The sequence below is a fragment of the Sporomusaceae bacterium genome (genome assembly GCA_031460455.1).
In the GTDB taxonomy this organism is placed as follows: domain Bacteria; phylum Bacillota; class Negativicutes; order Sporomusales; family UBA7701; genus Anaeroselena.
In genome coordinates this window covers 1-57,671 of record JAVKTQ010000018.1, presented here as the reverse complement: position 1 = coordinate 57,671, position 57,671 = coordinate 1, and the positions used below count along the sequence as shown (strand labels likewise).

Annotated in this window: 52 protein-coding genes and 1 riboswitch (1 of these 53 running past the window's edge); of the genes, 27 read left to right on the top strand and 25 right to left on the bottom strand. The window is 56.3% G+C overall.

From position 1 onward, the window contains the following. From RIN56_18400 to selA, 6 genes are all read right to left on the bottom strand, one after another. Positions 1-529, bottom strand: the 5' portion of a protein-coding gene (locus RIN56_18400) for an ABC transporter substrate-binding protein (GenBank protein MDR7868769.1). The gene continues 644 nt to the left of window position 1, outside the view; 529 of the gene's 1,173 nt are visible here — the first part of the coding sequence; its start codon is at positions 527-529; the stop codon falls past the left edge of the window. A gap of 615 nt (positions 530-1,144) precedes the next feature. Continuing rightward, positions 1,145-3,469, bottom strand: coding sequence for an FAD-dependent oxidoreductase (locus tag RIN56_18395; GenBank protein ID MDR7868768.1), 2,325 nt, complete (start codon positions 3,467-3,469; stop codon positions 1,145-1,147). 12 nt (positions 3,470-3,481) lie between these two features. Next, positions 3,482-5,119 carry a glutamate synthase-related protein gene (locus tag RIN56_18390; protein MDR7868767.1) on the bottom strand — a complete coding sequence of 546 codons (1,638 nt, stop codon included), beginning with the start codon at positions 5,117-5,119 and terminating at the stop codon, positions 3,482-3,484. Continuing rightward, positions 5,107-6,213 carry a glutamate synthase gene (locus RIN56_18385; protein ID MDR7868766.1) on the bottom strand — a complete coding sequence of 369 codons (1,107 nt, stop codon included), beginning with the start codon at positions 6,211-6,213 and terminating at the stop codon, positions 5,107-5,109. Before RIN56_18385 ends, RIN56_18390 begins: the two co-directional genes overlap by 13 nt. A gap of 287 nt (positions 6,214-6,500) precedes the next feature. Then, complete coding sequence (gene selB, locus RIN56_18380) at positions 6,501-8,381, bottom strand: selenocysteine-specific translation elongation factor (protein MDR7868765.1); 1,881 nt, start codon at positions 8,379-8,381, stop codon at positions 6,501-6,503. Beyond that, positions 8,378-9,772 carry an L-seryl-tRNA(Sec) selenium transferase gene (selA, locus tag RIN56_18375; GenBank protein MDR7868764.1) on the bottom strand — a complete coding sequence of 465 codons (1,395 nt, stop codon included), beginning with the start codon at positions 9,770-9,772 and terminating at the stop codon, positions 8,378-8,380. The genes selB and selA overlap by 4 nt, the downstream gene beginning before the upstream one ends. Before the next feature lie 131 nt (positions 9,773-9,903). Between selA and yyaC the strand changes: the two genes are divergently transcribed. Next, positions 9,904-10,494, top strand: a complete 591-nt coding sequence (gene yyaC, locus RIN56_18370; GenBank protein MDR7868763.1) for a spore protease YyaC — start codon at positions 9,904-9,906, stop codon at positions 10,492-10,494. A 27-nt stretch (positions 10,495-10,521) separates the two neighbouring features. Here the strand turns inward: yyaC and RIN56_18365 are convergent, their stop codons facing one another. The 10 genes from RIN56_18365 to RIN56_18320 form a co-directional block, all read right to left on the bottom strand. Next, positions 10,522-10,761, bottom strand: coding sequence for a YkuS family protein (locus tag RIN56_18365; GenBank protein ID MDR7868762.1), 240 nt, complete (start codon positions 10,759-10,761; stop codon positions 10,522-10,524). A 56-nt stretch (positions 10,762-10,817) separates the two neighbouring features. Further along, complete coding sequence (locus RIN56_18360; GenBank protein ID MDR7868761.1) at positions 10,818-11,060, bottom strand: YkuS family protein; 243 nt, start codon at positions 11,058-11,060, stop codon at positions 10,818-10,820. Between the two features lie 50 nt (positions 11,061-11,110). After that, complete coding sequence (locus tag RIN56_18355; GenBank protein ID MDR7868760.1) at positions 11,111-11,530, bottom strand: polymer-forming cytoskeletal protein; 420 nt, start codon at positions 11,528-11,530, stop codon at positions 11,111-11,113. An 18-nt stretch (positions 11,531-11,548) separates the two neighbouring features. Then, positions 11,549-12,421 carry a M23 family metallopeptidase gene (locus RIN56_18350; protein ID MDR7868759.1) on the bottom strand — a complete coding sequence of 291 codons (873 nt, stop codon included), beginning with the start codon at positions 12,419-12,421 and terminating at the stop codon, positions 11,549-11,551. A 188-nt stretch (positions 12,422-12,609) separates the two neighbouring features. Further along, complete coding sequence (locus tag RIN56_18345) at positions 12,610-13,128, bottom strand: DUF4446 family protein (protein MDR7868758.1); 519 nt, start codon at positions 13,126-13,128, stop codon at positions 12,610-12,612. Between the two features lie 72 nt (positions 13,129-13,200). Further along, a complete protein-coding gene (locus RIN56_18340) occupies positions 13,201-14,340 on the bottom strand; it encodes an aminotransferase class V-fold PLP-dependent enzyme (GenBank protein ID MDR7868757.1) in 1,140 nt (379 codons plus the stop codon). A gap of 13 nt (positions 14,341-14,353) precedes the next feature. Beyond that, the gene (gene hydF, locus RIN56_18335) at positions 14,354-15,577 is read right to left on the bottom strand and encodes a [FeFe] hydrogenase H-cluster maturation GTPase HydF (GenBank protein MDR7868756.1); all 1,224 of its coding nucleotides are present in this window, start codon (positions 15,575-15,577) and stop codon (positions 14,354-14,356) included. A 47-nt stretch (positions 15,578-15,624) separates the two neighbouring features. Next, positions 15,625-17,019 carry an aspartate ammonia-lyase gene (locus RIN56_18330; protein ID MDR7868755.1) on the bottom strand — a complete coding sequence of 465 codons (1,395 nt, stop codon included), beginning with the start codon at positions 17,017-17,019 and terminating at the stop codon, positions 15,625-15,627. A gap of 42 nt (positions 17,020-17,061) precedes the next feature. Next, entirely contained in the window at positions 17,062-17,943 is an 882-nt protein-coding gene (locus tag RIN56_18325) for a ParB/RepB/Spo0J family partition protein (protein MDR7868754.1), read from the bottom strand. Then, positions 17,936-18,697, bottom strand: a complete 762-nt coding sequence (locus RIN56_18320) for an AAA family ATPase (protein ID MDR7868753.1) — start codon at positions 18,695-18,697, stop codon at positions 17,936-17,938. The genes RIN56_18325 and RIN56_18320 overlap by 8 nt, the downstream gene beginning before the upstream one ends. Before the next feature lie 185 nt (positions 18,698-18,882). After that, a riboswitch (SAM riboswitch) is annotated at positions 18,883-18,982 on the top strand. A 45-nt stretch (positions 18,983-19,027) separates the two neighbouring features. On the opposite strand from RIN56_18320, the gene RIN56_18315 reads away from it, so the two are divergent. Next, positions 19,028-19,708 carry a methionine synthase gene (locus RIN56_18315; protein MDR7868752.1) on the top strand — a complete coding sequence of 227 codons (681 nt, stop codon included), beginning with the start codon at positions 19,028-19,030 and terminating at the stop codon, positions 19,706-19,708. Then, a complete protein-coding gene (locus RIN56_18310) occupies positions 19,705-22,071 on the top strand; it encodes a homocysteine S-methyltransferase family protein (protein MDR7868751.1) in 2,367 nt (788 codons plus the stop codon). The genes RIN56_18315 and RIN56_18310 overlap by 4 nt, the downstream gene beginning before the upstream one ends. 83 nt (positions 22,072-22,154) lie before the next feature. Here RIN56_18310 and noc read toward each other — a convergent pair whose 3' ends face one another. The 9 genes from noc to rpmH all read right to left on the bottom strand — a co-directional run bounded on the left by noc (position 22,155) and on the right by rpmH (position 29,410). Further along, the gene (gene noc / locus RIN56_18305; GenBank protein ID MDR7868750.1) at positions 22,155-23,054 is read right to left on the bottom strand and encodes a nucleoid occlusion protein; all 900 of its coding nucleotides are present in this window, start codon (positions 23,052-23,054) and stop codon (positions 22,155-22,157) included. Positions 23,055-23,107: 53 nt separating this feature from the next. Next, positions 23,108-23,824 (bottom strand): 16S rRNA (guanine(527)-N(7))-methyltransferase RsmG, encoded by a 717-nt coding sequence (gene rsmG / locus RIN56_18300; protein MDR7868749.1) that lies wholly within the window; start codon positions 23,822-23,824, stop codon positions 23,108-23,110. Continuing rightward, entirely contained in the window at positions 23,821-25,701 is a 1,881-nt protein-coding gene (gene mnmG / locus RIN56_18295) for a tRNA uridine-5-carboxymethylaminomethyl(34) synthesis enzyme MnmG (protein ID MDR7868748.1), read from the bottom strand. The genes rsmG and mnmG overlap by 4 nt, the downstream gene beginning before the upstream one ends. Before the next feature lie 40 nt (positions 25,702-25,741). After that, the gene (gene mnmE / locus RIN56_18290) at positions 25,742-27,127 is read right to left on the bottom strand and encodes a tRNA uridine-5-carboxymethylaminomethyl(34) synthesis GTPase MnmE (GenBank protein MDR7868747.1); all 1,386 of its coding nucleotides are present in this window, start codon (positions 27,125-27,127) and stop codon (positions 25,742-25,744) included. A 148-nt stretch (positions 27,128-27,275) separates the two neighbouring features. After that, a complete protein-coding gene (gene jag, locus RIN56_18285; protein ID MDR7868746.1) occupies positions 27,276-27,959 on the bottom strand; it encodes an RNA-binding cell elongation regulator Jag/EloR in 684 nt (227 codons plus the stop codon). Between the two features lie 4 nt (positions 27,960-27,963). Further along, positions 27,964-28,596: a YidC/Oxa1 family membrane protein insertase gene (locus tag RIN56_18280; GenBank protein ID MDR7868745.1), complete on the bottom strand. Its 633-nt coding sequence runs from the start codon at positions 28,594-28,596 to the stop codon at positions 27,964-27,966. Between the two features lie 66 nt (positions 28,597-28,662). Next, positions 28,663-28,872 carry a membrane protein insertion efficiency factor YidD gene (gene yidD / locus RIN56_18275; GenBank protein MDR7868744.1) on the bottom strand — a complete coding sequence of 70 codons (210 nt, stop codon included), beginning with the start codon at positions 28,870-28,872 and terminating at the stop codon, positions 28,663-28,665. 16 nt (positions 28,873-28,888) lie between these two features. Further along, entirely contained in the window at positions 28,889-29,233 is a 345-nt protein-coding gene (gene rnpA, locus RIN56_18270; protein ID MDR7868743.1) for a ribonuclease P protein component, read from the bottom strand. Between the two features lie 42 nt (positions 29,234-29,275). Further along, positions 29,276-29,410, bottom strand: coding sequence for a 50S ribosomal protein L34 (rpmH, locus tag RIN56_18265; GenBank protein MDR7868742.1), 135 nt, complete (start codon positions 29,408-29,410; stop codon positions 29,276-29,278). A gap of 419 nt (positions 29,411-29,829) precedes the next feature. Here rpmH and dnaA point away from each other — a divergent pair, with 419 nt between their 5' ends. The 24 genes from dnaA to RIN56_18145 all read left to right on the top strand — a co-directional run. After that, positions 29,830-31,254, top strand: coding sequence for a chromosomal replication initiator protein DnaA (dnaA, locus tag RIN56_18260; GenBank protein ID MDR7868741.1), 1,425 nt, complete (start codon positions 29,830-29,832; stop codon positions 31,252-31,254). 242 nt (positions 31,255-31,496) lie between these two features. After that, complete coding sequence (gene dnaN, locus RIN56_18255) at positions 31,497-32,606, top strand: DNA polymerase III subunit beta (GenBank protein ID MDR7868740.1); 1,110 nt, start codon at positions 31,497-31,499, stop codon at positions 32,604-32,606. Between the two features lie 11 nt (positions 32,607-32,617). Beyond that, the gene (locus RIN56_18250) at positions 32,618-32,833 is read left to right on the top strand and encodes an RNA-binding S4 domain-containing protein (GenBank protein MDR7868739.1); all 216 of its coding nucleotides are present in this window, start codon (positions 32,618-32,620) and stop codon (positions 32,831-32,833) included. Positions 32,834-32,843: 10 nt separating this feature from the next. Then, the gene (recF, locus tag RIN56_18245) at positions 32,844-33,941 is read left to right on the top strand and encodes a DNA replication/repair protein RecF (protein ID MDR7868738.1); all 1,098 of its coding nucleotides are present in this window, start codon (positions 32,844-32,846) and stop codon (positions 33,939-33,941) included. 5 nt (positions 33,942-33,946) lie between these two features. Beyond that, positions 33,947-34,795: a DUF721 domain-containing protein gene (locus tag RIN56_18240; protein ID MDR7868737.1), complete on the top strand. Its 849-nt coding sequence runs from the start codon at positions 33,947-33,949 to the stop codon at positions 34,793-34,795. Next, positions 34,773-35,027, top strand: a complete 255-nt coding sequence (locus tag RIN56_18235; GenBank protein ID MDR7868736.1) for a DUF370 domain-containing protein — start codon at positions 34,773-34,775, stop codon at positions 35,025-35,027. The genes RIN56_18240 and RIN56_18235 overlap by 23 nt, the downstream gene beginning before the upstream one ends. A gap of 40 nt (positions 35,028-35,067) precedes the next feature. Beyond that, positions 35,068-36,981, top strand: coding sequence for a DNA topoisomerase (ATP-hydrolyzing) subunit B (gyrB, locus tag RIN56_18230; protein ID MDR7868735.1), 1,914 nt, complete (start codon positions 35,068-35,070; stop codon positions 36,979-36,981). A 267-nt stretch (positions 36,982-37,248) separates the two neighbouring features. Next, positions 37,249-38,637 carry a sigma 54-interacting transcriptional regulator gene (locus RIN56_18225; protein ID MDR7868734.1) on the top strand — a complete coding sequence of 463 codons (1,389 nt, stop codon included), beginning with the start codon at positions 37,249-37,251 and terminating at the stop codon, positions 38,635-38,637. 197 nt (positions 38,638-38,834) lie between these two features. Continuing rightward, entirely contained in the window at positions 38,835-39,758 is a 924-nt protein-coding gene (locus RIN56_18220) for a 3-keto-5-aminohexanoate cleavage protein (GenBank protein MDR7868733.1), read from the top strand. 51 nt (positions 39,759-39,809) lie between these two features. Further along, positions 39,810-40,754: a 3-hydroxyacyl-CoA dehydrogenase family protein gene (locus RIN56_18215; protein ID MDR7868732.1), complete on the top strand. Its 945-nt coding sequence runs from the start codon at positions 39,810-39,812 to the stop codon at positions 40,752-40,754. Positions 40,755-40,788: 34 nt separating this feature from the next. Next, positions 40,789-42,081: an SLC13 family permease gene (locus RIN56_18210; GenBank protein MDR7868731.1), complete on the top strand. Its 1,293-nt coding sequence runs from the start codon at positions 40,789-40,791 to the stop codon at positions 42,079-42,081. Positions 42,082-42,479: 398 nt separating this feature from the next. Next, positions 42,480-44,390: a sigma 54-interacting transcriptional regulator gene (locus RIN56_18205; GenBank protein ID MDR7868730.1), complete on the top strand. Its 1,911-nt coding sequence runs from the start codon at positions 42,480-42,482 to the stop codon at positions 44,388-44,390. A 168-nt stretch (positions 44,391-44,558) separates the two neighbouring features. Next, positions 44,559-45,767 carry a CaiB/BaiF CoA-transferase family protein gene (locus RIN56_18200; GenBank protein MDR7868729.1) on the top strand — a complete coding sequence of 403 codons (1,209 nt, stop codon included), beginning with the start codon at positions 44,559-44,561 and terminating at the stop codon, positions 45,765-45,767. A gap of 13 nt (positions 45,768-45,780) precedes the next feature. Beyond that, positions 45,781-46,722 (top strand): hydroxymethylglutaryl-CoA lyase, encoded by a 942-nt coding sequence (locus tag RIN56_18195; protein ID MDR7868728.1) that lies wholly within the window; start codon positions 45,781-45,783, stop codon positions 46,720-46,722. 57 nt (positions 46,723-46,779) lie between these two features. Further along, positions 46,780-48,720, top strand: a complete 1,941-nt coding sequence (locus RIN56_18190; GenBank protein ID MDR7868727.1) for a TRAP transporter fused permease subunit — start codon at positions 46,780-46,782, stop codon at positions 48,718-48,720. Positions 48,721-48,798: 78 nt separating this feature from the next. Then, the gene (locus RIN56_18185; protein MDR7868726.1) at positions 48,799-49,806 is read left to right on the top strand and encodes a TAXI family TRAP transporter solute-binding subunit; all 1,008 of its coding nucleotides are present in this window, start codon (positions 48,799-48,801) and stop codon (positions 49,804-49,806) included. A gap of 116 nt (positions 49,807-49,922) precedes the next feature. Then, a complete protein-coding gene (locus tag RIN56_18180; protein MDR7868725.1) occupies positions 49,923-51,074 on the top strand; it encodes a PrpF domain-containing protein in 1,152 nt (383 codons plus the stop codon). Positions 51,075-51,131: 57 nt separating this feature from the next. Beyond that, positions 51,132-52,325, top strand: a complete 1,194-nt coding sequence (locus tag RIN56_18175) for a CoA transferase (protein ID MDR7868724.1) — start codon at positions 51,132-51,134, stop codon at positions 52,323-52,325. Between the two features lie 68 nt (positions 52,326-52,393). Further along, positions 52,394-53,668, top strand: coding sequence for a 3-isopropylmalate dehydratase large subunit (locus tag RIN56_18170; protein MDR7868723.1), 1,275 nt, complete (start codon positions 52,394-52,396; stop codon positions 53,666-53,668). After that, complete coding sequence (locus tag RIN56_18165) at positions 53,665-54,162, top strand: 3-isopropylmalate dehydratase small subunit (protein MDR7868722.1); 498 nt, start codon at positions 53,665-53,667, stop codon at positions 54,160-54,162. Before RIN56_18170 ends, RIN56_18165 begins: the two co-directional genes overlap by 4 nt. A gap of 63 nt (positions 54,163-54,225) precedes the next feature. After that, a complete protein-coding gene (locus RIN56_18160; GenBank protein ID MDR7868721.1) occupies positions 54,226-54,996 on the top strand; it encodes an aldolase/citrate lyase family protein in 771 nt (256 codons plus the stop codon). A gap of 470 nt (positions 54,997-55,466) precedes the next feature. Beyond that, the gene (locus tag RIN56_18155) at positions 55,467-56,141 is read left to right on the top strand and encodes a methyltransferase domain-containing protein (GenBank protein ID MDR7868720.1); all 675 of its coding nucleotides are present in this window, start codon (positions 55,467-55,469) and stop codon (positions 56,139-56,141) included. A 464-nt stretch (positions 56,142-56,605) separates the two neighbouring features. Then, a complete protein-coding gene (locus tag RIN56_18150) occupies positions 56,606-57,388 on the top strand; it encodes an IclR family transcriptional regulator (protein ID MDR7868719.1) in 783 nt (260 codons plus the stop codon). A 160-nt stretch (positions 57,389-57,548) separates the two neighbouring features. Then, on the top strand, positions 57,549-57,671 hold a 123-nt coding region (locus RIN56_18145), incomplete at its 3' end, for a 4Fe-4S binding protein (protein MDR7868718.1).

Sequence of the window (57,671 nt, the reverse complement as noted above, 5' to 3'; positions counted from 1 at the left end):
TCTTAGCTTTGAGGGACTTGCTGGCGAAGTTGGCGGCAACCGTGCCCTGGAAGGGATCGAGGAAGCAGGCGCGGAAGACAAAGTCTTTCACTTTGCCGTTTTCGACGGTAACTTTCGGGTTGGTGGCGCTGTTGCTGACAAAGGGTACCTTTTTGTCCATTGCGATCGGTCCGGCAGCCAGGCAGTCGGAGCTGGTGACAGGACCGACGACGGCAACGACTTTATCCTGGGTGAGAAGCTTGGTCAAGGCGTTGGCCGATTCGGCCGGCTCGGATTTGTTGTCGGCGACGATCAGTTCGAGTTGTTTGCCGTTGATGCCGCCGGCAGCATTGATCTGTTTGAAAAGGAGCTTGACGGCGTTGGCCGAAGACTGCCCGAAGGTCGCCTGGCCGCCGGTCATTTCGAAGTTGGCGCCGATTTTAATGGTCGCAGGTTTCGCAGGTGCGCTACCGCCGCCGCAGCCGGCGAGTACGGCAACCATGGTGACAACTAATGCCAGGGCAACGAGTGTAAGCCACTTTTTGGACACCAGAATTCCTCCTTCATAAATACGCGATTCTTCAATAATCTTAAAACCAATAACCAGTAATTAAACTTTAGTTCCCCCTACCCTCGACTCTTTCGGTTTTACCCTTTCCCCCCTCCGTTGAGACTGAATGTTTGCTAATATGAAAAAGCCCAGAAAGAAGCCCTCCGGGGAGGACTTCTCACAAGCCTTTTTCCGCCTGCGGTGTATCCGAAACGGGTCAAGCCTCCGGTGGCTGGCGGCAACACTGCCGCTCCCCGGTACACTGGGCGGGGATTATTGTCTTTGTGTTTTTTATTATAGGTGTACTGTTTCTAGCCTGTCAACAACATTTTGTCAACTATCCGTTGCCCTATGTCCTCTTCAGGAGAACACCTGTCGTTTGTCGAGTAAAGAATGTAGTTAGTTTTCGGCACAGCGGGAAAGATTCCTGCCGGCAGTTCCACTTATTCCCACAAAATTTCACGCCGGGACACGACCGGCACAACAGGACAACAATATTGCGGCCAAAAAAAGGGTTGCCTGCGTCCCGCCGGCGACACTCGGCGCGGCGCCGTGTACATAGAAGTACACAGGCCGCGCTTGAGAGCGCCGCAGGCAACTACAGGCAACCTCGCCTTACGCTTTATAGGTTTTGTACATGTCGATGGGTTCGGCGTTGTCGTACATCGTCCAGATGCCGCAGGGGCAGACGCCGGCACAGATGCCGCAACCGATGCATTTGGCGCCGTCGCTGACGTATTCGTAGCCGCCTCCCGGCAGGGTAACGCGGGTGATGGCGTTTTCCGGACAGGATTTCATGCACATGTGGCAATCGCGGCAGGTGCCGCAGCTGATGCAGCGCAGATAGTCGTCGCCGGGGGCGGGCAGGTCGCAGCTGTGACATTTTTTGAAGTAGGCGGTGCTGAGCCGACCGGCGGGGATGCGCTGCTTTTTCTCGGGCTGGTATGCGCCGCCGGTGAGGTAGGCGTCGGCGGCAAACGCGGCCTGACGGCCGGCGGCGACGGCGTCGACCAGGCGGCCGGGCCGGATGGTGTCGCCGGCGGTGAATACGCCGGGGGCGACGGAGTAGTCGGCGGCCGGTTTGAGGCAGCCGCGCTCGAGGGCGATGTCCGCAGGCAGGTAGCCGAGGTCGGGCGCTTCGCCGATGGTGATGATGACGGTGTCGCCGGGGATAAAACCGCCGTTTTTGAGGATTATGCCGTCAGGCGTGATTTCTTTGGTCTCGACCGGCCAGAGGAGTTTGCCGCCCAGTTCTTCGACGTGGGCGATTTCTTTGGCGAAGGCGGCCGGCGCCTGGATGTCGATGCAGGTGACCTGCTGGGCCCCCATCTGGTAGGCGCCGACGGCGGCGTCCATGCCGGAGTTGCCGCAGCCGATGACGATGACCCGGTTGCCGACGGCCGGCTTCTCGCCGCGGTTGACGGCTTTGAGGAAGTCGAGCCCTTTGACGATGCGCTCGTGGCCCGGCCAGGGGATGACCCGCGAAACGTGGGCGCCGGTGGCGACGACGACGGCGTCGCTGGCGCCGCGGATGGCGACGTATTTCTCTTTGTCTACGCGGACGCCGGTTTTGAATTCGACGCCGAGGCTTTCGATGCGGGCAAGCTCTTTACGGAGCGATTCCTGCGGCAGGCGGCCGCGGGGGATGACCTGCTCCATTTTGCCGCCCATGGCGGCGTTTTCTTCGTAGACGGTCACGCTGTGGCCCTGGCGGGCGAGGTGCCAGGCGGCGGTAAGGCCGGCGGCGCCGCCGCCGATGACGGCGACTTTTTTGCCGGTCTTGCTGTTAGGCGGCGCGAGCAGGGCGTCGGCGGAGTGACGGCCGAGCAAGCCGATCTGGGCGGAGAGGTCGATCTGCTGCCGAGTGCACTCGTCCATGCAGAGGTTGGGGCAGACGGCGCCGCAGATGGAGGCGGGGAAGGGGGTATATTCGAGGATGAGGCGGTAGGCTTCTTCGATTTTCCCTTCCCGCAAAAGATTGAACCGCTGCTGGGAGGGGATGGAGGCGGTGCAGTTAAATTCGCACGGCGCGGCGTAGCGGGCGTTTTCCCATTGCGGCACGCGCTGGCGGTTAATGCCGTTGGCAACGAGGCCGACGATGGCGAGATCGTCGCTCGAGACGTCGCCGAAAATGCCGCCCGGCACCCACTCGGTGGTGCGGAAGGAGCGAATGTCGGTGTTTACTTTCTTGGGCCGCTCGTCGTAGGTGAGGGGGACGACTTTCTGCCATTCGTTCCAGACGGTGAGTGTTCCTTTGAGTTCCGGGCGGCCTATGCCGCCGAGGAAATCGTCCATCTGGCCTGACAGATAAGCGATATCGGCTTCGTCAAGGGGCATGACCTTTACGTCTTTGACGGACAAGCCGGCCGCCCGGCCGCGGACGTAGAGACGGCCGCCGACCATTCCTACGCAGGCCCGGTCGCCGAGGACCGACGCGATGTCTTCGCTGTCGTGGCCGCAGACGACGGCGATGCCGCCGGACATGAATTCGAACGAGAAGGAGCCGCAGCTTTTCAGCACCCAGAATTCGGGCGGGGCGTAGAGGGGATCGTGCTTCATCATCGAGCCGGAGCGCGTGCCGACGCGGCCGCCGACATAGACTGCGCCGGAGGCGGCGCAGTGGGCGCTGGTGTCGCCGCCGTCGCCTCTGACGATGATGCGGCCGCCGGCGTTGAGCCAGCCGACATCGGCCGGGGCGGGTCCCTCGACGATTATCTCGGTGCCTTCCATGCACATCGAGCCGACGCGCTGGCCGGGGTTGGTGACGAAGAATTTGAGCGGCTTGCCCTCGGGATGCCAGAGCGGGCCGCCGATGTCATGCTGGCCGGCCGCTTCGATGTGGAATTCGGTCTCGCCCTGGGCGAGGGCGTTATTGACTGCCTGCAGGAGGTCCTGCGTAGACATCCGGGTGTTGCCGTCGAAGGCTTTGATCTTAAACACTACGCATCCCTCCTAACAGGAATATTGTATCGCCAGTTTGTCGGCAATGGCTTTGTCGGTGGTGACGAGGGCGTCGGAGCGGCCGACCGGCAGCGAGCTGTTGCCTATGGGGGCCATCATTTTCCGTAGTTCGCCGTCGAGGGCCAGCATGTAGTCGACGATGTTCTGGGCCGCTTTGTCGACGTCGAGGCGCCTCACGAGGCGGGGGTCCTGAGTACAGATGCCGGTGGGACAGAGGCCGGTGTTGCAGGCGTTGCAGCGCCCTTCCTCGTTGCCGATGCAGCCGCATAGCTGGATGAGCAGTTTGCCGAGGAAGACGCCGTTGGCGCCGAGGCAGATCATCTTGAAGGCGTCGGCCGCGGCATTGCCGGTGAGGCCTAGTCCGCCGCCGCCCCACAGGGGTATCTGGCCCTGGCGGCCCTGTTTGACAGCAGCCAGGTAGCACTCGCGGACTTTGGAGACGACGGGGTGGCCGGTGTGGTCGAGCGACACTTCGTTGGCCGCGCCGGTGCCGCCCTGGATGCCGTCGAGGAAAAAGCCGCCGCAGATCTTGTAGGGGTCGCGGAGGAGGTTGTTGTAGACGGACACCGAGGTGGCGGAGGCGGCGCATTTGATGGCGACCGGCACGCGGAACTTGAAGGCGGCGTTGAGGGACATGTGCATTTTCTGCACCGATTCTTCGATAGAGTAAAGGCCCTGGTGATTGGGCGGGGATAGGAGGTCGGCTTTGGGCACGCCGCGGATGGCCTGGATGTGCTCGGCGACCTTGGCGGCGGGCAGCAGACCGCCGTCGCCCGGCTTGGCGCCCTGGCCGATTTTGATGAGGATGCCGGCCGGATCGACTTTCATGTGGGGCATGGCCTTGATGATGCGGTTCCAGCCGAAGTGGCCGGAGGCGATCTGGATGATCATGTATTTGAGGTATTCGGATTTCATCAGCTGGACGGGCATGCCGCCTTCGCCGGAGCTCATGCGCACAGGCATGTCGTATTTTTCGTTGAGGTAGGCGGTGGCGAGACAGACGGCTTCCCACGCCCGGGTGGAAAGGGCGCCGACGGACATGTCGCTGAAGATGACGGGGTATATCCATCGCACAGGCGGCGTCCAGTCGGACAGCTTAAGCTCGCCGTCGTCGATGGAGAACGGCAGCTCGCCGGGCAGCAGCACCCGGCCGAAGGGGGCGAGGATGTCGAAGGTGTGGCGCTCGGAGTCGAGCGAAGGGTCGGTCATCTGGGAGATGCGGCCGACGACGATCTTGTCGAGAGTCCGCTCCTTGAGAAGGTTGTTGCGGCCGCCGCGCTTGATGGGGTTGCCGCCGCCGCGGGCGAGCATGTTAAGACGCGAGTCGTCGTTGCGTACCGGGCGGATGGCCCGGTTGGGGCAGACCTTTTCACACATGCCGCAGCCACGGCAGAAGTTGGCGACGCTGTTTTTCTGTTTGATGACCGGAATGGCCCGGTGCGTCTGGGTGGGTTCGGGAACATGGGCGGTGGAGATGGTGACCGAGCGGCGTTCGACGCCGGGTTCGATGGCTTTGAAAGTGCAGGCGGCCACGCAGCTGCCGCACATTGTGCAGCGCTCGGGACTGTATTCGATTTTCCACGGCAGGTCGTTGAAGGTGACGTCCTGGGTTTTTGTTACTGTTTCCATCGCTGCACCTCCAGTTCGGGAGTGATGACGACGACTTCCCGCTCGTCGGGGTAAACGTCGTTTGCGGGATCGCGGTCGGGGATGACGACGTTGAGGCCGCATACTTCGGAGGATATGGCGATGGTGGTGCCGTCACCGCCGATGACGACCGGTCGCAGCTTCTTGGAGTCGCAGCAGGTTATGAGGCAGTTGTCGGGGAGCATGCCGATGATGGTGTTGGGCCCGTTGATCTCGAGGTGTCCGAGCGATTGCCTGATAAGCTTTAGCTCCGCTTTGTCGGGCCGCTTCTCGATCTCCTCGAAGGGCAGGGGGGTGATGACGTGCTTATAGTACTTGATCGGCCACTTGAGCTGATGCAGCACGTAGTGGAGGGTGTAAAGGAAGTTCTGCGAGTCGGACTCGAAGCCGATGTAGCCGCGGTGGAGCGATTTCTGGTATTCCTTGTTCTTGGTGTAGAAGGTGTTCTCGCCGTTGGCGCACAGGGTGTAGCCCTGAATAAAGAAAGGGTGGGCGGCGTAACGGACGATGTCGTAGTTGGTGTTCTGCCGGCACTGGACGACGACGTTCTTGGCCATAAGTTCGCCGCTGTCATCCCACAGCCGGAAGTAGACGGCGATGTCGCGCGGGTCGCCGATTTCCTTGAGGGTAAGCACGTCCGGCCACAAAGAAAAGGCATAGCCCTGATCCTCTTTTTCCAGCAGCGCCCTGAGGGCCAGCCGGGTGTCGAGGAGCAGCTCTTCTTTGGCCGCCTGTGAGGCTCCCTGGACCTGCTCGGGGTAGTCGTAGCAACGGAAGATATAGTGGGGCATGGCCTTGATGTCCAGCCCCGGCTTGCGGTTGAGCTTTGGCACCCATTCGTAGACACGGGTGAAGTTGTGGGCCTCCATGTAGTTTTCGACCATCTGCGCGCCCTTCTGGGTGCAGGCCAGCGACAGCAGCGGCTTATCCTTGTACTGGCCGAAAACGCCGTCAAGGTCCTGCATTACCATGGCGAAGCCCGAATTGTCGTGTCCCTCCTGCTGCGGCAGCATCAGGCGCAGGGCTTGCGACGGGTGGAACGCAACCTTGCTTTTGATCGCGCCTATTCGGCACATGTGGGCCACCTCTCTCTAAACAATAATAAATAAACTTCTCCGCATCCAGATATTAACAAAACAAATACCGGCGGAGATCCCATCTTTTCCGGGACCTTCCGCCGGGTATTTTATCCCCACGGTGTAACGCCGACAGCGTCTGTGCCGCTCGGTCCAGGCCGCCGTTGGCGCGGAACCCTAGGCACACTCCCTTTTAAGGACAATTGTCCTGCGCAGTGATACTGCATTGTTAACACTAATTATAAAAAGGAGTATATATGCTGTCAATATGCAAAATAATATAAAGTTTATTCTGATAAATCTTTTAGTTTTGGCCCTGGACGGCGATTGTCACCATCGCGAATTGTATATTTATGCAAGTCAAGGTATTCTATCAGCGGCAGGGCCACTTTACGGGAAGTGTTAAGCAGGTCGCGGAGCTGCGCCACTGTTAGGGTGGGATTGGCCGCAAAATGCTGCTGGATAAGCTTTGCAATGTACTGAATTGTTTTTCTGTATACAAGTATATCGCCAACACGGACAAGCGTCCCCTGGCGGAGCAAAATATCCTGTGCGGCGCGCGCTTTATCGGGGGGGAGAGCCATTTTCTCGGCCAGCACCTGCAAGTCGATACCGGCCAGCCCTATACCGTCGAGCGTCTGGTCGGCCCTGGCGGCAAGGTCCTGCCGCCAGTCGCTGTGGCGGCTGGCAAATTCCTTAAGGGCGACGTCGGCGCCGGTGACGGCGATTATGCCCTGCGCCTGCCAGTGATTGAGAAGCGCTTCGTAGGCACGTTCTTTGAGCCCAAGCTTCTGGCGGAGGATTTCCTTGGCCAGGCCGGGCCGGTCGGGCTGGTCGCGGTGGCAGGCGGTGAGCGCGGCGGTCAGCCGGTCGCCCAAGGAGGCGAGGATGCTCGCGGCCAGGTAATGGTCGCCCAGGCGGAGAACGTCGCCGGTGGCAATGAGCGCTTCCAGGGAGGCACTGACAACGGCATCTTTGATATAACCGGCCGCGCGCCGGATGTCGTCGCTCTGCACCGGGTGGCCGAGATCGGCGATGACGGCGGCGATAATTGCTTTTTGCTCCCCGGCGACGAGGACGTCGGCCAGCGCCTGCCGTGCGGGCCGCAGGCGGCGACTGTTGGCGCCGGGGGCGACGAGGGTCACGCCGCCGAGGAGGTGCTGGGGCGAGTAGAGGCGGATGATGCCGCGATCGCCAAGTCCGGCGGCGAGCGGCGTTTCGAGGATAAGCCGGGCAAAGCGGGGCGGGCGGTCTTTGAAGTAGTGGACGCGGGCGAGGAATTCGCCTGTGCCGAGGTGGAGGCGGACGCGGGTGCCGGCGGCGACCTCGCCTTTCCAGTCGGCGACGGCGTCCCAGACGGCGCTGAGCTGGCCGCGCTCGGGGGCGCTAAGAACCATGCCGCGCTCCGGAGTTTCGTTGTCCACTCCGCCGATGTTGATGGCCGCCCGCTGGCCGGCGTGGATCTGCCCGCATTTGCTGCCGTGCCATTCGAGGCCGCGGACCCTTACAAGGCCGTCGGCCGGATAAAGGCGCAGGCTGTCGCCGACGTTGACGGTGCCGCTTAAGGCCGAGCCGGTGACGACGGTTCCGTAACCCTTGACGGTGAAGGCGCGGTCTACCCACAGGCGGAAGGGGGCTTGGCTGTCCCTGGCCGGCTGGGCGGCTGCGGCCGCCGCGAGGGCCTCGCGCAGTTCCCCAAGCCCCTCGCCGGAGACGGCCGATACCCGGAGACGGGGGGCTGCTGCCAGGAAGGTGTCGGCGAGGAAGGCGGCGATGTCTTCTTCGACCAGCGCCAGCCAGTCGGCGTCGACTTTGTCGATTTTGTTAATAACCACGATGCCGCTCTTGACGCCGTATAGGCCGAGCATGGCCAGGTGCTCGCGGGTCTGGGGCATGACACCCTCGTCGGCGGCGATGACAAGCATGACGAGGTCGATGCCGCCTGTGCCGGCAAGCATGTTTTTGAGAAACCGTTCGTGACCCGGAACGTCGACGACGCCGGCGGTGATGTCGGGGCCGAGGGGCAGGGAGGCGAAGCCGAGGTCGATAGATATGCCGCGTGCTTTCTCTTCTTTGAGACGATCGGTGTCGGTGCCGGTGAGGGCTTTGATGAGCGCTGTCTTGCCGTGGTCGACGTGTCCGGCGGTGCCGATGATGACGTACTTCATGGTGTCGCCTCGACGACGAGGACGGCGAGGGCGCTGCGGATCTCCGCCATGTCTTCGGGGGCGAGGCAGCGGACATCGAAGAGGAGCCCGTCGTCTTTGATGCGGGCGATGATGGGCAGGGCGCGTTGCCGCAGTCTTTCTTCGGCGGCGGCGGCGCTCAAGACTTCGGGGTGCGCGCTCACGCCCCACCCGGGGAGGTCGACGGCCGGCATTGCGCCGCCGCCGGCCTGGGAGACGAGGGGCACGACCCCGACCCGCCAGCCGGGCAGATCGCCCAGCAGTCCGGCGAGGTCGGCCGCCCGGTCGGCCAGTTCACGGCTATCGGCCCGGAGCATGCGTTGCACCGGGATATCGCGCCCAGGTTCGCCGAGGAGATAGTCGAGCAGCGTTCCTTCAAGGGCGGCGAGGGTTAGTTTGTCGATGCGGATGGCCCGCAGCAGGGGATGGCGGCGGAGTTTGTCGATAAGCCCTTTTTTGCCGGCGATGACGCCGGCCTGGGGCCCGCCGAAGAGTTTGTCGCCGCTGAAGGTGACGATGTCCATGCCGACTGCCAGGCGCTCGGCTACCGCCGGTTCCCGCCAGCCGTCGGCCTCGACGGCGCGGAGGGTGCCGCTGCCGAGATCTTCCACGAGCGGCAGTCCGTGCTGCCGGGCGAGCGCCGCTAGAGCCGCGTCGTCGGGTTGGGCGGTGAAGCCGATGATGCGGTAGTTGCTGGTGTGGACCTTGAGGATGGCGGCGGTATTGGGGCCGATGGCCCGCTCGTAGTCGTGAAGATGGGTTTTGTTCGTTGTGCCGACTTCGACGAGGGTGGCGCCGCTCTGGGCCATAACCTCCGGCACCCTAAAAGAGCCGCCGATCTCCACGAGCTGTCCGCGGCTGACGATGACCTCGCGACCGCGGGCCAACGCCGAGAGCACGAGCATTACGCCGGCGGCGTTGTTGTTGACGACGATGGCGTCTTCGGCGCCGGTCAGGGTGGCAAGGCGGGCGGCGACGTGGCTGTAGCGGGTGCCGCGCTCGCCGCTGGCGAGGTCGTATTCGAGGGTGCTGTAGCCGTCCATGACGTCGGCGACCCGCTCGCGAGCCCGCCTGCTCAGCGGCGCACGACCAAGGTTGGTATGGAGGACGACGCCGGTTGCGTTTATTACCCGCCGCAGGCTGGGCTCGCTAGCGCGGGCTAGCAGCCGGCGGGCGATGCCGATGACGGCGCCTGGGGCGGTATCGACGTCTTTGCCGGCGAGCGCCTCGCCGCGCACGGTGTCGGCGGCCTGGCGCAAGAGGCTGACAAGCAGGTCGCGGGGCAGGGCGGCAAGATCAGGCAGGGCGACGGCTGCGGCCAGCAGCCGGTCAATCGCCGGGATGCGGCGCAGTTTGGCGGAAGCAGTTTCCATAGAGCCTCCTTGATTGCGGAGTTTCCTATTTATATATTATTATTCCAAATTGGGCGGGCTTTTCCTGTCAGGGAATAGCGCAAGGCGAAAAAAGACATACTGGTGGTATCTTCATTATACAAGGAGCGATTATGCTCAATCGTCTTTTCAGTCTTCCGGCGCCGGAAAGCGAACAAAAGTTCAGTGTCAGCAGCCCCCTAGGCCGCCAGGAACTGGCCGCCTCCGTCCGTACGGTCCTGGCGGAGGCTACGTCTTCGGGGCGACCGATTGTCATCCTGTGCATAGGCACCGACCGCTCCACCGGCGACGCTCTCGGCCCGCTCACCGGCAGCCGCCTCCGCTCCTTGCACACATATCCCCATATCTTCGGCACGCTCGACGACCCGGTGCACGCCACCAATCTCGCCGATGCGTTGCGCAGCATCGCGGCCGTGTTCGCCAATCCCTACATTGTCGCCGTCGACGCTTGTCTCGGCCGGCTAGAGAGTGTGGGCTTCGTAACCGTCGGCCGCGGTCCGCTGCGCCCCGGTGCGGCTGTCAACAAAGATCTGCCGCCGGTCGGCGATACCTGTATTACCGGCATTGTCAACGTCGGCGGCTTCATGGAGCACCTTGTGCTGCAAAGTACCCGTCTTAACCTTGTCGTAAAGATGGCCGACGCCATTGCCTTTGGTCTGGCGAGCGGCCTGGAGGAAGTAGAAAAGGGTATCAGCATCTGCTGATACCCTCCCTTTTGTCTATCTTTACAGTCACAGGCGGTCGATTTCGTCAAGGATTTCTTCCGCCGATTTGCCGGCGGCGCTTATTACCGGGACATCGGTAAGCGTGTCCTGAATGTTCATAAGATTAATGTCCGCGCCGCTGACAACGATGGCGTCGACGCTGTCGAGATCGGTGTTGTCGAGGGCCACTACCTCATAGCCCTCGGTCTCCAGCAAGTCAATGACATTGGACAGATTTTGCTCCACGGCGATGATACCCTGAATCATGTCGCTCCACCTCCGCTGATAGTATCCTGCTTCATGCCGTTATCCTCGTCGCCCGGTCAACTCAGCTTGTTCTCCAGCTGCAGGGCAACCTCTTCGGGCGTCAGGCCGGCGGCGTTGACGAGTACGGTGTTTTCCGCGACGCCGCTGCGGGCTTGGCCTGCGGCCAGTTGCGCACCGCTGTAGACCACCGCTTCCACCGGCCGCACCCAAACACCCGGATCGACTACCTGATAGCCCTGGCTGCTCAGATGTTCCTTGACCGGGTCAAGGCCGGGCTCGACCGATACGAGCCGTGCCATAAAAAACACCCCCGCAATTATTGTTTGCGGGGGTGTCGTTTTCATGCATGTCAAGTTTTTGCTGGGTTTGGTTTCAAATCGCGCGCCTGGTTGGCGGTGTCGGCAGGTTTGTCGTTGCCGTTGCGCATCTCGCAGGCGCCCTTGAAGATCGCGCCTTCGCCGATGATGAGGACGCCGGTCTTGATATCGCCGTATAGCTTGGCGCTCGAGGTGAGCTCGAGTTTGTCGGTGACGTCGACGTTGCCGTGGACGGTGCCGGCGACGGTGGCGCTGCGGCCTTTGATCTGGGCGCGGACGATGCCGGTTTCGCCGACGATGATGTCGCCCTTGGCGTTGATCTCGCCTTCCGCCTGCCCGTCAACCCGGATGGTGCCGCCGGCGGAGATGTTGCCCTTTATCTGGGTCGCCGGGCCGATTATGGTTTCGATTTGTTCGGAGAACGCCGGGGGCCGTTTGCTGCTGCCAAACATCAGGTTTTCTCTCCTAGCTTACAAAAAGTTTGCCGGGTTAACCGCGGTGCCGTTTACGCGCACTTCATAGTGAAGATGGGGGCCGGTGCTGTAACCGGTGCTGCCCATGTAGGCAATGGTCTCGCCTTTTTTAACCCTGTCGCCGACGGCGACGATGTTTTCCGAGTTGTGGGCGTAGGCGGTGACGATGCCGTTGTGATGGTCGATCTGTATCATTTTTCCGTAGCCGCTGTACCAGCCGCTGTAGATGACTGTGCCTTCGGCGGTGGCTTCAATCGGCGTTCCGTAATCGTTTGCAATGTCAATGCCGGGGTGCCAGTCGCTGCCCCAGCCCCACGGTGATCCCCGCCATCCAAAGCGGGAGGTGACGTCGCCGTAGGTGGGCCAGATGGACGGGGTAGCGGCGATGCGAGAATTGCGGGCGACAAGTTCTTCCCTCAAGGAGGCGAGGCTCTTTTCGCGCGCTTTTGCGGTCGTCTGCAGCTCTTTCACGAGGTTTGAGAGGTCGTTGATCTGAGGCTTGACTACCGGGCCGCCTTGTCCACCTGGCGGGGTCGGGCGGACGGCGCCGGAACGGGAGGCGGGCTGTTCGTCGCTGCTTACCAGACGGCGGATTTCGGCGTCCAGCTTGTTGAGCCGGCCGATATCTTCCTGCAGAACGGCGGTGGCCTTGGCCAACTGCTCGATCTGTACGTTCTGGGCGACGTTCACTTCTCTGAGCCGTTCAAGCTCCGCTTTCTCGGTATTGGCGACGTTTACTGTGTGGCGATAGTGGATGAAGGTGCCGACAGACAGCACCAGCAGTACACCCAGGGCGGCGGCGGTAATCTTGAGCGCTTTTATGGGTATGCGCAGACTGAAGGGGTTTTTGCCGTGGTGGGGTACGAACATCAACGTATATTCGCGCCGATCGGGGGGAGCTTTTTTCGAGGGCAGCGCTTTCTGTAGGACGGTATTGATGTGCCCTGTTCCACCATCACCCTGTTTCCAAACAGGCAAACCATTCACCGTCCTTTCGACAAAAAGTGTAGCACTCGATAGAGTGTATTAGTATTCTCTCTTTTGGTTAGATTATCCTGCTAGCGTTTAGAAAATATTTCCCTGGCTTCTGAAATGGCTTTCTTTTCCTCTTCCGTCAGAAAATAGGTTGACTTGCCTGCGGCCACCGGTTTTGCGTATACGCGAGATTCGCTGCGGCTGTATATACTAGAGAAAACGACGCCGTCATCATTGGTGTCGAGGAGGGCGACCGCAAAGCTGAGGTCGCTGCCGGTGTCCTCGAAGGCGTTGAAGCGGACGATGCCCATTTTCTGGACACAGTATTTCAGGCGACCGTCAAGCCGGCGGGTTTCTTGTTCGAGAGCGGCCACTTTGGCGGTCGCGTCTTTGACGGTGTCGATATGCTGGAACAGGATGCTTTCGAGGTTGGTACCGTCGGTGCCCTGCATCATTTTCTGGTAGCGGCGGTTGAGTTTGCCGAGCTTTATGTTAATGTTGATAAAAACAATGAGTGCGATAAAGATAAGGGCGGTGAGGGTGATGATTACATATTGCAGATTTTCTGTCAACCAAACGGTGAATTGGGTCATGTAGTCCATGTGTGTTTGCGGTTCCCCTTTCTTTTCGCCGACCGGCGGCCGGCAAGCCATACTTTTTCTTTTGTCCCCGGGTCAACCGCCGGCGGCGATTGCCTGCACCGCGGTCAGGGCTGCAGCGATATCGGCGGCGGTGGTGAAGCAGCCGGGACTGAAACGGACGGTGCCTGTCGCGAGGGTGCCGAGGGTCCGGTGCGCCCAGGGAGCGCAGTGCAGCCCGCCCCGGCAGGCGATGCCGTATTCGCGGTCGAGGCGGTGGGCAATCTCGCCGCTGTCGCGGTCGCCGACCGTGAAGGAGACGACGGCGGCACGCGGCACGCCGGGCGGCGGGCCATAGACGGCGACGCCGGGGATGTTCGCCAGCCCGGTGAGCAGCTCGCCGGTGAGCAGGCTTTCGGCCGTGCGGATCTTTTCCAGCCCGCGCTTGTTTATGTAGGTGACGCCGGCTAGCAGGCCGGCGATGCCCGGCGTGTTCGGCGTGCCGCTCTCCAGCCTGTCGGGGTAAAAGTGCGGCTGACGGTCGGATTCGGACAGACTGCCGGTGCCGCCGTGTCTGAGCGGCTCGACCGCAACGCCTTCCCGCACATAGAGGCCGCCGGTTCCCTGCGGCCCGAGGAGACTTTTATGGCCGCTGAAGGCCAAGACGTCAATGCCCATGGCGGCGACGTCGATGTGTTCGGCGCCGGCGGTCTGAGCAGCGTCGACGATGAAAAGCGCGCCGGCGGCTCGGGCCAGTCGGCCGATGTCGGCCAGCGGCATGATAGTGCCGGTCACGTTGGAGGCATGGGTGACGACTATAGCTTTGGCGCCGCCAGCAAGGGCGGTGCGCAGGCTGTCCAGGGGCAGCGCGCCGGTATGATCGCAGCCGACGATCGCCAGGTGCAGGCCGCGGTCTTCCAGTGCCCGGAGCGGCCGGGCAATAGCGTTGTGCTCCATGGAGGTGGTGACGGCCCTGTCTCCCGGGGCCAGCAGGCCGAACAGGGCGGTATTCAGGGCATCGGTTGCATTGGCGGCGAAGGTTATGGTGCCGGAATTTCCGGCGCCGAGCAGGGCAGCCAGCGTTTCGCGGGCTGCAAACAGTATCCTGTCCGCCTCCCGGCTGAGGCCGTGCCCGCCTCTTCCCGGGCTGGCGGCCCGGCGCAGGCAGGCGGCTACGGCCCTGAAGACTTCGGCCGGTTTTGGCCAGCTCGTGGCGGCGTTGTCGAGATAGATCACTCAATCACCCCCGTCAGTCGTCGAGGATGAGCCGGGCGGCAGGGAAGGGCGCCAGCGCCCGGGGCAGGATACCGTGGATGTGGGCAATGAGGACGCCGTAGTTGACGATCGGCACGCCGCTTTCGCGGGCCACCGACAGCCGGTGGAGCATCTCCCGCCGGTTGAGCATGCAGGCTCCGCAATGGACAATAAGTTTGAACGAGGCGAGGTCGCGGGGGAAGTCGCCGCCGGATACCCATTCAAAGGCGAGTTCGCCGCCCGCCGCCTGCCGCAGCCAGCGGGGAATCTTCACCCGGCCGATGTCGTCGGCCTGGCGGTGATGGGTGCAGCCCTCGGCGATGAGCACCCTGTCGCCCGGCTTGAGGCTGTCGATGGCCTTGGCGCCGGCGACAAGGGTTTCTAGGTCGCCTTTGTAGCGGGCAAAGAGGATGGAGAAAGAAGTCAGCCAGACGTCGTCAGGGGTATCGGCGGCCGCTTTGAGGAATTCCTGGGAGTCGGTGACGACGATGCGCGGCTTGTGGCGCAAGCCGGCGAGGGCTTCGCGCAGTTCCCGTTCCTTGACGACGACGCTATAGGCGTCATGGTCGAGGATGTCGCGAATGGTCTGCACCTGGGGGAGGATGAGCCGGCCCTTTGGGGCGGCCAGGTCGATGGGTACGACGAGGACGGCGGTGTCGCCGGGATTCAGAAGGTCGCCGATGACCGGCGGGCCTTCCCAGTTGTCGGGGGCTTTCTTGATGATGGCCCGTTTCAGTTCTTCAATGCCCTGGCCGTTCTTGGCGCTGACGGCAAGGACGGTTTCGCCGAGTTCTGCGCCCCAGGCGGCAGCGGCTGCCGGAGCATCAGGCCCGAGGTCGCTCTTGGCGGCGACGGCGACAATCGGGATGTTCCGCTTCCTGATGTCGGCGGCGAGCTGGCGCTCGTAGTCGGTGACGCCGGCCTCCGGCTCGAGGACCAGGACGGCGAGGTCTGTCTTGTTGAGCACCTGGAAGGTGCGCTCGACGCGGAGGGCCCCGAGGTCGCCCACGTCGTCGATGCCGGCGGTGTCAATGATGACTACCGGCCCGAGGGGGAGAATCTCCATCGCTTTGTAGACGGGGTCAGTGGTCGTGCCGGGCACGTCGGAGACCAGGGCGATGTCCTGGTTGGTGAGGGCGTTGATGAGGCTGGATTTGCCGGCGTTGCGGCGTCCGAAGATGGCGATATGGAGGCGCGCCCCCCGCGGAGTGTCTTGCATGGTATCTTCTCCTTATTATTGCTGGTTGCCGCCAGTTTATCCCAACGCTACTTGCCGGGCTTGCCGGCGAGCCCCGGCCGGGTCAGCGCGCCAGGCTCGAAGATGGCGTCCATGGCTTCGTCGCCCATGAGGCCCAATTCCCTGACGATATCGCGGACCGGCCGACCGGTGGCATAGGCGTCGCGAGCCACGCGGGTTGCCTGGTCGTAGCCTATATGGGGAACGAGGGCGGTGACCGCGGCCAGGCTGTCGTCGAGCAGTTGCCGGCAACGCTCGGTGCGGGCGGTGACGCCCTTTACGCACAGTTCGCCGAAGATAGCGGTGCAGTTCGTCAGTATTTCCATGGCGCCCAGCAAATGGTGGGCAATGAGGGGCAGAAATGCGTTCAGCTCCAGCTGTCCGGACTGGGCGGCAAGAGTAATGGCCATGTCGGAAGCGATGACGTGAAAGGCCGCCTGGTTGACGGCCTCGGCGATAACCGGATTGACTTTGCCCGGCATGATTGACGAGCCGGCCTGCCGCTCGGGGAGGGCGATCTCGCCCAGCCCGGCGCGCGGCCCCGAGGATAGCAGCCTGAAGTCGTGGGCAATTTTGCTGAGATTGACGGCCAGCGTTTTGACCAGGCCGGAAACTTCGACAAACACGTCGGCGTTCTGGGTGACGTCGACCATGTTCTCGGCCCGCGCCAACCCGATCCTGGCGTACTGGCGGACCCGCTCGTTGACGGCGTGGATGTACTTCAGCGGGGCATTGAGGCCTGTGCCGACGGCCGTTCCGCCGAGGTTGGTCTGCCGGAGTCGCTCCTCCACCTTATAGAGGCGCCAGCGGTCGCGGGCAATCGCCTGCGCCCAGGCGCCGAACTCCTGGCCGAGCATAACCGGCAGGGCGTCTTGCAGTTGCGTGCGGCCCACCTTGATAACCCCGGCAAATTCGGCTTCCTTGGCCTGAAGATCGGCCTGGAGGGCGGCGCATGCCTCGCTCAGCGGCTGGAGCAGCCAGACAGCGGCGATTCTCAGGGCGGTGGGGTAGACATCGTTGGTCGATTGGTGAAGATTGACATGGTCGAGAGGGTGGATGGGGCCGGTCTTGTCGCCGGCGAGAATCTCGTTGGCGCGGCTGGCCAGCACTTCGTTGACGTTCATGTTGGTGGAGGTGCCGGCCCCACCCTGGAGGGCATCGACGACGAACTGGTCGCGCCACCGGCCGTCGATAATCTCGTCGGCGGCCTGAGCGATGGCCCGGACAAAGTCGGCCGGCAGGCAGCCCTGTTCGCCGTTGACTTCGGCGGCCGCCTTCTTGATAAGGGCGATGGCGGCGATCAGGCGAGGGTGGACCCGATAGCCCGACAAGGGAAAATTCTCCACCGCCCGCAGGGTATGCACGCCATAATACGCCGCGTCCGGCAGGTCGCGCTCGCCGAGCAGATCCTTATCGCGCCGCATTGCCCCTCACCTCCGTCCTTCGCAATGTTTCACGTGAAACAGTTACACCACCAGCGGGCCGCGGGTGCGGGTGGCGGCGGCATATTCCTTGACCGACAGCGACTCGATGATTCTTTCGAGGTCGTCGGCTGAGTAAAACTCAATTTCGATCTTGCTGCGCACTTTCCCCGGCTTGATCCTTACCTGGGTGCCGAGAATCATCTTCAGGCGTTCTTCGGCCTCGGCCAGGAACAGCTCGCGGGTCTCCTGCTTTTTGGCCTTAGGGGGGCGCGGCGAAGCGAGCAGGCGGCGGACCAGTTCTTCGGCGTCGCGCGCCGAGAGTTCTCCTTCAATAATACTGTCGGCCGCCTCTTCCTGCAGCTCGGCGCTTTCCAGGGCGAGCAGCGGGCGGGCCTGGCCGGTCGTCAATGTTCCACGTGAAACATAATCCTGGACTGCCGGAGCGAGATTAAGCAGGCGGACGGTGTTGGCGATCAGCGGCCGGCTGCGGCCGATCTTGCGGGCAACTTCTTCCTGGGTTAGGTTAAACTCGTCCATAAGCCGCTTGTAAGCAAACGCTTCTTCGATCGGGTTAAGGTTTTCCCGCTGCAAGTTTTCGATCAGGGCAATCTCGGTCATCTCGCCGTCGCTGTATTCCCTGATGACGGCGGGGATAACCTCCAGCCCGACCATCTGGGCGGCCCGCCAGCGGCGTTCGCCGGCAACCAGTTCGTAGCCTGTCGGTGTTTTGCGAACCAGGATGGGCTGGATGACACCGTGCTGCTTGATCGATTGGGCGAGTTCGGTCAGCGCGTCCTTATCGAACACCCGCCGCGGCTGAAATTTATTGGGGACAATCGCCTTGACGGGTATTTCATCGCGCGGCTCGTCTTCGCCGGGAGCAAAAAAGGCGCCTAAGCCGCGCCCTAAGCCTCGTTTAGTCATCGCCAATCACCTCTTTCGCCAGATCGAAATATACTTCCGCCCCTTTGGACTTAGGGTCGTATCTGATGACCGGCTGGCCGTGGCTCGGCGCCTCGCTCAGCCGTACATTGCGGGGAATGATGGTCTGATAGACTTTGTGGCGCAGGTGGCTCTTGACCTCGTCGACAACCTGGATGGACAGGTTGGTGCGGGCGTCAAACATCGTAAGCACGACTCCCTCGAGGGTGAGGCCGGGGTTGAGGTTCTTCTGGACGAGGGAAATGGTGTTCATCAGTTGGGTCAGCCCCTCGAGGGCATAGAACTCGCACTGGATGGGGATGATGACCGAGCTGGCGGCCGTCAGGGCGTTAATGGTCAGCAGCCCCAACGACGGCGGGCAGTCGATGATGACGTAATCGTAGCTGTATTTCGCTTTGTCGAGCACCTTCTTGAGGCGCGTCTCCCGCGACAGCACCGATACGAGCTCGATTTCCGCGCCGGCCAGCTGGATAGTGGCGGGGAGGAGGGAGAGGCCGGATATCTGGGTAGTTTGGATTATCGATTCCACCGGAATGTCGTTGACGAGGGCATCGTAGGCGCACCGCTTGATGGCGGCTTTGTTAAACCCCAGTCCGCTGGTGGAGTTGCCCTGGGGATCGCTGTCGACAAGCAGCACTTTCTTGCCAAGCTCAGCCAGGCAGGCGCTCAGGTTAACGGCGGTCGTCGTCTTGCCCACACCGCCCTTTTGGTTAGCTATGGCAATCACTTTTACCACGATCTTCACCTCAAAAGTTTATGAAAGTCAGGATTATCTCATTCAACAATTTAATGGTAATTTCCTGCCGCTTTCCGGGGAGAATATTTCATCACCGTCATAATGCGACACTCAAATTAACATAAAACGGCAGTCTTGACAGATATTTTGGGGTAAGCTATGATTAGCAGTAACGTTATATTTCGCTCTTATCGTGAGCGGCTGAGGGACTGGCCCGATGACGCCCGGCAACCGGCCTTGTGCAGTGGTGCCAAATCCAGCGGGGGTGACCCCGACAGATGAGAGGATGGGCTATTTGACCTCCTTTCTGTGGAAAGGGGGTTTTTGGTTATGGGAGGCTACATGCAGACGTACAACCCGCCGCTGACAAAGATCGACAAGGAGGAAACCCGCCGCTACGCAGGCCTGAAGGGTGCGGTCGCCTTCCCGGAGCAGCTTCTCGACACCGCCTGCGCCGAAGCGCTGCTGCTCGCCCGACCGCGGGCGGTGTGGAACATCTATCCTTACGAACCGGCCACAGGCACAATTGCCGCACCGGCGCCGCTACGCCTGGCGGGCGACAGAGTCCGCGGCCATCTGACCGGGGTGGGGGAGGCGGCGGTGCTGGCAATTACTATCGGGCCGGCGCTGGAGGAAGAGGTGTCACGCCTTTTTGCCGCCGGGGAATACACCGCCGGCCTGCTGCTCGACGCCGCCGGAACGGCGGCGGTGGAGCAGGCGGCCGACGCCGCCGATGCCTTTATCGCCGACCAGGCCGCCCGGCGCGGGCTGAAGGCCAAAAGCCGCTTCAGCCCCGGCTACGGCGACTGGGCTATAACCGACCAGCCGGCCATGGTGGCGCTGGCGGACGGGGGGCATATCAGCCTTACGGTCACCCCCAGCTGCATGCTGGTGCCGCGCAAATCGGTAACAGCGGTAATCGGCCTCGCCCCCGCGGGAGAGAAGAACGGACGCGGCTGCGCCGGGTGCCCGCAAACAGACTGTATCGCTAGAAGGGAGTTGTCGCAATGATTTTTGTTTTTGACGGTGCTATGGGTACGATGCTGCAGCAGGCGGGGCTGGCCCCCGGGGACTGCCCCGAGCTTTGGAATGTGGAAAACCCGGCGGCGGTGACGGCCATCCACCGCCGGTATGTGGAAACCGGCGCCGATATCATCGAGACGAACACGTTCGGCGCCAACCGCATCAAGCTCTCCCATTACGGCCTGGAAAACCGGGTTGCCGAGCTTAACGCCGCGGCGGCAAAGGCGGCGCGCGCGGCTTGCGGGCCTAAGACGAAGATCGCCGGGTCGGTGGGGCCGACCGGCAAGTTCATCGCCCCGCTTGGCGAATTGTCGTTCGACGACGCCTACGAAGTGTATTACGAGCAGATCTCCGCCCTGGACGCCGCCGGAGTGGATATGGTCATTATCGAGACGGTCATCGACATTCAGGAAATGCGGGCGGCACTGCTGGCGGTCAAGGCGGCGACAGCCAAACCGGTCGTATGCCAGCTGTCGTTTGGGGCCGACGGCCGTACACTAACCGGCACCGACCCGCGGACGGCAGCGATCGTCCTTGAGGCGATGGGGGCGGATATCATCGGCGCCAATTGCTCGCTCGGCCCCGCCCAGCTTCTGCCGGTGGTTGCGGAACTTGCGGCGGCCTGCAGCCTGCCGGTCAGCGTCCAGCCCAACGCCGGCATGCCGGAATTGGTCAACGGCCAAACGGTTTTCCCGATGAGTCCCGCCGAAATGGGCGAATGGACACCAAAACTGGTCGCCGCCGGCGCCACCTACCTGGGCGGCTGCTGCGGAACCACCCCCGAACACATCAAAGCGATCAAGGCCGCCCTTGGCCCGGAGGTTAAACCCGCCCCGCGGACCGCAGCCGTGCGCACCGCCCTGACAAGCCGCAGTCAGACCGTTTATCTCGGCGCCGGTCTGCCGACGGTGCTCATCGGTGAACGTATCAACCCTACCGGCCGCAAGGCACTGGCCGCCGAGATCCGCGAGGGCAGCTTCGCGGCGGTCAAGCGCGAGGCGCTGGAGCAGGTCAAAGCCGGAGCCAAGGTGCTGGATGTCAACATGGGCGTGCCGGGCATCGACCAGACGGCCGCGATGGCCACGGCAGTGACCGAGCTGTCGGTGCTGGTGGACGTGCCGCTGGCCATCGACACGACCGACGCCGCCGCACTCGAAGCCGGTCTGAAAGCTTTCCCCGGACGGGCGCTGATAAACTCGGTCTCGGCCGAACCGGAACGGCTCGAACAGTTTCTGCCGCTGGCGAAGAAATACGGCGCCGCCGTGCTCTGCCTGCCGATCGCTCCCGGCGGCGTGCCGGCCACGGCCGACGAACGGGTCAATATCGCCGGCGACATCATTAATGCCGCGCTGGCCGCCGGGCTCCGCCCCCAGGACCTGCTCCTGGACCCGCTGGTGCTGACGGTGGCCGCCGACGCCCGCGCCGCCCAGGAAACGCTGGCAACGCTGCGCGCTTATCGCCGTCACTTCGGCTACCCGGCGGTTATGGGCCTGAGCAACGTATCGTACGGCCTGCCGCGCCGCGACCTGATGAACGCCGCCTTCTGCGCCATGGCCCTCGACGCCGGCCTGGACGCGCCCATCCTCAACCCCTACGATCCGGCGATGAGCGATATGCTCAGCGCCACTGCCGCCCTTCTTGGCCACGATCCCCAGGGACAACGGTACAGCACCGTCAACGCCGGCATCTCCGCAGGGCCCGCAGCCGCGCCGGCCCATGCGGCCGACATCCTGGCTGCTGTAAAACAGGCCGTGACCAGCGGCCAGAAAGAAGCCGTCGCGCCGTTGGTGCGCCAGGCGCTGGCCGAAGGCCACAGCCCGCTGGCTATCACCGATCAGGGCCTTACGGCGGCTATGAATGAGGTCGGCGAAGCCTTCGGCAAGGGGCGCTGCTTCTTGCCGCAGGTGATGCTGGCGGCGGAAACGATGCGGGCGGCTTTCCTGACGCTGAAAGAGGAGCTGCCGGCCCACCGCGCCGACAGCCTTGGCACGGTGGTGCTGGCGACTGTCAGGGGCGATATCCACGACCTCGGCAAAAACATTGTCGCCGCTTTGATGGAAAACAACGGCTTCCGCGTCGTCGACCTTGGCAAGGACGTCCCGGCCGAGGAGATTGTGGCGGCGGCAAAAAAAGAGAACGCCGATGTCGTCGGGCTGTGCGCCCTGATGACTACGACGATGCCCCAGATCGATATTGCGGTGACCGCCCTGAAGGCGGCCGGCATTCCGGCGCGCTCGATCGTCGGCGGCGCAGTGCTGACAGCGGAGTACGCCGCCCAGGCCGGCGCGGACGCGTATGCGGGGAATGGGGTGGAGGCGGTGAATATCGCCAAGAGGTTTGTAGGTAAATAGGGGGAAGGGGAAAAGCTTTCTAGGCCCCTTCCGGCAATGGGACGAAAAAGCCTGCCTTGCGGCAGGCTTTCTACTATTTTCCTCTATTTTCTCCGTTTCGGTATCTTAAGATTGATATTTATAAATTCCTCATCCATGGTCTGATTAACCTTGACCTTGAGGCCTGCTTTCTTCATTTCGGCTACGACGGAATTGATAGAGTTGAGGAAAATGCGCACATCGCGGATAATCTTGACGACATTCTGCCGCGGCGCCTTTTTCGCCATTTCCCGGGAAATATCGTCAAGAAACCCCTCGACGAGATCTTCCGCCTCCCGCACGTTGAGGGTGTTCTGGCGGATTACGGTCAGCGCTTCCTGCTGCTTGACAGGGTCCTCAATTTTTAGAAGAGCGCGGGCATGACGCTCGGTAAGGCTGGCGGCGACAAGATCATGGCGGACCTCGGGGGACAGGCGGAGCAGTCTGAGCTTATTGGCAATGGTCGACTGATTCTTGCCGACCCTACGGGCAAGCTCTTCCTGGGTCAGGCCGAAGTTGGCGAGCAGCTGCTGGAAGCCTTCGGCTTCTTCGAGAAAGTGCAAGTCCTCGCGCTGCAGGTTCTCGATCATGGCCAGCTCCGCCATCTCTTTATCGGCCAGCTCGCGCACGATCGCCGGCACAGTGGCGAGGCCGGCCAGTTTCGCGGCCCGCAGGCGGCGCTCGCCGGCGATGAGCTCGTAGCCGTCGGCTGTCCTGCGCACCAGCAGGGGCTGGATGATGCCGTGCTCACGGACCGAGGCGGCCAGGTCCTGCATGCTATCATCGCTAAACGCCTTGCGCGGCTGGAACGGGTTGGGGGCGACGGCGTCTACGCCGAGAAACTGGATTTCTGTATCGTCGGCAGCCTGGTCCGCGCCCGGCTGCTCCGGCGCGGGTCCGCTGTTGAGGCCGAGAAATTTGGCCAGGTTTTTCACGTTGTACTCCACCGCCTTAACATACTTCATTTACATACATTATATGGTAAATATTCGGCGCGGGTCGGCAGATTTCCTGTCGCCTACAGCGGCTTTTTTTCCGGCAGTCCGGGGCGGCGGGGGTAGGCGGCCGGTGTCGGCGACACCTTGCGAATATAGATTACCGCCCTGCTGTCGTCAAGGCCGGGAAGACGCACCGGCCTTACTTCGGTTACCTGGCCGCCGAGCGCGGCGATTGCCCGCACAGCTTCGTCCAGTTCCTCGCGGTACTGGGCGCCCTTGAGGGCGACGAAGTGTCCGCCGACAGCGACAAACGGCAGGCAGAGTTCGGCAAGGACGTTGAGGCGGGCAACCGCCCTCGATGTCGCCACCATATAGCGGTCGCGGTGGTCTTTCATGCGACCCGCTTCCTCGGCGCGAGCGTGAACGATCTCGACGCCGCTAAGCCCGAGACGCTCGACGACCTCGCGGAGAAAATTAAGCCGCTTGTTGAGGGAGTCGAGCAAGGTAAGGCGGATGCCGGGGCGGTAGATCTTTAGGGGCAGTCCGGGGAAGCCTGCGCCAGTACCAACGTCGACAACCGTGGCGTCATGAGGGAAAACCTTCTCGTCGTAGCAGGTCAGGGAATCGATGACATGCTTGACCGCCACCTCTTGCGGGGCGGTGATGGCGGTAAGGTTAACTTTATCGTTCCAGGCGACCAGGAGGTCGTTATATGTGGCAAAGGCCTCGGATTGAGCCGGTGTTAGGGCCAGGCTGCTCGCCTTGGCGGCGGATTCAAGGCTGGCTGCAAACGTCACTGTCCTTCCCCCCTGCGGCGGTACTGTTCCAGGAAGACGAGCAAAATGGATACGTCGGCGGGCGAAACGCCGGAGATGCGGGCCGCCTGGCCGACCGACCGAGGCTGGATCTTGGTCAACTTCTGCCGGGCTTCGAGCGACAGACCACTGATAGCTTCGTAATCGACTGCGGCGGGAAGCAGCTTGGCTTCGAGCTTGGCTGACCGCTCAACCTGCTCGGCTTGCTTTCTGATGTAGCCTTCGTATTTGACGGCAATTTCCACCTGTTCGCGGACGGCGGCCGGGATGTCGGGCAAGCCGAATTGACTCTGCAGGATAGTATAGTCCAGCTCGGTGCGGCGGAGGAGGTCGTAGAGGGTGCTGCCGGAGCGCAGCTCCGCAGAGCCCATGGCCTGCAGTTTTTCCTGGGTTTCGGGGGTGGGAGTTACGGTGGCTGCGTTAAGCATGGTTAGCGTTTCGGCGATGGCGTCGCGCTTGGCGACAAAGCGGCGATAGCGCTCGTCGTCCACCAGGCCGAGCGCGCGTCCCTTCTCGGTAAGACGCAAGTCGGCGTTGTCTTGGCGGAGAATAAGACGGTATTCGGCCCGCGAGGTCATGATGCGATAAGGCTCGTCGGTGCCTTTGGTAACAAGGTCGTCGATCAGCACGCCTATATAAGCGTCGCCGCGCCCGAGAATAAAAGAAGGGCGCCCTTTGATTAGCAGAGCGGCGTTGATGCCGGCCATCAAACCTTGGGCGGCCGCCTCCTCGTATCCGGAGGTGCCGTTTGACTGGCCGGCGGAAAAGAGGCCGGCGATCTTTTTAAATTCCAGCGTCGGTTTAAGTTGCGTAGGGTCGAAGCAATCATATTCGATGGCGTAGCCAGGCCGCATGATTTCCACGTTTTCCAGGCCGGGAATGGTGCGGAGAAAGGCGTACTGGACCTCGACCGGCAAGCTGGTTGACATGCCCTGGACGTACATTTCGTTGGTGTGGAGGCCTTCGGGTTCTATGAAAAGCTGGTGGGACTCCTTCTCCTCGAAACGGACGATTTTTACCTCGATGGACGGGCAGTAACGGGGGCCGGTGCCCTCAATCTTGCCGGTGTAAAGGGGGGCGCGGTGAAGGTTGTCGCGAATAACCTGGTGGGTGCGGGCATTGGTGTATGTAAGCCAGCATGGTAGCTGCTCGCGAGTGGCTATGTCGCTCATAAAGGAAAAATTGTGCGCCCGCTCGTCTCCCGGTTGAACTATCATTTTGGAAAAATCGAGACTGCGCCGGTCAACCCTGGCCGGAGTGCCGGTTTTGAAGCGCATGATAATAACTCCGTGCGCGGCGAGGGAATCGGCGAAGGTGTCTGCCGACCGTTGGCCGTTAGGCCCGCCGGAGAAGTCGACGTCGCCGATGATAATCTTGCCGCGCAGGTAAGTGCCGGTAGCAATGATCACGCACCGACAGGAATACGTTTCGCCCGTCTCGGTAGTCACGCCGGCCACCGCGCCGTCTTCGACCAGCAGCTCTTCCACCAGCAATTGCTTGACGTCGAGGTTGGGCTGATTCTCCAGCGTTTCTTTCATATACTGCTGATATAGCTTCTTGTCTGCCTGGGCGCGAAGGGCGTGGACAGCCGGGCCTTTGCCGGTGTTGAGCATCCGCATCTGAATAGCGGTACGGTCGGTGTTGATGCCCATCTCACCGCCGAGGGCGTCGATCTCGCGGACGAGGTGTCCTTTGGCCGGACCGCCGACAGCCGGGTTGCAGGGCATCATGGCAATATTGTCCATATCGAGGGTGACGAGCAGTGTGCGCACGCCGAGGCGGGCGGCGGCCAGCGCCGCCTCGCAGCCGGCGTGGCCGGCGCCGACGACGATTACGTCATAGCTTCCGGCTGAGAACATATAAAACCAACTCCAATTAAAACGTGAGGCAGATTGGGGCTTACTTTCCGATGCAGAACTGCGTGAATATCTGGTCGATAATATCTTCGCCGACCGTCTCGCCGGTGATTTCGCCGAGTTTCTCCCACGCCGCCCGAAGGTCGACGACGACGCAGTCGGGGGGCATGCCGGCGGCCACAGTGGCGAGGGCGTCGGCCAGGCGTTCGCGCGCCTGCTGGAGGATGCGGCTGTGGCGCACATTGTTTACGAACGCCCCCTCCGGCTGGCTGACCTGTCCGCTGTAGACCATCTCGACAATGACTTTTTCCAACTCTTCGACTCCGGCGCCTTCGAGGGCGGATATTCTTATGACCGGCTTACCGGCGACGTGACGATGGACCTCGTCAAAGTCTATAACCGACGGGAGATCGGTCTTGTTGATCAAAACAATCGCCGACCGGCCTTCAAGCAGGCCCATGACCTCCTTGTCCTCGGCCGCAAGCGGCGCCGACGCGTCGAGCAGCAGCAGGATGAGGTCGGCTTGGGCGATGGCTTCGCGGGCCCTGGCGACGCCGATGCGCTCGACAACGTCGGCTGTCTCGCGGATGCCGGCCGTGTCGACGACCTTGATCGGGATGCCGCCGATGTTGACGAATTCTTCAATGAGATCGCGGGTTGTGCCCGGTATCTCGGTGACGATCGCCCGCTTTTCGCCGAGCAGGGCGTTCAGCAGGCTGGATTTGCCTACGTTGGGCTTGCCGATGATGACCGTCTCCAACCCTTCCCGCAGGATGCGCCCCGTCTGGGCAGTGGCCAGCATCCGGTCGAGATCGACGCACAGCTTGTCCGCCGCGGCTGCGACATCCCGAGCCGCCAGTTCTTCGATATCGTTTTCGGGAAAGTCGATTGCCGCTTCCAGGTGGGCGACGAGGCGAAGAATTTCGTGGCGGAAGGCGCGGACCTTATCGGAAAAGGCTCCGGCCAGATGCCCGACCGCCATGCGCAGCGAGGCGTCGGTTCTGGCGCGGATGACGTCTATTACCGCTTCGGCCTGGGTGAGGTCGAGGCGTCCATTCAAAAAAGCCCTCTTGGTGAATTCCCCCGGTTCGGCCAACCGCACCCCGGCGGCGAGAACGAGGCCGAGGACGCGCCGTAGGGGCAGAGGGCCGCCGTGGCAATGGATCTCGGCTACGTCTTCGCGGGTGTAGGATCGGGGAGCGCGCATTACAAGCAGCAGCGCTTCGTCCACCGTCTGGCCGCTATGCGGATCGACAATGCTGCCGTAAGCCGCCCGGTATGACTGCTGCCCGCTTGCCGGGGCGCCGCTGGCGGCGCGGAAAATGGCGCCGGCCACGGCGATGGCGTCCGGCCCGCTGAGGCGGACGATGCCTATGCCGCCCTCGCCCACGGCTGTTGCTATGGCGGCTATGGTGTCTTCCTGGAACACCTCAATCACCTGCTTCTGGCTGATGGGGAACCATCTCCATTGTTTCTCCCCGCGGGAAAATTATGCGGGTCTGCCGAACACGGGCGCAATCGACGCCTGCATGCGACAAACCCAGTAATACTTCTATTACTGGGCTTGAGGAAGCGCGTTATTTTTTCAGGGCAATTACGACTTTGCGGAAGGGCTCTTCGCCCTCGCTGAAGGTCGTCACCCGCAGATCGTCCTGGAGGGCGGTATGTATTATCTTGCGCTCGTGGGGGCTCATCGGTTCGAGGACGACTTTCTCGCCGCGCAGCTTCACCCGGTCGGCCAGCCGCTGAGCCAGCCGCACCAGCGTCTCCTCGCGGCGCTTACGGTAGTCTTCCACGTCGATGATTATCCTCACCCGCTCTTCGCTTTCCCGGTGGGCGGCGAGATTGGTCAGGTACTGGAGCGCGTCCAGCGTCTGTCCGTGCTTGCCGATCAGGATGCCAAGATCTTCGCCGCGCAAGTTGAGGGTCACCTGATCGATGCCGGTGAGTTTCTCGATCCTTACGTTGAGCTTCATGGCCTTGAAAACGCTCGTCAGGAAAGTTTTCGCTACTTCGACCGGATCAGACGTCGGCTTGACGGCCGAGCTAGCGCGCTCCTTATTCTCCTGCGGGGCGGCGCCATGGCCGGCAACCAGCCCGACCCGCACGCGGGCGGGTTTACCGCCGAGAAAACCGAACAGCCCTTTGCTGGGTTCTTCCAACACTTCGTATTCAATTTGCTCCCGGCTTACACCGAGTTCGGCAATAGCGGCCTCGACAGCCTCATCTACCGTCTTGCCCGTCTTTTCCACACTAGTCATAGGCTCAGCGCGCCCCTCCCTGCGCCGCAGCAGCCGGCTTATAGAGCCACCACTGCTGGGCTATTTGCACCACATTGCTTACCACCCAGTACAATCCCAGCCCGGCAGGGAAGGTAATGGTAATATACCCGATGAACAGCGGCATGAACAAAAGCATCATCTTATTCTGCTGCGACTGGTCGGTGGTGGTCTGCTTGGTGGAAATGTAAGTGGTGGCCGCCGCGAGGAACGGCAGGATGTAGTAAGGATCGCTGGGGTTGTCCTGCGCCAGGTTCGCCAGCCAAAGGAAGCCGGGGTTGCTGACATAGGTGTATTCCTTGATGGCGAAGAAGATCGCGATGAAGAACGGCATCTGGATAACGAGCGGCAGGCAGCCGGCCAGCGGATTAACGCCCGCTTCCTTGTAAAGCGTAGCCACCTCGCGGTTCATCTTTTCTTTGTTATCCTTGTATTTCTCCTGCAGAGCCTTCAGTTTGGGAGCGATATCCTGCATCGCTTTCATCGATTTAACCTGTTTAACCGTCAGCGGATAGAGAATCATTTTGATAGCTATGGTCAGCAGGATGATGGCGATACCGTAGCTGGGCACGCCCACCTTCGCCGTGATATTGTAAAAGAACGTCAGCGCGGCTTTCATCAAATCGACAAGATAATCAAATCCGGGCAAAAAGCTCACTTCCTTTTATACGATGTGCAAACCTTGTCAGCGAACGGGATCATAGCCGCTGGCACCGAAAGGGTGGCAGCGGAGGATACGCCTGACGGCCATCTTTGTACCCGTCCAAGGCCCGTGTTTCTCGACCGCCTCGAAAGCGTACTCCGAGCATGTTGGTACAAACCGGCAGGAAGGAGGCTTGAGTGGAGAAATAAACTTCCGGTAGAACAGGATGGCGTAGAGGAGTAAGGATTTCATGCGCAACTCCTCCTTTTCAGACGAGGATTTTGGCCCGTTCGCATAGATGCAACAAAGCGGCGGTCACCGTAGGCAAAGTCCCGTTCACCAACGATTGGCGGCCAACGATAATAAGGTCGAAGCCGTTCTTCAATTTGTGCTGCTGGAGACGGTAGGCCTCGCGCAACAATCTCTTCACGCGGTTGCGGACAACCGCATTTCCCAGCCGCTTGCCGGCAGCAAAACCTACACGGCGTTCGCGGCCGTGCTGGGGAAGAACGTATAGAACCATTTGTCGATTGGCGATAGACTTACCACTCCGGTATACCGCCTGGAAGCTCTTGTTCCGGCGCAACCGGCCAGACTTCGGCAATTTATACATTTTTCATCCCGCTAAATGGAAAAATAGGCCACTCCCAGCGGCCTATGCAGACAGTCTCTTGCGGCCTCTTGCCCGTCTCTTCTTCAGGACGAGGCGGCCACCCTTTGTCTTCATGCGTTCGCGGAACCCGTGGGTTCTCTTTTTCCACAGAGTATTCGGCTGGTAGGTCCGTTTCATTTATTTACACCTCCTTAGAGCAAAGACGCGATAGCTCCCCATGTTAAATCTTGCATTTTTAACTATCTAAGATTATAGACCAGTCCTTTGCCCAGTGTCAAGAATTTTACTGAGTCTCCCTGTGGATAAAAATGGCGCACCACCCATAGAGTCAAAACTAACTGTTGATAACTTGTCCGTGTTTTGCTAATATAAAATAGAAAAAGGTGGTCGGATTGGTGGGCTATTCTTACTGAATTAACATAATCTACCGGCCCTCGCAACCGATACGCGGCAAGGGTTTCTGCTTATTGCCGGTGTATTTTTTTTTCGTCCGGACCCTTGTTTTTAGCGGGTTATTCACATGTGTTAATAATACTGTGGATAATTTATGTAGCGTTCCTTTACCTGTGCACATTGCCGACGAAAGGACGGTTATCATGGATACTGCTCATATGGCTGCGGTTTGGGAACAAGTACTTAAAAGTATGGAAAAAGAAATTATTAAGCCAATTTTCGATACTTGGATCAGGTCGACTATTCCCCTGTCGCTGACCGATACAACCCTGGAAATAGGCACCCCCAGCCAGTTTATAAAAGACTGGATTGAAACCCGTTACACTTCAACCATTCAGAATACCGTTCAACAAGTGTTGCATAAGCCCATCGAAATCCGCTTCGTCAATCTCGACCTTGAAAGCGAGAAGAGTCAGAGCGAACAGAAACTGGGCGAAGATTCGTCAAAGCCGTTTGTAGAGAAAATATCCATTCCTCCCAATCAGGAAAACGGCCTGGAAGAATTACACACAAGACGGACTCCCAACGGCTCAGAGGAAATTCTTTCCTCTCTGAATCCCAAGTATACATTCGAAACCTTTGTCATCGGAAATTCAAACCGCTTTGCCCATGCCGCGTCTCTGGCGGTCGCCGAAGTTCCGGCTAAGGTTTATAACCCGTTCTTTATTTACGGCGGTGTCGGTCTTGGCAAAACCCATCTGATGCACGCTATCGGTCACCGCATCAGACAAAACCACCCCCATTTAAAAGTAGTGTATATTTCCAGCGAGAAATTCACCAATGAACTGATCAACTCTATCCGTGACGGCAATCCCGAAAGCTTCCGTCAGAAGTACCGCAATATAGACGTTCTGCTCGTCGACGATATCCAGTTTCTGTCCAAGAAAGAGCATACCCAGGAAGAGTTTTTTCATACTTTCAATACCTTGCACGAAGCCAATAAACAAATTATTATTTCCAGCGACCGGCCGCCACGGGAAATTCCTACCCTGGAGGATCGCCTACGGTCGCGATTTGAGTGGGGTCTTATCACCGATATCCAGCCGCCTGACTTGGAAACCAGGATCGCCATCCTTCGCAAGAAAGCAATCATCGAAGGCTTTACCATGCCAAACGATGTTATGGTTTTTATTGCCAGTCGCATCGACAATAATATCCGCGAACTTGAAGGAGCCCTTATCAGGGTCATTGCCTATGCATCGCTGACAAATCAGAGTATCGATATGAACCTGGCCACCGAAGCGCTTAAGGATATTTTCCCCAACAGCCGTCCTCGTCAGATAACTATGGAGCTTATCCAGCAGATAGTTGCCGTTTATTTCAAGATTAAGCAGGAAGACCTGCTTGCTAAAAAGCGAACCCGCAACGTTACATATCCCCGTCAGATTGCCATGTATCTGTGCCGCGAACTGACGGAAACTTCTTTGCCCCGCATCGGCGAAATGTTCGGCGGTCGCGATCACACGACAGTTATTCACGCCCACGACAAAATCAGCCGCGAACGAAACGAAGATGTTAAACTTAACAATATTCTCAAGGAAATAACCAAACGCATCGAAAGTGCATAACTTTGTGAGTAGTTTATGGATAGTATTATCAGCTTTTTGTTGATACTGTCTTATGAATGATAAATGGTCCAATATTGTGGTTTCCCGGTTGATATTATCGACAAGATATCAACAGCGCCGAAGCTGTTTCGACAATATGTGCGCCATATTATTAACATATTGACAGGCCCTAATACTATTACGGCTATTTTACTATCTTATGTTTTTTAAAGTTGTAATATACCAATGGGAGGTAAAAGAAGATGAAAATTTTTTGCCCGAAAGATGATTTGCACCATGCCGTGCAGACGGTGCAAAAGGCGGTGGCTACCAAAACACCTCTCCCGATCCTGACAGGCATATATCTTTCCGCTCAAAACGGCAAGCTTCAACTGCAGGCTACCGACTACGAAGTCGGCATCAGCTGCACTGTGACGGCTACCGTAGAAGAGCCGGGGGCAATTGTCCTGTCGGGTCGTTATCTTCAGGAAATGGTGCGCCGCTTACCGGGCGATACGATCGAAATATCCTCAAGTAAAGAAGACCGGACGATTAAAATAACTTCCCAGAATTCGCAGTTCAATCTTCTTAGCCTGCCGGCAGAGGAATTCCCTGTCTTAAAACCGGTCAGCGGCGATAATTCCTTCACCGTCCAAGATGGAATTCTCCGCGATCTTATCAAAAAAACGGTGTTTGCCAGTGCCACCGACGAGGCCAGGCCGATATTTACCGGCGGCCTGATAGAAGTAGAAAACGACGAAATCCGTATGGTCGCCACAAATACACATCGCCTGGCGCTAAAAAGAGCAAAACTCGCTGCCGGCAGCGGAAACGCCAAGATGATTATTCCTGCCAAGATACTCAACGAGCTGGCCAGGCTGCTGGCAACGGAAGAACCGATGGATGTTTCCCTGTCCTGGCAAAAAAATCAGGTAGGAATCGTTTTTGACGACGTATATATTAATTCCCGTCTGATTGAAGGGCAATTTCCCGATTACAACAAAGTAATCCCCGCATCGTTTGCTACTAAGGTTCAACTCAATACCGACCAGTTCCTGGACGCGGTCGAGCGTGTTTCGCTTCTCGCCAGGGATGGGGAATACAATGTTGTAAAATTTTTCTTTAAAGACGGCGCGGTTGTGATTTCATCCAACAACCCGGATGTAGGTAAAGCGCGGGAAATAGTCGAGGCGAAAACGGACGGCAACGAAGTGGAAATAGCGTTTAATGCTAAGTATGTAACCGACATTCTTAAAAATATCGACAGCGACGAACTGGTGTTCTCGCTTAACACGCCACTCAGTCCCGCCGGCATAAAACCCGTCGGCGATGACAATTATACTTATGTAATCACGCCTGTGCGCACTGGCTGAGAGGGATAAAAATGGAGGATATAACCATTCATACCGAAACCATTCAGCTTGATCAGTTTTTGAAATGGGCCGGCGCCGCAGAAAGCGGCGGACAGGTTAAGGAAATGGTGTCGGCAGGCATGGTGTCGGTCAACGGGGTAACTGTCAGCGAGCGGCGCAAGAAGTTGCAGCCTGGTGATGTCGTTGTCGTGAAAGACTACGGGAGTTGGAAGGTCGCCGGCGCATAAAGGTGGCAGCATGAGGGTAGATAGGCTTAATCTGAGGAATTATCGCAACTATACAACCCTTGAGGTTGAGTTCACAAATAATATAAATATTTTTGTCGGTGAGAACGCCCAAGGCAAGACAAACATCCTCGAAGCGATTTACCTCGGGGCGGTGGGTCGTTCTCACCGCACTGCCGAGGACGACGATCTGGTAAAATGGGATCAAGACAGTGCCAGTGTCGACCTTTTTTTTACCCGCCAGGGAGTAGCCAATAAGATGGGCTTCAGGCTAATAAAAGGGCGAAATAAAGAGATATTATTTAATGATTTCGCAATTAAACCGCGCGAAGTAATAGGGTCACTGAATGCCGTGCTTTTTTCGCCCGAGGATCTGTGGCTGATAAAAGGGGCTCCTTCTTTGCGGAGGCGATTTCTCGATATAGAGATTTCCCAAGCGTCGCCTCTTTATTATCGCAATCTGCTGCAGTACAACCGGGTGGTAAATCAGCGTAACCACCTGTTGAAGAAAATTTTTGACCGCAGCAAATTGCCGGAGTTGCTACCGTCATGGGAGGAGCAACTGGCCAAGCTGGCGGTGTTTATTGTTACAAAACGTCTGGAAGCGGTAAAGAAGCTTGGCATGCTGGCCAACTTGATGCACCGCCGCCTGACGGGGAGCAGGGAAAACCTGTCGTTTGCCTATCAGCTTGCAGCCGGGGACGGCACCATTCCGGACGACCTATATGGCTGGTATCGCAGTAAGTTCGAGGAATTGCGGCAGATGGACATTGCCCGTGGCAGCACGTCGGTCGGGCCCCACCGCGATGATATAATTCTTAGGGTTAATAACCGAGAATTGCGCAGCTTCGGGTCGCAGGGCCAGCAGCGAACAGGCATACTGGCATTGAAACTGGCCGAGCTTGAGTTTCTCAAGTCGGAAACGGGGGAATATCCTGTGTTGCTGCTTGACGATGTGATGAGCGAATTGGATAGTCTGCGACGCGAGCAACTGTTATCTTTTATCCGTGACCGTATCCAGACTTTTATAACGGCTACCGATGCCACCCTTTTCCCGGCGGCGCGCGCCGTGCGTTATTTCCGGGTTCAAGACGGGATGATTATGGAGTGAGCGGGATGAATTCTCTGCGCGAAATCGTGCCCCGGATGATGAAAAACATCGGTCTTGAAAAGAGATACAAGGATGAGATGATAATTCTCAACTGGCGGCAGATAGTCGGCGAGGAAATTGCGGCCAACACCAGGCCCGGAAGGATAAGTCGCCGGGTGCTGACGTTGGCGGCCAAAAACGCTGTCTGGGCCCATCATCTTTCGACCCTTAAGGAGGAAATAATCGCTAAAATCAACGCTTATGCGGGGGGAAAAGCGGTCGGCGATTTAAAGTTCCAGGCAGGATATTTGCGAAACGACCAGAATGAAGAAAATGGTGAAGATCGATCTCCGGCCATAAACTGGCGGGAGATAAGACTGGAAAGCGGCGAGAAGAAAGTGATCGAAGAGATGACAGCTCCGCTGGCCGACGACTTACTTCGCGCTAAGATGAGGCGCCTACTCGGCAAAGAGCTATCTTTTCGTAAAATCCGCCGCAGGCAGGAATGGCAGCCGTGCAGACAGTGCGGGGTGCTCAGGCCAGCCGGCGACGAGCTGTGCATGACCTGCGCGGCCGCAGTGAGGGCCGCGGGGCGCGATGCTGTCCGCAAGCTTCTGCGGGACGCGCCGTGGCTGGGTTACGAGGAATGCACGCGCTATATTGCATGCCGCCGCAGCGACTTTGCCGCCGTCAGGGACGAATTGGCCGATGCGTTGCTCACAGCGGCGGCCCGCGATGAAAATGACCCGGTCGCGGTGCCGCTATTGGCAATGCTTTTATACAAGGTCGGCCCTCAGGGCATATCAGAAGAAATGCTCGCCAACACGCTTGATAAAGTCAGGAGGAAAGGCAATGTTTCTGCATCTAGGCGCTGATACGGTGATACCCCTCCGCGACGTAATCGCCATCACCGATATCAAGACTGTAAGGTCGGGGATAAACGATGATTTCCTGCGGGTGATGAGAGAAGAAAATATGATTGACGATATTTCCGACGGCAACGCAAAGAGTTTCGTCGTTACCGACAAACTGGTGTTCCTGTCGGCAATTTCTGCGGCGACCCTCAAGAAACGGGCCAATTTCCTGGCTGAAGACGACGAAGACTAAAAGATAAACATGTTTGTTATTAGGGGGCAGGAGGTTCTCAATGGCGGCAAATGATACGACTGTAAACGGCAATTATGGCGCCGAACAGATCCAGGTGCTGGAAGGTCTGGAGGCGGTACGCCGCCGGCCGGGCATGTATATCGGCAGCACATCGGGCAGGGGCCTGCATCACCTTGTATACGAGGTGGTCGACAATAGTATCGACGAAGCGCTGGCCGGCTACTGCGACCGGGTCGAGGTTACTGTTCACAACGACAATAGCATTACTGTCGTCGACAACGGCCGTGGCATTCCCGTGGGTATGCACGAATCGGGACTGCCGGCGGTGGAGCTCGTGTTGACAAAGCTGCACGCCGGCGGCAAGTTCGGCGGCGAGGGCTATAAAGTTTCCGGCGGCCTGCACGGCGTCGGCGTCTCGGTCGTCAACGCGCTTAGCGAGGTGCTCGAAGTTCAGGTCAAGCGCGACGGCAAGGTATATGAGATAAAATTCGCCCGCGGCTTGACGGCAGCTCCGCTCAAGGAGATCGGCACGACAACCGAGACCGGGACCAAGGTACACTTCAAGCCGGACGCGGAGATATTCGAGGAGACGGTCTTCCAGTTCGAAACACTGGAGCACCGCCTGCGCGAGCTGGCTTTCCTCAATCGCAACATCTTCATAGCCCTTAGCGACGACAGGACGGGCGCCCGCAAGGAATTCCACTATGAGGGCGGTATCGTCTCGTTCGTCAAGCACCTCAACAAGAGCAAGGACGCCCTTCACGAAGAGCCGGTCTTTATTTCCGGCACTCGCGAGGATACCGTTGTCGAGATCGCCTTGCAGTATAACGACGGGTACGTCGAGACGATATTCTCTTATGTAAACAACATCAACACCCAGGAGGGCGGCACCCATCTCAGCGGCTTCAAGACGGCGCTCACCCGCGCCATCAACGATTATTGCCGCAAATACAACCTCCTTAAGGAAAATGACGAGAACCTCAGCGGCGAAGACGTACGCGAGGGTCTGACGGCGATTATCAGTCTCAAGGTGCGCGAGCCGCAGTTTGAGGGCCAGACCAAGACCAAGCTTGGCAATAGCGAGATCCGCGGTATTGTCGACACGATAATGTTCGAGGGGCTTAACGAGTTTTTCGAGGAAAACCCGGCGATAACCCGCAAGATTATCGAAAAATCGTTGATGGCCTCGCGGGCCCGCGAGGCGGCCCGCAAGGCGCGCGAACTCACCCGGCGCAAGAACGCCCTTGAAGTCAGCGCGCTCCCCGGCAAACTGGCCGATTGCTCGGTGAAAGACCCCGAACAGGCCGAAATTTACCTGGTCGAAGGCGACTCGGCCGGCGGCTCGGCCAAACAGGGGCGCGACCGTCGTTTTCAGGCCATTCTCCCGCTGCGCGGTAAAATCCTCAATGTCGAAAAGGCGCGGCTGGACAAAATTCTCAACAACGAGGAGATTCGGACGATGATTACCGCCTTTGGCTGCGGCATCTCCGATGATTTCGACATCGAAAAGGCCCGCTACGGCAAAATTATTATCATGACCGACGCCGATGTCGACGGCGCACACATCCGCACGCTGCTGCTCACCTTTTTCTACCGCTACATGCAGCCGCTTATCCTCGCCGGCAAAGTCTACATCGCCCAGCCGCCGCTGTACCTTGTGAAAAAAGGCAAGGAACAATGGTATCTTTATAGCGACGAGGAACTCGAGCGCCGCATGGCGCTCAGCGGGCGAGAGGGCACGACGGTCCAGCGCTATAAAGGCCTTGGCGAGATGAACCCCGAGCAGCTATGGACGACGACCATGAACCCTGAAGTTCGCACCATCCTCCAGGTAACTCTCGAGGACGCCGTCGAGGCAGACGATATATTCTCCAAGCTCATGGGCGACAAAGTCGAGCCGCGCCGCCAGTTCATCGAGGAGTATGCCAAGATGGTGCAGAATCTCGATATCTAGCAGATGTTTGTGTCGGATTACCCATAAGTTGATATTTTAACCTATAAGTTAATAAAATTGTGATGGGGGCGAAAGTAACTATATTACTTTTCGTCCCTATTTTTAGTAAAATCACTATGAAGCTATTTTTTCACATTAACCATAAGTAATTTACTTTTCAATCTATTCTGTTGAACTTGTGGGTATTCTGTGGTAATGTAGCTAATGAAATGTAGTAAATAAACTACATTTCATCCGCCGTCTATATACCAAGGAAGAGGGTGAACTATGATGGATCGGACAAGTAAAGAATATACAGCCTTCTTGGAACAGGTTTTAGAGCAGGTGGACGGGACAATTGTTACAGATGCCGAAGGAAAAGTAGTCTATCTCAATAAAAAATATGCGGATATGCTTGGTGTGGATGTTGAAAAATCTATCGGTAAATATGCCCGAGAAATCATACCTCAAACTCGAATGGACATTGTGGCCAAAACAGGCCAAGAGGAAATCGGCTCAGTGCATATGGTTAAAGGAACCATACCTGTAGTGTGCAATCGTTTGCCAGTAATGAAGGATGGGAAATCAATTGGGGCGGTAGCTTTTACGACTTTTCGGAAGATGGATGAAGTTGCTTCGCTTTTTGCCGAAATTAACCGGCTCAACCTTGAAATTAAAGAATACAAATCCGAGCTTGTTAAATTGCGAGGTGCAAAATACTCATTGGGTCAGGTAGTCGGTTCATCTCCGCAATTACAGAAAGTGAAGGAGCTAATAAAAAAGGTGGCTCCGTCCAAACTCGCCGTTCTGATTAGCGGCGAGACCGGTACTGGAAAAGAGCTGTTTGCTCAAGCTATTCACCAACTTAGTCCTAGGAAACACAAGACGTTTGTAAGAATTAACTGTGCAGCTATCCCCAAAGAACTTCTGGAGTCGGAGCTCTTTGGTTACGAAGAAGGAGCTTTCAGCGGGGCCAAAAAGGGCGGCAAGCCGGGTAAATTTGAGCTTGCAAATGAAGGCACTCTTTTGCTTGATGAAATCAATGAATTGCCTATTTTCCTCCAATCTAAACTCTTAAGGGTCATCCAAGAGCATGAAATCGAGCGGGTTGGAGGAATAAAACCAATCGAAATCGACGTTAGGCTGATATGTACGACGAATCGTGATATGCAGGATTTAGTACGCAAAGGCGAATTCAGGGAAGACTTATTTTATAGGATTAACGTTGTCGATGTCAGTATCCCGCCTCTACGTCAACGCAAGGAAGAAATTAGAGACCTTACGAGCCATTTCATAAAAAAAATTAACGCTAATCATGGCTTGGGAATTACTGGCATTAAAGAAGATGTACTTAGATTATTCGAAAAATATCAATGGCCAGGTAATGTCAGAGAGCTGGAGCATGTAATGGAAAGAGCGGCCGTAATGGCTATATCCGGTGAGCTTGATGAAGCTCATTTCGATTATCTCATACCTCGTTTATTAGGTAACACGGAAACAAATTCGGCGGAACAAAACGGCTCGGCTAGTTTAGGAAGGGTCAAAGACGTGGCGGAAAAGCAAGCAATCTTAAATGCATTGTCCAAGGCTAATGGCAACAAAACAGCTGCGGCTAATGAGTTGAATATCCATCGAACCCTACTCTATGCTAAAATGAAAAAACACGGCATAGTGTAGTTAATTAACTACGATTGCTGTAGTGAAACGACTACGCGAGCAACCCCTAAAAAGCCTGGCAATTCAGGTTTTATAGGGGTTTTATTTATTGGCATACATATTGCGTTTAGGAAGGGCGCAGAGTGGGGAGGTGAGTCGACAATTCTGCGAAAATTCTTAGTTTGACAAATTATCTTATATGAGGAGTTGAAAGCTAAGTGACACAAAAGTTGATAATCACCGCAGCAGTAACGGGAGCAGTTCATACTCCCAGTATGTCGCAATATCTGCCAATTACTAAAGAGCAGATTATCGACGACGCCGTTAAAGCTTGCGAAGCTGGGGCCTCCGTAGTCCATATCCATGCGCGCGACCCTGAGACGGGACGACCGACCAGCAATCTTGAGATGATGGGTGAAATCGTTTCAGGGATAAAGAAACGGTCAGATGTTATCGTATGTATCACCACAGGCGGCCAGTTGGGTATGTCTCTGGAAGAAAGGCTCGCCGCAGTTCCCGCTTTCCAGCCCGAACTCGCATCCTGTAATGCCGGCTCGGTGAATTTTGTCCTGCAACCGGCAGCAGCAAAAATTACTAATCCCAAATTCGACTGGGAGATTCCCTTTCTTGAGGGGACATACGATCTTGTCTTTGCCAACACGTACAAAGGGCTTGAATATTACATCACGACAATGAATCAGTACGGGACTTTGCCTGAATTCGAAGTTTACGATGTCGGCATGATCAATAATATAGCCTTCTTTATCCGCAAAGGCATTGTGAAAAAGCCCGTTTACATCCAATTCGTCATGGGGATTTTGGGCGGTATTCCGGCCACGATAGAAAACTTGGCTTTCTTAGTCAAAACGGCAAAAGAGCAAATCGGCGACTTCAAATGGTCGTGCGCTGCGGCTGGCAAAGCGCAATTCCCTCTTGTTACGGCTGCCTTGGGCATGGGCGGCAACGTGCGGGTAGGACTTGAAGACAATTTATATATCAAGCCCGGCATCCTGGCAAAGTCAAGTAGTGAACAAGTGGAGTTGATACGCAATATCGCTGAAAGACTGGGCCGTGAAGTGGCTACTCCTGCAGAAGCGAGAACGATCTTAAGCTTAAAGGGCTTAGATAAAATTGGCTTTTAAGTGCGTCAAATCCAGTGGTCAAACAAGATCAGAGTTGGGAGAATGGTAAAAGTGATAAAAAAAGTAGCAGTTCTGGGCGCTGGGACAATGGGACATGGAATAGCCGAATCCTTTGCCATGTATGGCTATGACGTAACCCTGTACGATCTCAGCACCGAAGTGCTTGATAAAGCCAAGGGGTTAATCGCGCAAGAACTGGAGATGCTTGCCGAGGAAGACTTTATCAAAACAGAGGAAATACCGGCTATCCTTGACAGAATAAAGTGTTTTTCTGATCTGAAGCAAGCGGTAGAAGACCGAGAGTATGTTATTGAATCAGCTCCTGAAAATATGGAATTAAAGCAGAAGTTATTTAAACAACTAGATGAACTCTGCCCCTCTAATACGATATTGGCAAGCAACACTTCCAGTCTGTCGCTAAGCGGGATGATGGCGCTCGTGAGTGAGGAACGGAAAAAGCGGATGATTGTGAACCACATGTTCAATCCGGCGCACCTCATTCCGTTAGTAGAAATCTCTTCTTTCGGCAATATGCCGGAGGAGATCTATAAAGAGGTGGAGAGTCTCTATCTTTCCATCAAGAAGCAACCCGTGCGAGTTCTGAAAGATGTTCCAGGGTTGGTGGCAAACCGCATAATGCAAGGAGTTGCGAGAGAGGTATTTTCTTTGATTGAGCAAGGGGTTGCAGAGGCAAGCGATATCGACAAGGCGTTGAAATTTGGTCCTGCTTTTCGTTATGCAACTACCGGTCAACTCGAAGTAACCGATTTTGGTGGTTTGGACATATGGTGCGTTGTCGGCGATAACCTCCTAAAGGTTATGGATAATTCGCAGGGTGCGAACAAGCTGCTACGGCAAAAGGTGAGCGAGGGTAAACTGGGGGTGAAGAGCGGCGAGGGGTTCTATAAGTATGATCCCGATAAAGTGCCCGAAGTCAGGAAAAAGTTCATGACAAAGCTAATCCGCCAAATGAAAGTATCTCAACTTTATGTGTAGTTCTTATTTTGCAGGTATAGGAGGGGGTTAATTAATGGATCTCAGCGTAATAGGCATAATCTTGTCTTTGGTGGTGCTGGTTGTTCTGGCTCTTCGCGGGTGGCATATTATTTTGCTCGCACCTGTCGCTACTGTTATAGTGTGCCTGTTTTCGGGGCTGGATGTATTGCAGAGCCTGTATGGACCATATATGGAAGGGTTCATCGCGTATGCGAAAAGATTTTACTTGGTTTTCCTTGGGGCTTCCTTATTCGCGAAATATATGGATGACTCCGGCGCCGCTAAGACGATCGCGCTTGCTATTCTAAACAGGGTGGGCAAGGATAAACCTTTTCCTATGTTAGTGGCTATATGGCTAATAACATCAATTCTGACATATGGCGGCGTTAATCTTTGGGTCGTTGCTTTTGCCTTGATCCCAATCGCATTGCCAATATTTAAGGAAATGGATTTGCCGTGGCATTTGTGCCTGGCCCCTTTTATGCTTGGCTTAGGAACCGCGACCATGACGATGTTCCCGGGAACCCCGGCAATACAAAATATAATGCCGACAAAGTATTTAGGAACAACTGCCGCCGCGGCACCGCTCATTGGTATTGTTTCCTCGATAATCTGTACTGCCCTGGGACTGTACTACACTCATTGGGCTCTGCGAAAAGCCCAGCAGCGCGGGGAGGTTTTCTCCAAGCCTGAGAATATGATGATTGGCAACGTTGAAAAAACAAACTTACCGTCGTTAATCGTATCAATCATTCCGCCCGCGGCGCTGTTGATTATCCTAAATATTTTTAAGATAGATATCGTATATTCGCTGCTTATCGGAACGCTGTTATGCATAGTGCTGTTTTTTAAATATGTTAATAACCACCTGGATACTCTAAACAAAGGAGCAGTCAACACGGTCTTGCCGTTGGTAAATACTTGCGCCGACGTCGGTTTTGGCAAGGTCGTTGCTGCAACTACAGGGTTTACCACGGCTGTCAATACGCTGATGAATATTCCGGGGCATCCTTTGATTTCTATGGCTATTGCTATTAATTTACTTGCAGGCCTCACCGGGTCAGGGTCCGGAGGTCTTGGTATTGCCCTGGAAGTATTGATTCCAAAATATCAAGCTTTAGGGATCAATCCTGAAGTTATTCACCGTATTGCGTCGATGGCGTGCGGCGGTTTGGATACAATGCCGCATAACGGTGCCGTAATAACTATTTTGGCAGTTTTTGGCCTGACTCATAAGGTCGGCTATAGGCATATGTTTGCTACGTGTGTGGTTGTTCCCTTAATTACCATTATTCCGGCGATTATCCTCGCAATACTGTTCTATTAAGTTATATCAGGTGTGCTGCTGATTTAGTAAAAGTCATTAAAGGCAAGGTGAGGTTGCTTGGACAATATTGCGGCAGCCGAAGTCTTGCATCTCTTTTCTTTAGTCAAGGCCGAAAGAAAACGAATGAAGATTAATTGAACAAATGCGGGCACCAGGTTTGACACTTACAACCCGGACGACCTAATAATGGCCAACGCGTAACATACGCATTGGCCATTATTTATTAGTAAGTAATGCTAGGTTTTGCGCTGGTTTTGGGTGCTTTTTCCGTCATACTGCGGGGTGGTATGCTTTTCCTGGATAGAAATTGTTTTGCATGCGAGCTATCTGAAAGGATATAAGCTGCATGCCCATAGAATATAACAATATAACAATTATTTAAAATTGGGTGATTATTCATGAACTTCGACGGCAAACGGATTGTCTTAATGAGTTATCCGAGATTGACAAAAGTAATCTCCCAATTGGTCCCGTCATATTTGAAGGAAGTCATTGTTTATGAGGCGCAAATACACGAAGTGTTGGATATATCTAGAAAGCTTATCTATGAAAACGCTGTGGATGTTATTATCAGTGGCGGAGGAAATGGGCAGTGCCTGAAGGAGAATATTAAAGAAATCCCGGTTATCGTTTTTAAAATAACCGTGGCTAATCTGCTGGAAGGGATCAAAAGCCTGAGTAAGCAATCGAGCAAAATCGGGATTCTTGGCTACAAGAACGCTATCCCGGACCTCCTAACATACAGGGAGTATATTGCCTGCGATTTTGTTCAGGAGTGGTACGATAACCAGGAACAAATGCCGGAAATCTTCGGGAGGATGGTTGATTCCGGCTGTGACGGCTTTATCGGGACCGGAGTGGTCTGCGACTATGCAACCGATTTTGGGTTCTCAGCTTATATGGTGTATTCGCGGGACAACGTGGAAAATACTTTCCGCGAGGCTTTTGAATATGAAGGAACGATCTCTTTCAACAAGGAGAGAGAGGAAAGGACAAATGTTATATTAAATCATTCAAAACGAGCCTTTCTATTTATCAATCCTGATCGCATAATTCAAACAGCCAATTCATCGGCGGAGAAAATCCTGGGCATTCCCGGCAACAAGCTTGTGGGTAGCAATCTTGACGAAATTGTAAGTCTTAGCGAGTATGATTCGATTATTAACGGTACGGAAACTGAAAGCATGATAAAAATGATGGGCAAGGAACTAGTCGTCACTTGGAAGCCCATTAGGATAGAAAACCAGTTGAAAGAGGTTATCGCTTTTTTTGACGATAGCTATAATGACCTGGACCTGGGGTTGTACAAAAGCAGGAAGGAGCTTTTGCAGAGCGGCTTTTTTGCTTCGTATTCGTTCCGCAATATCGTCGGCCATTCCAAGCCTTTGCAAGATGCCATCGATTTGGCCAGGGATTATGCCAGGAACAATCTGACGGTGTTGATCAGGGGTGAAACCGGCACCGGCAAGGAATTGTTTGCGCAATCGATCCATACTCACAGTTCCCGTAGCAACCGGCCGTTCGTTTCCGTCAATTGCTCCGCTTTGCCCGAATCCCTGTTGGAGAGTGAGCTTTTCGGCTACGAATCCGGCACTTTTACGGGAGGGAGAAAGGAAGGCAAGCCGGGTTTGATCGAACGAGCCGATACCGGGACCCTGTTTCTGGACGAAATCGGCGATATGTCTTTGGAAGGACAGGTAATGCTGCTGCGGGTGCTGCAGGAAAAGAAGGTCCGCAGACTGGGCGGGAACAAGATTATTCCGGTGGATGTACGGATAATAGCCGCAACCAACCAACCGTTGGAAAGCCTGATTCACAAGGAGCTTTTCCGTTCGGATTTATATTACCGTCTCAATGTGCTGAGTTTGGAAATTCCGCCGCTGCGGGGTCGCCGGGGCGATATTCCCGATTTAGTTGAGCATTTTGTTAACGAGCACAAGATTGCCGATTGCTCGGGAGAATTTCTCGAAACTTTAAAAACGGCTTTTCAGCAGGTTGATTATTATTGGCCCGGGAATATCCGCGAGTTGGAGAATGTATTTTTGCGTATTACCGCTTCGAAATGCAGGACGCCGCAGGAGATTAATCTGCTTTTGACCAGACTGCTGAATACCTTCGCGTTATACCCCGAGGGTACGAGGCTGAATGATGAACGGATATCAGACCGGTCGTTGACGGCAAGAGAGGAAAAAGCGCAAATTCTGCAAACTTTAGAGCGGATGCACTGGAATAAGACGAAGGCGGCAAAGTTTCTAGGGATGAGCAGAACTACTTTCTGGCGTAAGTTGAGCGATTTGGGAATTAATTAAAAGTAAATTGCGAAAAGGCAGAAAAATGAAACGAACCGTTTAAACGGTTTGTTTCATTTTTTATTGATATGGGTGACGAAATGCCGTATCCAGGGGCCTCTGCGTTGGCATGGCGTTTGCATCTTCAATAGATCGTGTGATTAGAAATACTGGTACGTGAGGTGCAGGATGAAAGCTGAAAGATCAGGGCCCCTAAAAGGGGTCACAGTATTGGAAATTGCCAATGTAATAGCCGGGCCTTTTGCTGGTTCGCTGCTGGCGGATTATGGCGCGGATGTCATTAAAATTGAACTTCCCGATGTCGGCGATCCCTATCGGCAGTTCATGCCGACCCATAATGGCGAGTCCTTGCGGTGGCCGACCATGGCTCGCAATAAACGGTGTGTTTCGCTGGATCTGCGGGTAAATAAGGGAAAAGAAATATTCCTGGAGTTGCTGAAAACCGCTGATATTGTGGTCGAAAATTTCCGGCCTGGGGTAATCGAAAAATGGGGTATTGGCTACGAGGTTATGAAACGGGCCAATCCCAAGATAATCCTGGTGCGCATTTCCGGGTTCGGCCAGACCGGCCCGTATCAAGAGAAAGTAGGTTTTGGCACTCCGGCCACGGCGTTCAGCGGCTATACATATCTGCAGGGATATCCCGACCGGGCCCCAATTAGTCCGCCGGTTTCGCTTTCCGATTATATGGCCGGGCTGTACGGCGTTATTGGCGGCTTAAGTTCGCTTACGGCGGTATTGAAGGGCGATCAGCAGGAAGGGCAGGTCGTCGATGTATCATTGTATGAACCGTTATTGAGGTTATTGGATGGCGTGATCGCGGAGTACGGAATAAACGGCAAGATCCCGGAAAGAACGCCGATGGTCACGGGGACGGCAAGTCCGAGTGATATGTTTCAGACTAAGGATAATAAATGGGTTATCATTGTCGCCAGTACGCAAAAAACCTGGGAGCGGTTAGCCGAGGTAATGAAGCGGGTGGATTTGATCAGTAACGAAAAATTTGAAACAAATCAGCAAAGGGTCAGGAATAACGACTTGTTGGTCGGGCTTGTCGGAAGATGGGTTAAGGAATTTACCATGACCGAGATATGCGAGTTGTTGGACGCGAACGGTATTCCGGTCAGTCCGGTCAATAGCATTGCCGATATTATGAAAAACGAGCAGTGTATCGCCAGGCAGGATGTTATCAGTGTTCCTCATCCGGCGCTGGGCGAAATCAAGATGCCGAATATTTTCCCGATTTTCTCCGATACCCCCTGTGAGGTAAGACATCCCGGCGCTTCCCTGGGTGAACATAACCGGGAAGTGTATATAGAGGAACTGGGACTGTCCGAAGAGGAGTTCCGTCAGTTAGAGAAACTGAAGATTATTTGAGAGGAGGTTCAAAATGGAATATCCCAGAAAAGTAGCGATCCGGGAAGTCAGCACTAGGGATGGTTTTCAAATCGAACAGCAATTCGTCGCCACCGACAACAAGGTTGAAATTATCAATATGCTCTCAGAATGCGGCTTTGCCAATATTCAATATACCGCGTTCGTCCATCCTAAGGCGATTCCCAATCTGAAAGACGCCGATGAAGTTTCGCAAAGAATCAAAAAGGTCCCGGGGGTGCATTATTCGGCGCTGGTCGCCAATAAAAAAGGCCTGGAAAGAGCGGTGGCGGCCGGGGTCGACAGTGTTGAATTCGTTATCTCCGCCAGCGATTCCCACAACAGGAACAATGTCAACGCTTCTACGGCGGAGTCTTTGCAAAGACTGGAGGAGTGCCTCGCCGCAGGCTTCGACTGCCTGATAGTACCGGGTGTGTCGGTGGCCTTCGGGTGTCCCTTCGAGGGAACGGTTCCTTTCGAGCGTGTTCAGTGGATGGTCCAACATTATGTCAAGTGGGGGCTTAAGGAGGTCTGTCTCGCCGATACTTCCGGGATGGCCCATCCGCTGCAGGTCCATGACACGATTGCCCGGCTTCTCGACCTTTATCCTGATTTGGAGTTTGCGCTCCATCTTCATAATACGAGGGGGTTGGCGCTGGCGAATATTTTTGCCGGTGTCAAGGCGGGAGCGAAGACAATTGACGCTGCAGCCGCAGGGTTGGGAGGATGTCCGTTTGCACCTGGCGCAACGGGCAATGTCGCCACAGAAGATGTTGTTCATATGCTTGATTTGATGGGTGTTGAAACCGGGGTGAATCTTGATAAGGTCATTAGTGCGGCGAAGAGAATCGAGGAGGTGGTCGGCCACAGCGACAGCTATATTTTGAAAGCAGGCAAAGCCTGTGTTCTTTCCCATAAAAATGGACTAGACGTTGCAAGTGACGGGCAGAAAAACTAGGTCAGGGGGAAAAAACCTATGTCGTCGGAGCAATCTGAAATTGAAAGGGTTGTGGCAATGGGCGAAATAGCCGAAGGAACGGACATTTCGGCTAAAGAGCCCGTAAAAAAGTCGCTGCTCGACAAGTCGATCAGGTGGTTGTCTGTTCTATTTGTTGCCTATATGTTCTATGCGACTATCTTCGGCCCGTATAAAACCTTGATTGTTCACCGAGCGCTGTTTCTCGGTGTTATGATGTTTATCTTTTTTTCGTCGGAATGTCCGCTGAAAATCGGCAAAAGCGGCAAATACGGCGTCTTGGGCAAGGTTATCGACTGGACGCTGGTTGTAGCCGGGTCGATATCCCTGGGATATGTTGTCATCAACTACGAAAAGCTGCTGGGAGCGATGGGCGCCTCCTCATTGACGAGTTGGGAAGTCGTTTTGGGGGTCGTGATAATAATCTGCGTGCTGGAAACCGCCCGGCGAACGAGTCTAACCTTCTTCATCCTGGCGATTATCGGCTTGGCTTACACGATGTACGGCGATCTTCTACCCGGGATGTTCAATCATCCGGGGATGGGCTTCAAACGGCTCGTTTTCCTGACCGCGTTCATCGAAGAAGGCATTTTTGGCCTGGGACTTGCGGTCGCGTCGACCTACCTGTTCATGTTTATTCTCTTCGGCGCTGCTTTGCAGGGCACGAAAGCCAGCATTTACCTGATGCACCTCTGCAACGGCCTGGTCGGACACAAGGATGGCGGCGCCGCCAAGACGGCTGTCTTTGGCAGCGGAATCATGGGCATGGTCTCCGGCAGTTCGATCGGCAACGTCGTCGCGGTCGGATCGGTCACTATCCCGCTGATGAAAAGACTGGGCTTCAAACCTCATATCGCGGGAGCGATCGAGGTAACCGCATCGGAAGGCGGACAGCTGATGCCGCCGGTTATGGGGGCGGCCGCCTTTATAATGGCGGAAATGACAGGGATACCCTACGCCACCATTGCCCTCGCGGCCCTTATCCCCGCGCTTCTCTACTACTTCAACGCCTTCTATATCGTCCACTTCGAGGCCAAGAAGTGCGGCATCAAGGGGTTGTCGAAGGAAGAGATACCCAACTGGAAGGAGGTGCTCGGCGAGTGCTGGCACCTTATCCTCCCCATCGCCGTGCTGTTCTACCTTCTGATGGGCGAGGCCTATACCGCCATGTACGCAGGCTTCTTCTGCATCATCCTTACGATAGTCGCCGCTCAGTTGCGGCCGCACACCAGGATGTCGTTCAAACAAATTATCGACATCATGGAAAGCGGCGTGCGGGACGTCGCCGGCATAGTGGCGATTCTCGCCGGTCTTGGCCTCGTTTCCCAGGCGGTCGTCATCACCGGGTTGGGGGCCCGCCTCAGCGAAATCCTCGTCGCCCTGGTCGGCGGCTCGGCGATAGGCATCGTTATGATCAGTGTGCTGATCACCCTTATTCTGGGCTGCGGCATGCCTACGCCGATCGCGTACACTCTGGTGGCGATGTTTGTCGGCCCCTCGATGGTCGATGCGGGCTTCCCGCTGCTGGCAACCCACATGTTCTTGTTCTTCTTCGCGATTAAATCCGGTTCGACGCCGCCGGTGGCGGTCGTGGCCGCGGTGGCGGCGGGCATAGCCGGGGCCGACTTCTGGAAGACGGCGATCAAGGCGACGGTTTTCAGCCTGGCGTCAACATTGATTGCGTTCGGCTACCTGTACAACCCCGCCCTGCTCATGGTAGGCGACCCCTGGTTTATCATAGTGTCCTGCGTCTCGGCCACCCTGGGCGCGTACGCGATGGCCGGCACCGTACAGGGCTTTGTCTACAGCGGTCTTTCCCTATGGGAACGGGTCGCCCTGTTCCTCGGCGCAGCCGGCCTCGTCCTCCCCGAAATGATTTCCTCGATCGTGGGGGCGGTAATCGTCGGTGTTGTCCTTTACAACTCCTACCGCAAAAAGAAACGCGCCGATTCTTGCCGGGAAGCCCTTGCCACGGAATAGGTGAATTTCAGGCGGCGCAACGATTTCGGCACAAAAGTGCAAAGCTTTAAAAATATGGCGAATTGGAAAGGGGCTAAGATGATGAAAAAGGTTAGTTTCCTGGTTGGTGCTCTGTTGGTTGCCATGTTGCTGGTTCTCGCCGGATGCGGCGGCAAGCAGGATGCCGGCCAGAAAGGCCCGGAGCCGGCCAAGAAGGTCAAGTGGGCGGTCGGCACTTCCAGCTCCGGCTCCGGACCTTATAAGTGGGCGGTAGGGATGGCGAACGTCGTCAATAAGAAACAGAACGCAGTGGAAATCTCCGCCCAGGCAACCGCCGGGTACAACGAGAACACCGTTCTGGTCGCCGGCAAGGAAATCGTCCTTGGTCAGCAGACTGCCAACGATCTGTATATGTCCTACCATCAGAAGGGCAAATTTGCCAACCACAAGGAGTATGGGGACCTGAGGTTCGTGTTCGCCCTGGCTGTGGAACACGGTCACCAGGTGGTGCGGGCCGACTCGGATATCAAGACCATCCCGGATCTGAAGGGCCGGAAGTTCAACATCAATTCGCCGGCCACAGCCACTTCGACCCGCAATGAGGCCATACTCGAAGCCTACGGCCTGTCGCGGAAAGACTTCAAGATACTGGAACTGACCACCGCCGAGTCTTTCAACGCCCTTAGGGACAAAGTTATCGACGGAACGGCCAATGGCTACAGCATCGGCAACGCTTCGCTGGTCGACCTTTCCACCAGCATCCCGGTAAGGCTGCTGGAAATCGGCGAGGCAGAATTCAAGAAATTCAACGCCTTGCAGAACAACACGATGCAATACGGCGTTATCCCCGGCGGCACATACAAGGGCCAGGATACGGACGTCAAGACCTGGATGGGCTTTACCGTTCTCTTTGCTCATAAGGACGCCGACGAGCAAAAAATTTATGAAATTACCAAAGCTTTTTGGGAGAACCTCGACGAACTGAAAAAAGTCGACGCTGGCTTCAAAGCGCTGACAAAAGAGATGGCTATGGGCGGCGCTGCCGACGTTCCCCTGCACCCCGGGGCGGCCAGATACTTTAAAGAGGCCGGCCTGCTGAAGAAATAAACATCTCCGATTTGACAAAGGGCAAGAGTTTGATCACTAATCGCAGCCTCTTGCCCTTCCCCCTCCCCCAATAGAAGATGAAAATATACGTATATGAGGCTAGGAGGTCATTCGCGATGGCACAACAACGTGCTTTCAGGGCTTTGGTGATGCGCGGCGGCACCAGCAAGGGCTTGTATATCAACGAAAACCTGTTGCCCGCCGACAAGGAAGAAAGGGGCAAGGTAATTCTCCGCCTGTTCGGCAGTCCGGACCGCCGGCAGATCGATGGAATTGGCGGCGCGGATTTGCTTACAAGCAAATGCTGCGTGATGGGACCGCCTTCCCGTCCCGACGCGGATATAGATTATACATTTGTCCAGGTCGGCGTAGAGATGCCGGAAGTCAGCTATGACATCAACTGCGGCAACCTTTCTCCAGGCGCGGCCGTGTATGCCGTACGCGAAGGTTTTGTCCGGGTGACGGAGCCGATTACGAAAGTCCGCATCCACAATACCAACCTCAATCGTGTGCTCACTGCCTATGTCCCGATTATCGACGGCGAACCGGCCGTGGACGGTGACTACGCCATCGACGGCGTGCCGGGAACCGGGGCCGAGGTTGTCCTCGATTACTCCGAAACCGGCGGCGGCACTACAGGTAAACTCCTGCCGATGGGTGCGCCGACGGTGCCGGTGTATATCCCGCTACTGGGGAAAAAAGTCGACGTATCGGTCGTCGATATTGGCAATCTTTCGGCGTTTATTAAGGCCGAGGATTTTGGCATGGTCGGTACGGAAATACCCGATGAAGCGGCTGCGAAATATAAGCTGTTCGGCCAACTGCAGGAGGTTATCGCTGATGCCCTCAAACTCAACGCGAACCTGTTGCCATTTACGATTGTCGTTTCCAAGTCCAAGGAGTACAACACCTATGGCACCGGCAGCAAAGTTTCCGCCGACGATATCGATTTCGTCGCTCGCCTGGTTCATGGGCCGGTGGCGCTCTTCAAAACGGGCGTCATGCACAAAGCCTATCCGGGCACCGCTTCGGTGGCTACTTCGATCGCATCGCTAATCCCTGGGACGGTCGTCAACGAAGTATCCAAAGCCGACCCCCAAAAGGGCTTCGTGCGTATAGGCCACCCCAGCGGGGTGATCAAGGTCGAGGCCGTGGTCGACACCTCCAAGGAGGTCGCCGTCAAGAAAGTTCTCTTCTCGCGGACGGTAAGGCCGATTATGGACGGCTATATCTATATCCCCGAAAGCTTCTATACTGCTAAGAAGTAATGTCAGGAAATGTACGTTGCTCAGCGCTAGCCAAATGAAAAAGAAGGTGCAGATAAAATGAAAAAAGGAGCTCTTGCGGGACTTACCGTAATCGATTTAACCCGCGTTCTGGCCGGGCCCTATTGCTCGATGCTTTTGGCTGATATGGGCGCCAATGTAATCAAGATTGAACTTCCTCGAAAAGGGGACGACAGCCGCGGGTTTTATCCGATGGTCGAGGGCGAAAGCGCTTACTATATGAACCTGAACCGCAACAAGCGAAGCATTACGCTGGATCTGAAGACGCCCAAGGGAAAAGAACTCTTCCTGGCGATGGTCGAAAAAGCTGATATCGTACTCGAGAACTACCGTCCGGGCGTTATGGAAAGATTGGGACTTGGATACGAGGATCTCAAGAAGGTCAACCCTGGGATTGTTTACGGCTGCGTATCCGGGTTTGGCCACTACGGCCCCTATAAGGACCGGGCCGGCTACGACATCATTGGTCAGGCTATGGGCGGCCTGATGAGCACAACCGGCTGGCCGGGCGGGGAACCTACCCGTAGCGGGACCGCTATTGCCGACGTCCTGGCCGGCATCAGCATGGCTGTGGGCGTGTTGGCGGCGTATACCTCCAAGAAGAACACCGGCGTAGGCCAGAAGGTGGATGTCGCTCTCGTCGACTCGGTGGTATCGGCCCTGGAGATCATTAATCAAATATACCTTGTTACAGGAAGAAACCCCGAGAGGATCGGCAATCGCTACGAGGCTTCCTATCCTTACGATTCTTTCAAGGCCAAGGACGGTAGCCTGGTCATCGGCGCCGGCAACGACAAACTCTATGGACAGCTCTGCGAGGTTATGGGCAGACCGGACCTGGAAACAGACGAGAGATTCTACACAAACTCGGTGCGGGTAGCCAACCACGGGGAGCTGAAGCCGATAATAGAGGACTGGGCGAAAGACTTTACCATTCAGGAAATCGTCGATATGCTGCTGGCTAAAGGGGTTCCGGTGGCTCCGATCAACACTATCGAACAGGTGGCTCACGACCCGCATATCGCCGGCGCCCGCGAGATGTTCGTAGAAGTAGACCATCCCAAGGCCGGCCACCTGAAGATTACCGGCAACCAGATCAAACTGAGCGAGACTCCGATACAAATTGCCGCCGCAGCTCCCCTCCTGGGACAGCATACCCAAGAAATTCTCCAGGAAGTACTGAATATATCGGTGCAGCAGTATGAGGATTTGGCTAAACAGGGCATCTTTTAGCCGCTTTCCGGCCGGAGGCCGGTAACCCCTGGCGCTGCTTCTATGTATTTAAGGAGGACATCGAGACAATGGGAAAAACATTAGCGGAAAAGATACTCGCACGGTGCGCCGGACTGCCTGAGGTCAATCCGGGCGATATAATTAACGCCAAGGTCGATTGCGCCATGGGCGACGACGCCTTGGGCCCATGGTTTATCGACGCCGAGATGAAGGAGCTGGGCATACGGGTATGGGATCCCGGAAAAACGGTCATTATCAGCGATCATTTGGCCCCGTCCGGCACTATCCATCAGGCGGAAACCGTGGCTTTCACCGCCCGCTGGGCCAAAGAATATAATGTCGACAACTATTTTGAGGGTGTCGGGCCCTGCCATCAGATTTTGGCGGAGAACGGTTTTGATCTGCCTGGCACGCTATTGGTGGGAACGGATTCCCATACCTGTACCGCCGGCGCGTTTGGCTGCTTTGGCACCGGCATAGGCTCTACCGAGCTGCTCGGCGTGCTGGCGACCGGTGAAATTTGGCTGCGGGTGCCTGAATCGCTCCTTGTCTCATGGGAAGGCCAGCTGCCCCAAGGGGTCATGGCCAAGGATCTGATTCTGCGCACAATCAAGGATGTGGGCCACGCCGGCGCGACTTATCTGGCGATGGAGTTCAGCGGCAGCGTCATTCAAAGATTGCCCATGGACGAGAGAATGTGTATTTCCAACATGGCCGTCGAGGCAGGGGCCAAAGCGGGCCTGATCGCCGCCGACAGGATCACCGAGGAATATCTAGCCCGAATCGGCAACACAAAACCCTACTACATTTTTGCTAGCGATGCGGACGCCAACTACTTGGCGAAGCTCGCTTACCGAGCAGAGGATTTGGTGCCCCAGGTAGCCTGTCCGCATGCCGTAGATAATGTCGCTGATATCGATAAGGTCGCGGGCACGCCGATGCAGCGGGCCTACATCGGCTCCTGCACAGGAGGCAGGATGACCGATCTTATGGCGGCAGCCGAAATTCTCAAAGGGAAAAAGGTATCGCGCGAGTGCAAACTGCTGGTTTCGCCCAGTTCGCAGGAAATCTGGAAACAGGCGAGCAGTATGGGTATCCTTAATATCCTGGTTGAAGCGGGAGCGACTATCCTCGCGCCAACCTGCGGCGCCTGCGTTGGACTGCACTCCGGTGTCATCGCCGCCGGCCAGAGCTGTGTGTCGACGACCAATCGCAACTTCAAGGGCCGCATGGGCAGCAACGATTCGTTTGTCTACCTCGCTTCGGCGGCTACCGTCGCCGCTTCGGCAATCGAAGGCAAGTTGGCGGATCCGCGGGCTTACCGTAAGGAGGGTCGGACATGAGTAATATGATTCGCGGCAAAGTCCACAAATTCGGCGATAACATCAACACCGATTTGATTTCCCCGGCGCAGTACATCGGCCTGGCCGACGAAATAATGATCGCCCATGCCATGGAAGGCGCCGACCCGGACTTCCCCAAAAAAGTCAGAGCCGGCGACATTATGGTGGCTGGCAAGAACTTCGGTTCAGGCTCCAGCCGCGAAACCGCGCCGATGATTATCAAAGGCAGTGGGATAGCGGTTGTAATCGCCGAGTTTTTTGCGCGAATATTCTACCGTAACGCCATTAACATCGGCCTGTCGGTCCTCACCACCAACAGTGTCTCGGAGATAAACGACGGTGACGAGCTGGAGGTCGATCCGATCGCGGGAACTATCCGCAATATCACTACCGGGAAGAGCTACCAGTGCACGAAGTATCCCGAAAACATCATGAAACTTGTCAATGACGGCGGCCTGATCAATCACCTGCGGAAACAGCTTAAATCCAAGTGAGGATGCCTTGGAAACGGCGCTTTCGCCTTTGATCGGTGCATTTAGCGGAAAGGATGGATATTTGTGGCGTTGTTAAATGAACGACTGCAAAACGGCGAAAAGTTATTCGGACCATTCATCAATCTCTGTCATCCGGCGGTGCTTGAGGTCGCTGGTCTGGCGGGCTTCGATTTTGCGATCATCGACACCGAGCATGGGGAGATTTCTTCAGACCGGGCGGTTGATATGGTGCGGGCGGCCAAACTTGCAGGGATAAGTCCGGTGGTAAGGGTTTACGGCAACCAACCGGAACTGATCGCCAAGGCTTTGGATATTGGTGCCGAAGGGGTGCAGATTCCGCAGGTGGGCAACAAGGCGGAAGCGACGGCCGCAGTCAGGGCGGCGAAGTTTTCGCCCGAGGGGGCGCGGGGCTGCAACCGCTACGTGCGGGCTGCCAGATATTCGGCCGCCGACAGGTTCGCCTATTTCGGCAACGCAAACAAGGAAACGACGGTCATCATTCAGGTCGAAGGCAAGGAAGGGATCGATAATCTATCGGAAATTCTCACCGTTCCAGGAATCGACGTCCTGTTTATTGGCCCGTACGACCTTTCCGCCTCGTTGGGGATACCCGGGCAAGTAGAGCATCCTGCGCTGGTGGCAGAAATGAAAAAGAATATGGAATTAGCGCGCAAGGCGGGCGTGGCAATCGGCTTCTTCGTCGACGACGCGGAGAGCGCGGTCAAGTGGAAAAACTGGGGCGTGCAGTACATTTCGTTTGCCGCCGACGTAGGCTTGTTGTATCAGGCGTTTAGCCGGAGCGTCAAGATATTCAAGGAGCAAGAATCCGGCTGAGGCCGGGAGGCCACAGGAAACTAATTCGAAAAAGTATTCAACTATGGTAAAGCGTAAAATGAACTCAGTGGACGGCAATACCGCCGCCGCCTATATTTTCTATGCATTTACCGAGGTTGCGCTTATCTATGGTGGCCACACGCCTGACCGGCTTTGCGCTTCTGGCCGCGGGCAGCGTGCAGGAGGTCATGGATTAGGCGGCTGTGGCCCACTTGTCCGCCGTCGCCGGCCGGCTGCCCTTCCTGCATTTCTTCTACGGTTTCCGCACTTCGCATGAAACACAGACGGCTTTATGATAAGCACAACCGAGGACGTAACCCCTCACCTCGCTGCCCGAATATCCGGTGGATATCGACACAACTCCGACGGGTACGTCCTGTTGCAATTTTTGGGGTCTGGGAGAAAGAAGCCGGCGCGTGCAGCATCCTCGGCATGATTGTCGGGCTGTTTTGGGTGGAGGAGGTTTGGCTATGCGAGATAACAAGACTTCACAACCAGCTCAGGAGTATGACGAGAATATCCATAAGACAATGCCGTTCTATGATCTTTTCCATAACAGCACCCTTAGCCTAATTGAGGTGGTCAATCCTAATCCCAGCCGGTGGCTTGATACGGGTGGCGGTACGGGAGCGCTAATACAGAAAGCGATCCTGGCTTTTCCTAGCACACGCTTTGTCCTTGCCGATCCAGCGACGCAGATGCTTAATATCGCGAAGGAAAAGTTGTCTAAATTCGGCGCGATTGAGTATCTTCCTCTGGGCACGGAAAGCATGGACTTTCCGGATCAGAGTTTCGATGTGATAACTGCGATACTGGCCCATCATTACTTCGACGCCAGCACTAGGCGGACGGCTACGATCAATTGCTTCCGAATGCTGAAAAGGGGCGGCGTTTTCATAACCTTTGAGACGGTAAGCCCCCGAAGCGACAAAGGTTTGCAGATAGGCATTGAGTGGTGGCGACGCGCCCAGCTAAGGCAGGGGAAAGAAGCAGCGAACGTGGAAAAGTATTTGAACCGCTATGGGGTTGAGTTTTTCCCAATCCAATTAATGGCACATATTGAATTACTGCGCGACACGGGCTTTCCTACTGTCGAGGTATTCTGGGCGTCAGGTTTGCAGGTAGGATTGTACGCTATAAAATAGATGTAGCACAGGCAGCGGCATGCGAGACAAATATCCCGAACCCTTGAATATTAAGGGCCCCGCATTTCATTTTCAGAGTGAATATTTACACAATAGAAAATTCGTAGGTAACAATCTACGAGTTTCCTATTGTATTTTTTTATTTTTGACATGTCTTAGTTAACGCTGACAGGTCAAGGTGGCTCCCGCGGAGAAGCACATATAGACTAACGCAGCAAAGAAGAAACCATTTCCTAACCCAAGGTAAACGACAACAAGGGCCATGCTATCAAAGCATGGCTTTGCATGTATCGCAAAGCCATGCTTTTGTTATCCCCAATCGCTGATAAACCGAAACTTATAAAAAAACAAAAAAAGTACCAAAACACAGCAGGAATTTCTGCAGTGATCGCATAATATACAAAATAATATATGAAATAATATATGATTTCGAAATGCGACTTTTACTCTGAGGTAATGTCAACATGATCCAAGCGGTATCAAGGGCGATAAAGGTTCTCGAGTTCGTTGCGGCCAATAATATGGCACGCTTATCGGACATAAGCAGGGGTGTGGGGCTGAATAAAAGCACCGCTCACGGGTTAATCGCGACCCTCGAGGCTATGGGATGCATTCGCCAGGACCAGAGCACCGGCCGATATGCTTTGGGATTGAAGCTTTTTGAGTTCGGACAGGCAGTTTTGGCAAACATGGACATCAGAGCGGTCACGATGCCGTATCTTTTGGAACTGTCAAAGAAATACGAGGAGACGGTTCACCTTGCGGTCCTCTCCGGGGACGAGGTAATCTACATAGACAAGGTCGACAGTCCGCGATCCATCAGGATAGTCAGCAATATCGGCGGTCGCAACCCCGCTTATTGTACGGGCGTCGGCAAGGTCTTGCTTGCCGGTCTCGCAGACGAAGAATTGAGTCGGTTGATTAAGAGGATACAGTTCAGATCAATTACGCCTAATACCATAACAGATGCCAAAGCGCTCATGGAGCATATCCAAAAGATACGTCAGATCGGTTATGCCACCGACAACGGGGAGATCGAGGAGGGGCTTTCCTGTTTTGCTGCCCCAATCCGTAATCACCTCGGTGCCGTGACCGCTGCCATAAGCTTGTCCGGACCGACGCCGCGCCTAATAACCGACAATTCATCCAACCTTATCACCGATGTCATCGACTGCGCCAAAGCTATTTCTGCTCAGTTTGGCTTCTCGGCCGCGCTCACCCGGGACAATATTATTTGTCCAAAATAAGAATGGCGTTCGACAATATAGAACGGTGAAGATGTGTGAAGGAAAACCGCGCGTCCGGGTTTAACGGCATTCCGGAACCGGGTTCGACAATGCCGGATTTTAAAACGGCGGCCGTAAGAACGGTATCAATTTCTACCCACACACTTTAAGGAGGGGTAACATGAAACTCATCTCGGTGAAACCCGTCATCGATACGGGAAAATGTATCGGCTGCGGCATATGCACGAAAGTGTGTCCGTCGTTGGCTATTACGCTAAAGGACAGGAAAGCGGCCGTCAAGCTG

Coding starts and splice junctions, on each gene's coding strand:
- RIN56_18165 (MDR7868722.1), top strand. CDS start 53,665: ATGAGTAATATGATTCGCGGCAAAGTCCACAAATTCGGCGATAACATC.
- RIN56_18355 (MDR7868760.1), bottom strand. CDS start 11,530: ATGTTTGGCAGCAGCAAACGGCCCCCGGCGTTCTCCGAACAAATCGAA.
- RIN56_18310 (MDR7868751.1), top strand. CDS start 19,705: ATGATTTTTGTTTTTGACGGTGCTATGGGTACGATGCTGCAGCAGGCG.
- RIN56_18155 (MDR7868720.1), top strand. CDS start 55,467: ATGCGAGATAACAAGACTTCACAACCAGCTCAGGAGTATGACGAGAAT.
- RIN56_18280 (MDR7868745.1), bottom strand. CDS start 28,596: ATGAAAGCCGCGCTGACGTTCTTTTACAATATCACGGCGAAGGTGGGC.
- recF (MDR7868738.1), top strand. CDS start 32,844: ATGAGGGTAGATAGGCTTAATCTGAGGAATTATCGCAACTATACAACC.
- yyaC (MDR7868763.1), top strand. CDS start 9,904: ATGCTCAATCGTCTTTTCAGTCTTCCGGCGCCGGAAAGCGAACAAAAG.
- RIN56_18200 (MDR7868729.1), top strand. CDS start 44,559: ATGAAAGCTGAAAGATCAGGGCCCCTAAAAGGGGTCACAGTATTGGAA.
- RIN56_18325 (MDR7868754.1), bottom strand. CDS start 17,943: ATGACTAAACGAGGCTTAGGGCGCGGCTTAGGCGCCTTTTTTGCTCCC.
- dnaA (MDR7868741.1), top strand. CDS start 29,830: ATGGATACTGCTCATATGGCTGCGGTTTGGGAACAAGTACTTAAAAGT.
- RIN56_18350 (MDR7868759.1), bottom strand. CDS start 12,421: ATGTTCGTACCCCACCACGGCAAAAACCCCTTCAGTCTGCGCATACCC.
- RIN56_18170 (MDR7868723.1), top strand. CDS start 52,394: ATGGGAAAAACATTAGCGGAAAAGATACTCGCACGGTGCGCCGGACTG.
- RIN56_18195 (MDR7868728.1), top strand. CDS start 45,781: ATGGAATATCCCAGAAAAGTAGCGATCCGGGAAGTCAGCACTAGGGAT.
- selA (MDR7868764.1), bottom strand. CDS start 9,772: ATGGAAACTGCTTCCGCCAAACTGCGCCGCATCCCGGCGATTGACCGG.
- mnmG (MDR7868748.1), bottom strand. CDS start 25,701: ATGTTCTCAGCCGGAAGCTATGACGTAATCGTCGTCGGCGCCGGCCAC.
- RIN56_18185 (MDR7868726.1), top strand. CDS start 48,799: ATGATGAAAAAGGTTAGTTTCCTGGTTGGTGCTCTGTTGGTTGCCATG.
- RIN56_18250 (MDR7868739.1), top strand. CDS start 32,618: ATGGAGGATATAACCATTCATACCGAAACCATTCAGCTTGATCAGTTT.
- RIN56_18210 (MDR7868731.1), top strand. CDS start 40,789: ATGGATCTCAGCGTAATAGGCATAATCTTGTCTTTGGTGGTGCTGGTT.
- RIN56_18365 (MDR7868762.1), bottom strand. CDS start 10,761: ATGATTCAGGGTATCATCGCCGTGGAGCAAAATCTGTCCAATGTCATT.
- RIN56_18360 (MDR7868761.1), bottom strand. CDS start 11,060: ATGGCACGGCTCGTATCGGTCGAGCCCGGCCTTGACCCGGTCAAGGAA.
- RIN56_18150 (MDR7868719.1), top strand. CDS start 56,606: ATGATCCAAGCGGTATCAAGGGCGATAAAGGTTCTCGAGTTCGTTGCG.
- jag (MDR7868746.1), bottom strand. CDS start 27,959: ATGACTAGTGTGGAAAAGACGGGCAAGACGGTAGATGAGGCTGTCGAG.
- hydF (MDR7868756.1), bottom strand. CDS start 15,577: ATGCAAGACACTCCGCGGGGGGCGCGCCTCCATATCGCCATCTTCGGA.
- rpmH (MDR7868742.1), bottom strand. CDS start 29,410: ATGAAACGGACCTACCAGCCGAATACTCTGTGGAAAAAGAGAACCCAC.
- RIN56_18225 (MDR7868734.1), top strand. CDS start 37,249: ATGATGGATCGGACAAGTAAAGAATATACAGCCTTCTTGGAACAGGTT.
- RIN56_18235 (MDR7868736.1), top strand. CDS start 34,773: ATGTTTCTGCATCTAGGCGCTGATACGGTGATACCCCTCCGCGACGTA.
- RIN56_18390 (MDR7868767.1), bottom strand. CDS start 5,119: ATGGAAACAGTAACAAAAACCCAGGACGTCACCTTCAACGACCTGCCG.
- RIN56_18180 (MDR7868725.1), top strand. CDS start 49,923: ATGGCACAACAACGTGCTTTCAGGGCTTTGGTGATGCGCGGCGGCACC.
- rnpA (MDR7868743.1), bottom strand. CDS start 29,233: ATGTATAAATTGCCGAAGTCTGGCCGGTTGCGCCGGAACAAGAGCTTC.
- noc (MDR7868750.1), bottom strand. CDS start 23,054: ATGAAGTATGTTAAGGCGGTGGAGTACAACGTGAAAAACCTGGCCAAA.
- RIN56_18385 (MDR7868766.1), bottom strand. CDS start 6,213: ATGTGCCGAATAGGCGCGATCAAAAGCAAGGTTGCGTTCCACCCGTCG.
- RIN56_18240 (MDR7868737.1), top strand. CDS start 33,947: ATGAATTCTCTGCGCGAAATCGTGCCCCGGATGATGAAAAACATCGGT.
- RIN56_18205 (MDR7868730.1), top strand. CDS start 42,480: ATGAACTTCGACGGCAAACGGATTGTCTTAATGAGTTATCCGAGATTG.
- dnaN (MDR7868740.1), top strand. CDS start 31,497: ATGAAAATTTTTTGCCCGAAAGATGATTTGCACCATGCCGTGCAGACG.
- gyrB (MDR7868735.1), top strand. CDS start 35,068: ATGGCGGCAAATGATACGACTGTAAACGGCAATTATGGCGCCGAACAG.
- RIN56_18330 (MDR7868755.1), bottom strand. CDS start 17,019: ATGCGGCGCGATAAGGATCTGCTCGGCGAGCGCGACCTGCCGGACGCG.
- RIN56_18315 (MDR7868752.1), top strand. CDS start 19,028: ATGGGAGGCTACATGCAGACGTACAACCCGCCGCTGACAAAGATCGAC.
- RIN56_18190 (MDR7868727.1), top strand. CDS start 46,780: ATGGGCGAAATAGCCGAAGGAACGGACATTTCGGCTAAAGAGCCCGTA.
- yidD (MDR7868744.1), bottom strand. CDS start 28,872: ATGAAATCCTTACTCCTCTACGCCATCCTGTTCTACCGGAAGTTTATT.
- RIN56_18175 (MDR7868724.1), top strand. CDS start 51,132: ATGAAAAAAGGAGCTCTTGCGGGACTTACCGTAATCGATTTAACCCGC.
- selB (MDR7868765.1), bottom strand. CDS start 8,381: ATGAAGTACGTCATCATCGGCACCGCCGGACACGTCGACCACGGCAAG.
- RIN56_18345 (MDR7868758.1), bottom strand. CDS start 13,128: ATGGACTACATGACCCAATTCACCGTTTGGTTGACAGAAAATCTGCAA.